Annotated in this window: 41 protein-coding genes and 1 pseudogene; 26 read left to right on the top strand and 16 right to left on the bottom strand. The window is 68.6% G+C overall.

Translation table 11 applies throughout. From position 1 onward, the window contains the following. The coding region (locus M6444_RS09010; RefSeq protein ID WP_298325820.1) for an AAA domain-containing protein at positions 1-1,007 on the bottom strand (1,007 nt) is incomplete at its 3' end. 406 nt (positions 1,008-1,413) lie between these two features. Between M6444_RS09010 and M6444_RS09005 the strand changes: the two genes are divergently transcribed. From M6444_RS09005 to M6444_RS08945, 13 genes are all read left to right on the top strand, one after another. Then, on the top strand, positions 1,414-2,253 hold the full coding sequence (locus tag M6444_RS09005; protein WP_298325817.1) for a hypothetical protein: 840 nt from the start codon (positions 1,414-1,416) through the stop codon (positions 2,251-2,253). A gap of 230 nt (positions 2,254-2,483) precedes the next feature. Further along, positions 2,484-3,719, top strand: coding sequence for a sugar ABC transporter substrate-binding protein (locus M6444_RS09000; protein WP_298325814.1), 1,236 nt, complete (start codon positions 2,484-2,486; stop codon positions 3,717-3,719). 61 nt (positions 3,720-3,780) lie between these two features. Continuing rightward, positions 3,781-4,674: a sugar ABC transporter permease gene (locus M6444_RS08995; RefSeq protein ID WP_298325811.1), complete on the top strand. Its 894-nt coding sequence runs from the start codon at positions 3,781-3,783 to the stop codon at positions 4,672-4,674. Further along, a complete protein-coding gene (locus M6444_RS08990) occupies positions 4,671-5,558 on the top strand; it encodes a carbohydrate ABC transporter permease (RefSeq protein ID WP_298325808.1) in 888 nt (295 codons plus the stop codon). The genes M6444_RS08995 and M6444_RS08990 overlap by 4 nt, the downstream gene beginning before the upstream one ends. Further along, the gene (locus tag M6444_RS08985) at positions 5,555-6,388 is read left to right on the top strand and encodes an SDR family oxidoreductase (protein ID WP_298325806.1); all 834 of its coding nucleotides are present in this window, start codon (positions 5,555-5,557) and stop codon (positions 6,386-6,388) included. The genes M6444_RS08990 and M6444_RS08985 overlap by 4 nt, the downstream gene beginning before the upstream one ends. Then, on the top strand, positions 6,385-7,509 hold the full coding sequence (locus tag M6444_RS08980) for a mandelate racemase/muconate lactonizing enzyme family protein (RefSeq protein ID WP_298325804.1): 1,125 nt from the start codon (positions 6,385-6,387) through the stop codon (positions 7,507-7,509). Before M6444_RS08985 ends, M6444_RS08980 begins: the two co-directional genes overlap by 4 nt. Then, on the top strand, positions 7,506-8,657 hold the full coding sequence (locus tag M6444_RS08975) for an aminotransferase class V-fold PLP-dependent enzyme (RefSeq protein ID WP_298325802.1): 1,152 nt from the start codon (positions 7,506-7,508) through the stop codon (positions 8,655-8,657). Before M6444_RS08980 ends, M6444_RS08975 begins: the two co-directional genes overlap by 4 nt. Continuing rightward, positions 8,654-9,892, top strand: coding sequence for an amidohydrolase/deacetylase family metallohydrolase (locus M6444_RS08970; RefSeq protein ID WP_298325799.1), 1,239 nt, complete (start codon positions 8,654-8,656; stop codon positions 9,890-9,892). The genes M6444_RS08975 and M6444_RS08970 overlap by 4 nt, the downstream gene beginning before the upstream one ends. Positions 9,893-9,905: 13 nt before the next feature. Next, positions 9,906-10,367, top strand: a complete 462-nt coding sequence (locus tag M6444_RS08965; protein ID WP_298325796.1) for a RidA family protein — start codon at positions 9,906-9,908, stop codon at positions 10,365-10,367. Positions 10,368-10,423: 56 nt separating this feature from the next. Then, on the top strand, positions 10,424-11,677 hold the full coding sequence (locus tag M6444_RS08960) for a 6-phospho-beta-glucosidase (RefSeq protein WP_298325793.1): 1,254 nt from the start codon (positions 10,424-10,426) through the stop codon (positions 11,675-11,677). Continuing rightward, positions 11,668-12,681 (top strand): BadF/BadG/BcrA/BcrD ATPase family protein, encoded by a 1,014-nt coding sequence (locus M6444_RS08955; protein ID WP_298325790.1) that lies wholly within the window; start codon positions 11,668-11,670, stop codon positions 12,679-12,681. The genes M6444_RS08960 and M6444_RS08955 overlap by 10 nt, the downstream gene beginning before the upstream one ends. Further along, positions 12,678-13,745 carry a BadF/BadG/BcrA/BcrD ATPase family protein gene (locus M6444_RS08950; RefSeq protein WP_298325787.1) on the top strand — a complete coding sequence of 356 codons (1,068 nt, stop codon included), beginning with the start codon at positions 12,678-12,680 and terminating at the stop codon, positions 13,743-13,745. The genes M6444_RS08955 and M6444_RS08950 overlap by 4 nt, the downstream gene beginning before the upstream one ends. Continuing rightward, positions 13,742-14,497: an IclR family transcriptional regulator gene (locus tag M6444_RS08945; RefSeq protein WP_298325785.1), complete on the top strand. Its 756-nt coding sequence runs from the start codon at positions 13,742-13,744 to the stop codon at positions 14,495-14,497. Before M6444_RS08950 ends, M6444_RS08945 begins: the two co-directional genes overlap by 4 nt. A gap of 24 nt (positions 14,498-14,521) precedes the next feature. On the opposite strand, the gene M6444_RS08940 is transcribed toward M6444_RS08945, so the two are convergent. Next, complete coding sequence (locus tag M6444_RS08940) at positions 14,522-15,148, bottom strand: DUF305 domain-containing protein (RefSeq protein ID WP_298325782.1); 627 nt, start codon at positions 15,146-15,148, stop codon at positions 14,522-14,524. A 98-nt stretch (positions 15,149-15,246) separates the two neighbouring features. Then, on the bottom strand, positions 15,247-16,638 hold the full coding sequence (locus M6444_RS08935; RefSeq protein WP_298325780.1) for a hypothetical protein: 1,392 nt from the start codon (positions 16,636-16,638) through the stop codon (positions 15,247-15,249). A 313-nt stretch (positions 16,639-16,951) separates the two neighbouring features. Here M6444_RS08935 and M6444_RS08930 point away from each other — a divergent pair, with 313 nt between their 5' ends. Beyond that, the gene (locus tag M6444_RS08930) at positions 16,952-18,148 is read left to right on the top strand and encodes an MFS transporter (RefSeq protein ID WP_298325777.1); all 1,197 of its coding nucleotides are present in this window, start codon (positions 16,952-16,954) and stop codon (positions 18,146-18,148) included. A gap of 39 nt (positions 18,149-18,187) precedes the next feature. Here the strand turns inward: M6444_RS08930 and M6444_RS08925 are convergent, their stop codons facing one another. Then, positions 18,188-19,444, bottom strand: coding sequence for an amidase domain-containing protein (locus M6444_RS08925; protein WP_298325774.1), 1,257 nt, complete (start codon positions 19,442-19,444; stop codon positions 18,188-18,190). 149 nt (positions 19,445-19,593) lie between these two features. On the opposite strand from M6444_RS08925, the gene M6444_RS08920 reads away from it, so the two are divergent. The 3 genes from M6444_RS08920 to M6444_RS08910 all read left to right on the top strand — a co-directional run bounded on the left by M6444_RS08920 (position 19,594) and on the right by M6444_RS08910 (position 23,830). Next, positions 19,594-22,452, top strand: coding sequence for a BTAD domain-containing putative transcriptional regulator (locus M6444_RS08920; RefSeq protein WP_298325772.1), 2,859 nt, complete (start codon positions 19,594-19,596; stop codon positions 22,450-22,452). Positions 22,453-22,559: 107 nt separating this feature from the next. Then, a complete protein-coding gene (locus tag M6444_RS08915; protein WP_298325769.1) occupies positions 22,560-23,378 on the top strand; it encodes a DNA/RNA non-specific endonuclease in 819 nt (272 codons plus the stop codon). Continuing rightward, positions 23,375-23,830, top strand: a complete 456-nt coding sequence (locus tag M6444_RS08910) for a hypothetical protein (RefSeq protein ID WP_298325766.1) — start codon at positions 23,375-23,377, stop codon at positions 23,828-23,830. Before M6444_RS08915 ends, M6444_RS08910 begins: the two co-directional genes overlap by 4 nt. A 136-nt stretch (positions 23,831-23,966) precedes the next feature. Here M6444_RS08910 and M6444_RS08905 read toward each other — a convergent pair whose 3' ends face one another. From M6444_RS08905 to M6444_RS08890, 4 genes are all read right to left on the bottom strand, one after another. After that, complete coding sequence (locus M6444_RS08905; RefSeq protein WP_298325764.1) at positions 23,967-24,947, bottom strand: WYL domain-containing protein; 981 nt, start codon at positions 24,945-24,947, stop codon at positions 23,967-23,969. Beyond that, a complete protein-coding gene (locus M6444_RS08900; protein WP_298325762.1) occupies positions 24,947-25,882 on the bottom strand; it encodes a WYL domain-containing protein in 936 nt (311 codons plus the stop codon). The genes M6444_RS08905 and M6444_RS08900 overlap by 1 nt, the downstream gene beginning before the upstream one ends. Before the next feature lie 91 nt (positions 25,883-25,973). Continuing rightward, complete coding sequence (locus tag M6444_RS08895) at positions 25,974-26,657, bottom strand: response regulator transcription factor (RefSeq protein WP_298325759.1); 684 nt, start codon at positions 26,655-26,657, stop codon at positions 25,974-25,976. Then, positions 26,654-27,928, bottom strand: coding sequence for a histidine kinase (locus M6444_RS08890; protein ID WP_298325756.1), 1,275 nt, complete (start codon positions 27,926-27,928; stop codon positions 26,654-26,656). The genes M6444_RS08895 and M6444_RS08890 overlap by 4 nt, the downstream gene beginning before the upstream one ends. Before the next feature lie 183 nt (positions 27,929-28,111). Between M6444_RS08890 and M6444_RS08885 the strand changes: the two genes are divergently transcribed. After that, positions 28,112-29,041, top strand: a complete 930-nt coding sequence (locus M6444_RS08885) for a DUF2510 domain-containing protein (protein ID WP_298325754.1) — start codon at positions 28,112-28,114, stop codon at positions 29,039-29,041. Positions 29,042-29,296: 255 nt separating this feature from the next. Here M6444_RS08885 and M6444_RS08880 read toward each other — a convergent pair whose 3' ends face one another. The 7 genes from M6444_RS08880 to M6444_RS08850 are packed head-to-tail and all read right to left on the bottom strand — an operon-like array spanning position 29,297 to position 36,124. Beyond that, positions 29,297-30,535, bottom strand: coding sequence for a Zn-dependent hydrolase (locus M6444_RS08880; RefSeq protein ID WP_298325753.1), 1,239 nt, complete (start codon positions 30,533-30,535; stop codon positions 29,297-29,299). Next, positions 30,532-31,995 (bottom strand): sodium/solute symporter, encoded by a 1,464-nt coding sequence (locus M6444_RS08875; RefSeq protein WP_298325752.1) that lies wholly within the window; start codon positions 31,993-31,995, stop codon positions 30,532-30,534. Before M6444_RS08875 ends, M6444_RS08880 begins: the two co-directional genes overlap by 4 nt. A gap of 12 nt (positions 31,996-32,007) precedes the next feature. Then, entirely contained in the window at positions 32,008-32,154 is a 147-nt protein-coding gene (locus M6444_RS08870) for a hypothetical protein (protein WP_298325751.1), read from the bottom strand. Beyond that, on the bottom strand, positions 32,154-32,939 hold the full coding sequence (locus M6444_RS08865) for a hypothetical protein (RefSeq protein ID WP_298325748.1): 786 nt from the start codon (positions 32,937-32,939) through the stop codon (positions 32,154-32,156). The genes M6444_RS08870 and M6444_RS08865 overlap by 1 nt, the downstream gene beginning before the upstream one ends. After that, positions 32,936-33,760: an aspartate/glutamate racemase family protein gene (locus M6444_RS08860; protein WP_298325746.1), complete on the bottom strand. Its 825-nt coding sequence runs from the start codon at positions 33,758-33,760 to the stop codon at positions 32,936-32,938. The genes M6444_RS08865 and M6444_RS08860 overlap by 4 nt, the downstream gene beginning before the upstream one ends. Further along, positions 33,757-34,983 (bottom strand): amidohydrolase family protein, encoded by a 1,227-nt coding sequence (locus tag M6444_RS08855; protein ID WP_298325744.1) that lies wholly within the window; start codon positions 34,981-34,983, stop codon positions 33,757-33,759. The genes M6444_RS08860 and M6444_RS08855 overlap by 4 nt, the downstream gene beginning before the upstream one ends. After that, positions 34,976-36,124, bottom strand: coding sequence for a CapA family protein (locus M6444_RS08850; RefSeq protein WP_298325742.1), 1,149 nt, complete (start codon positions 36,122-36,124; stop codon positions 34,976-34,978). The genes M6444_RS08855 and M6444_RS08850 overlap by 8 nt, the downstream gene beginning before the upstream one ends. A gap of 190 nt (positions 36,125-36,314) precedes the next feature. On the opposite strand from M6444_RS08850, the gene M6444_RS08845 reads away from it, so the two are divergent. Genes M6444_RS08845 through M6444_RS08835 form a run of 3 tightly spaced genes read left to right on the top strand, consistent with a single transcriptional unit; the run spans position 36,315 to position 39,713 of the window. Continuing rightward, a complete protein-coding gene (locus tag M6444_RS08845) occupies positions 36,315-37,361 on the top strand; it encodes an Lrp/AsnC family transcriptional regulator (protein ID WP_298325739.1) in 1,047 nt (348 codons plus the stop codon). A 38-nt stretch (positions 37,362-37,399) separates the two neighbouring features. After that, entirely contained in the window at positions 37,400-38,629 is a 1,230-nt protein-coding gene (locus tag M6444_RS08840; protein WP_298325736.1) for a membrane dipeptidase, read from the top strand. Positions 38,630-38,654: 25 nt separating this feature from the next. After that, entirely contained in the window at positions 38,655-39,713 is a 1,059-nt protein-coding gene (locus tag M6444_RS08835; RefSeq protein WP_298325733.1) for a zinc-binding dehydrogenase, read from the top strand. Positions 39,714-39,806: 93 nt separating this feature from the next. On the opposite strand, the pseudogene M6444_RS08830 reads toward M6444_RS08835, so the two are convergent. After that, a pseudogene (locus M6444_RS08830) lies at positions 39,807-40,085 on the bottom strand (MerR family transcriptional regulator); the annotation flags it as partial. Positions 40,086-40,196: 111 nt separating this feature from the next. Between M6444_RS08830 and M6444_RS08825 the strand changes: the two are divergent. From M6444_RS08825 to M6444_RS22945, 5 genes are all read left to right on the top strand, one after another. Further along, positions 40,197-40,838 (top strand): nitroreductase family protein, encoded by a 642-nt coding sequence (locus M6444_RS08825; protein WP_363326290.1) that lies wholly within the window; start codon positions 40,197-40,199, stop codon positions 40,836-40,838. A gap of 100 nt (positions 40,839-40,938) precedes the next feature. After that, complete coding sequence (locus tag M6444_RS08820; RefSeq protein ID WP_298325724.1) at positions 40,939-42,123, top strand: exonuclease SbcCD subunit D; 1,185 nt, start codon at positions 40,939-40,941, stop codon at positions 42,121-42,123. Beyond that, a complete protein-coding gene (locus tag M6444_RS08815) occupies positions 42,124-45,156 on the top strand; it encodes an SMC family ATPase (protein ID WP_298325721.1) in 3,033 nt (1,010 codons plus the stop codon). It begins immediately after the preceding gene. A gap of 4 nt (positions 45,157-45,160) precedes the next feature. Continuing rightward, on the top strand, positions 45,161-45,883 hold the full coding sequence (locus tag M6444_RS08810) for a sulfite exporter TauE/SafE family protein (RefSeq protein ID WP_298325718.1): 723 nt from the start codon (positions 45,161-45,163) through the stop codon (positions 45,881-45,883). 493 nt (positions 45,884-46,376) lie between these two features. Next, positions 46,377-46,480, top strand: a 104-nt coding sequence (locus M6444_RS22945) for a LysR family transcriptional regulator (protein ID WP_363326291.1), incomplete at its 3' end; no start/stop codon positions are given.

Here is a 46,480-nt window from a genome sequence, read left to right as displayed (position 1 = left end):
AAGTACTGGTCGAAATGGCGGCGTTCAAGTCGATACGCCTCGAGCTCCTCCTTTAACCGTTTCAGGTGCCGCTGATCTTCTTGGAGGCGATGTAACGTTTGCGCGAGATCGGTCAGCTCGCTGGCCGGAGGCGCTGTGATTCCTTCTTTCGCCAATCCACCGATAAAGGAAGCTCGCGCCGAGAGTAACTCCTCTTCAAAGAACGCCTCCCGTTTTTCTTTTCTGCCTAGCTTCGCCATGACGTGCTCGAAGCCGAGATCAGTCAGCTTCTCGTAGACATTGTCGACCGCGGCGTTACTGAACGAAACTACGCCGACGGTCTTTCCCTGCTCGAGAATGATATTAGCAATAAGATTTAGAATGGACTGGGTTTTGCCGGTTCCGGGTGGGCCGTCGATAACGGAGATGGAGTGATTCAGGGCATTAGTGACCGCTTCGCGCTGACTAATGTTTGAAGAGAACGGAAAGATCAGCGGAGTGACGCCACCGACGGATTCTATAGAATCGCCGTTGATGAATTTCCCGAGCACACTTTCAGGGTGCACAAAACGAAGAGTTTCATAAGGCTGTCGAAGAGAGTTTTCCTTGTCAGGTATCCGAGAAACAATGGCGCGCCAGTAGTTGAGAACATCAATGCCAGCGGTCGTGCGGGCAGCGTCTTTCAGTAGGCGCACGTGGCGAGTCATCGAATGGCGCTCGCCCGCCTTAGTCGCACGAAACACCCGCCACCACGGGGTGCCAGCGTCAGTGAAGCGCCAAAGTTCGACGACGTCTTCTCGGACGCGGCCATCGACCTCGACGACGGCGCCGTCAATTAGCGGTATTCGGACAGGATTCCGCAACACTTTGACGCTGGTCGCGGGGTGTGTGTAGGTCTTCCCACCGTTATAGGTGATCGAGATGTGGGCTGAGTTGGGCTTGTACTGAAGGATGGAGTCAGTCTTGTCGACGAACTCCGATTTTCCCTTGTGTCTGACAAGAATGGCCTCGCGACGTGGGTCGAGCAATGGCTCCGACCTCCCGCATAGATCCGTGCGCCGCCCTTTCGCATCGCCAGGAAGCGGGCTTCCTGACGACAAGATCACTTTACTGGTTTGTACTGATCTTGAAAAGAGGTAGTGCCGACGTCTCCGGGCTCACTGCCCTGCGAGCGCCCCCACCTGCTGGGCCTGGACAGGAGTGTCTGACCGATGTTCGGGCCTGCGTGACCGTTGGCGCTGGACGTCGGCATCCCGCAGCGTCCGGATGTCGCACGGTGGAGTCGACCAAGTGGGATCGGCTGAGCTCGCCGAGGCAGCCGTTGCATGATGTGCAATCTCTGACTCGAGGCTAGGCTGAGGCGCCGAGCGCCGCCGCGAGCACTGGTGCGTGCGCTCCGATGCAAAGACTGCGACACGCGACAGAGGAGTTCTGATGATCCAGTTCTCGCGGGACGAGATGCTGCGGCTCACGGCGGCATGGGACGGGGACCGGTTCGACGACGGGCGGCCGCGGGTGCCCGATGCAACGCTCGAGCGGCTGAGGAACCTCACGGCCGAGCACGCATGGCATGTGCTCGACGAGAACGGCTACCCGTACCAGTACGTCGGCGGGTGGTTGTCGACTCAGGAGCACACGCTGGTCGGGCGTGCCGTGACGTCGCAGTACCTGCCCATCCGCCCGGACTATGACCACGCTGTCGAGCAGATCGGGCGGGAGCGCGGCTTCACCGAGGGTTCACTGCAGAACACGTGGGTCGTGGACTCGCTGGTCGACGGCGACGTGATGGTGGCCGACATCTTCGGCAAGGTCATCGAGGGGACCGTGGTCGGCGACAACCTCGGCGCGGCGGTGGCCGGGCGCACCAAGGCGGGAGCCGTGATCGACGGTGGCGTGCGAGACCTGGTCGGGTTACGCCGGCTGACCAGCGCGAACTTCTACTACCGCGCGGCCGACCCCACGCCGATCCGCAACGTGACCCTGGCCGGCATGAACATCCCGGTCCGGGTCGGCCTGACGACGGTCCTGCCTGGTGACGTGGTCTTCGGTACCGAGAGCGGCGTGACCTTCATCCCGCCGCACCTGGCCGAGGAAGTCGCCCGCCAGGGCGAAACGATCAGCGACCGCGACCAGTTCGCCAAGCAGCGGATCGCGGAAGGGCGGTACACCGCCGGTGAGATCGACCTGCCGGTCTGGGCGGACCACATCGAGGAGGACTATCGCGAGTGGGCGAAAGCCCGCGCCGCCGACGGCGTTGCGACACGTGAGGAGTAGCGCGCCAGGGTTCGCGACACCATCCACTTAGCCGCCAGCACAGTAGATATTGCGTAGTGTGCAACAAACGAGTTTCGCGGCGTCGCAATCGTTGACACCCAGCTCACGCCGTTGCCATCATCGCGTTCAAGTTCAGGGAGCGTTGCAAGATATGCAATGCCCCCGAGGTGGATTGCTGAGAGCGGATGGGCAGCGACCCGCCTGCGGCCATTGATGGAGGACGGATGCACGTGCGGGCTCGGAGAGTGACGGCGATAGCCGCGGCCCTGTGTGTTGGCGTATCGCTTGCCGCATGTGGCGGCGGCGACGACAGCGCCGAGGGACAGAGCACGATCGAATGGTGGGTGCCGGACTGGGACGAGGAAGCAGCCGCTGAACTCCTCGACGAGTTCGCCGAGACCCACCCGGACATCAAGGTGGAGACTGTCCAGACCACGTGGGAGACCATGGGCAACCAGATCCGCGTGGCTCTCGACTCTGGCGACACCCCGGATCTGATCACGGAACTGACGTCGCGGATTCCGGTCTACGCGTCCAAGGGCCAACTGCTCGACGTGACGGACTGGTACGACGACAACATGCCCCGCGACGACTTCTACGAGGCTGCGGTCTCGACGGCCAGCTTCGACGACAAGGTCTACGGGGTGCCGTTCCGCTGGGACGCCGGCTCCATGGTCTACAACGCGGACCTGTTCGCCGAAGCCGGCATCGAGGAACCGCCGGCGACGTGGGCCGAACTGAAAGACGCGGCCAAGGCGCTGCAGGACATCGGCGTCTACGCGTACGGCTGGCCCTTCGGCGAACCGAACAACGCCCGGGTGCGGTGGCTCAACGAGTACTACACCCAGGGCGGCGAGTTCACCGAGGAAGAGGACGGTTCGGTCTCCATCGACGCGGAGGCGTCCGAAGCTGCGCTCGAAGTCCTCGCCGAGGGCTTCGATGAAGGCTACGTGACGCCGTCCTCGTTGGAGGCCAGCAACACCGACCTGCAGAACCTGCTGATCAACGAGCAGATCGCGTTCTACTTCGAGGGCGCATACGCCGTGAAACCGATCGAGGAAGCAGGAATCAACATCGGGACGGCGGTGTGGCCGGGACCGGACGGGCCGGGCACCGTCAGCGCCGACGGGTTCTCCTTGATTGTTCCCGAGGGAACGGAGCACCCGGACGAGGTCAAGGAACTCACCCAGTTCCTGGCGCAGCCGGAGAGCCAGACGCTGATGACCGAGACCTTCCCGGCACGCATCAGTGCTGCCGACGCCGAACGGTTCCAGGACCCGCTCTTCGAGCCGTTCATCAAGCAGCACGGTGAGTACGCCAAGAGCCGGCCTGCGTACGCCGGCTGGGAGGACCTCGTCCCGACGATCCACTCCGCGCTGCAGAGCATCGCGCTGGGCGACCAGACACCGGCAGAAGCCAACGAATCGATCCTCCAGCACGCGGAACAGATCCTGCGGGTCCACTGACGTGGGCTGCTCGGGAGGGCGCGGGATTCGCGCCCTCCCGAGGCATGACGAAGGGCGAAGCATGACGACAACAGCGGTGCGCAGTGGTGCTGCGGTCCGGCGCAGTACGGCCGCGCGACGACGCAACGTCGTTGGCTGGACGCTGACGCTGCCGAGCATCATCGTGATGGCGGTCCTGACCGTCGCGCCGCTGGTCACCGTCCTGGTCGGGGGCATATCCACCCAGGGCTGGGACCGGCTGCAGCTGCTGGCAGCGAACCCGGCCTTCAAAGACCTTCTGACCAACACCGTCATCTGGGTGGTCGCCGGCACGGTCGGTTCGTTGGCCTTCGGCACCGCCGGCGCGCTGGCCCTGCAGCACCGGCTGGTGAAAGCCAAAGGGGCCTGGCGTGCCATCCTGCTGATCCCGTGGATCACCCCCACCGTCGTCGCGGCGACGGCCTGGAAATGGTTCTACAGCCGTGACTACGGCGTCTTGAACTCGCTGTTGATGTCGGCCGGGATCATCGACGAACCAGTCGGCTGGCTCACCGACACTCGCATCGCGCTGCTGGCGGTGGTGCTGGTGCACGTGTGGGCGACGTTCTCCTTCGTCATGCTCATGATCTCCGCCGCGTTGCAGACGATTCCGCAGGAGCTGTACGAGGCGGCCAAGGTCGACGGCGCGGGACCGGTCCGCACGTTCCGCAGCATCGTGTTGCCGAGCATCGCCGACATCGCCTTCATCGTCACGCTGATCGTGACGGTGTGGACGCTGAACTCGTTCCTGCCGGTGTGGGTGATGACCGGTGGCGGCCCGGCGGGAGCCACCAACATCCTTCCGGTGCAGCTATACCAGTACTTCCTGCAAGGCGACGAAGGCGCGATCCACGTCTTGGCGACCATCCAGCTCCTGATCACCATCGGCATCGCTGCGTTCTACGTGCAGCGCACACGAAGGGATCCGCAGCGATGACGGCGTTGAACACCACGCAGCACAACCGCGTGCGCAGGCCCCGCCTGAGCACCCCGGTCCTGTCGCGATTCGGCGCCGGGTTGTCCTACCTGGTCCTGATCTTCTTGACGGTGTTCGGGCTGTTGCCGGTCGTGGTGATGATCGCCACGTCTTTCAAGCCGGCCGACCAGATCTTCCGGTTGCCGGCCACGCTGCTGCCGTCCTCGCCGACGCTGACCAACTACGTCAACGTCTTCACCTCGTCGGACATGCCGCGCGCGATCGGCAACAGCGTGCTCGCCGCGCTCCTCACGGCGCTGATCACCATCCTGCTGGGCGGGACCGCCGGATATGCGATCGCGCGGATCCGCTTCCGCGGCACCGGTCCGATCTCGATCGGGCTACTGCTGGGGCAACTGCTTCCTGTCACGGTCTTGCTGCTTCCGCTGTTCAAGCTGGTGTCGTCGATGGGCGTGCTCGACACCATCCCTGGCGTGGTGATCACTCACCTGACCATCGTGTTGCCACTGGTCACCTGGATGGCGACGTCGACGGTGCGCAGTGTCCCGGTGGAGCTGGAAGAAGCGGCCATGATCGACGGATGCACGCGCCTGCGTGCGGTTCGCACGGTCGTGCTGCCGGTGGCCGCGCCCGGGATCGTGGCGCTGGGCATCTTCTCGTTCCTCCAGTCATGGAACGAGTTCGTCTTCGCCTCCGTGGTGTCGCGGTCGATGAGCTCGCGGACCGCGCCGGTCGCGTTGACCGACTTCGCCGGGCAGTTCCAAGTCGACTGGGGTGCCACCATGGCCGCGGCGACGGTCATCTCGCTGCCGATCACGATTGTGTTCCTGCTGGTCCAGCGGTACTTCATCCAGGGCATGTCGGCGGGGGCGGTGAAGGGATGACCTCGGCGGTGGTGACCGGCGCAGCGCACGGGATCGGTGCGGCCTGCGTCCGCACGCTCGTCCAGCGCGGGTTCGACGTCATCGCGTGCGATGTCGAGCCGCTGCCGGATTCGGTGCTCGACGCGCTCGACGCGCCCGACGCGCCCGATGGCCCCGCCGTCCGCGGCCGGGTCTGGTCGATGACGGTGGACGTGGCCGCCGCCGACGCGCCCCAACGGATCGCCGACGAGGTCGCGGCCCGGTGCGGCGAGCTCGACCTGCTCGTCAACAACGCCGGCATCGGCGCCGAGGGCCATTTCGCCGATCTGCCGCGGGCGCAGTGGCAGCGGGTCATGGACGTTTCGCTCACCGCACCGTTCCTACTCACTCAGGCGCTCTGGCCGTACCTGCGCAAACCGGGCGGTGCCGTGGTGAACGTCAGCTCCATTCATGGTCAGCGGCCGTTGCCGGAGCAGGCTGCCTACGCGGCGGCGAAGGGCGGCCTGGAGAACCTCACGCGTGCGCTGGCGGTCGATGCTGCACCGCACGGGGTGCGCGTCAACGCCGTCGCACCCGGGTTCACCCGCACCCGGCGATGGGACGAGTGGATGGGTGCCAGCGGTGAGCAAGCCGAATGGAACCGGCGCGAGGTCGCGCGACTGATCCCGTGGGGCGCGCCCGGGGAGCCCGACGACGTCGCTGAAACGATTGCATGGCTCGGTACCCCCGACGGCCCCCCGCTGACCGGTGCCGTCGTCCCGGTGGACGGCGGACTCGGCGCGCTCGCCTTCGCGCGCCTGCAGTACGACGACGTGAACCACACCTGCGTAGAAGGAGAACCGCCGGCATGAGTTCGAAGATCATCGGGGTGGACGCCTTCCACGTCCAAGTGCCCGTCCGGCTGATCGAGGACGGCGGCATCGCGCCCTACGCGGGCAGCCAGGACGCGAAGGGGGTCACTACCGCACAGAGCCTGCTGATACGCGTCCGCACCGACGACGGCCTCAGCGGTTGGGGCGAGATGAACACCGGGTTCGACCGCGCCGTGGACGTCTCGCTGGTCAAGAACTGGATCGAACCGGCGCTGATCGGCCAGGACGCCACCCGCATCCGCGAGACCATGGCCCGCGTCGACGCGCCGTACTGGCCGCAGTTCAGCCGTCCCGCGTTGGCCTGCGCGGCTGAGATGGCGTTGTGGGACATCACCGCACGCGGCATGGGTCGCCGGGTGGCCGACCTGCTCGGTGGGCCGGTGCGTGACCGGGTGGAGGTCGGGTTCTGCCTGGGCATCAACGACCCCGACACGACGGCGGCCGTCGCGCGGCGGGCTTACGACGAGGGCTGGCGGGTCTTCAAGACGAAGGTCGGACTCGATCTGGACACCGACCTCGCACGCATCCAGGCCATCGTCGACGCGACCGACGGACGGATGCGGCTGCGGCTCGACGCGAACCAGGCCTATGACCGCATCAGCGCGCTCACGTTCCTGCGCCAAGTCGCAGCGTTCCCCGTCGAATACGTCGAGCAGCCGCTTCCTGTCGGCGACTACGCCGGCCACCGTTCCCTGGTGGAGCGGGCCTTGGTGCCGATCGCGATCAACGAGGACGCCTACACCACCGGCGGCGTCGCGCGGGCGGTGGCCGAAGGCAGTATCGACGCCGCGGTCGTGGACATCGAAGGCGCTGCCGGCGTGAGCGGGCTGCTGGAACTGGCCGCGATCGGGTCGGCCTTTCACATTCCGCTGGCGCATCACTGCGGCTGGGATCTCGGCGTCAAGACCGCGATGATGCTGCAGGTGGTCGCGGCCTCCCCGGCGATCAACCTGGCGTCGGACTCCACCTACGCGATGCACCTGGACGACGTGCTGACCACGCGGCTGGAGACCACGGACGGCTCGATGCCGGTCCCGGAGGGCCCGGGTATCGGCGTGGACGTCAGCGAAGAAGCTGTTGAGAGGCTGACATGGCGATGACCGAACCGGCTCCGGCGCAGATCTACGCCGACCTCGGCGTCCGGCGGGTCATCAACGCAGCCGACACCTACACCGCCCTCGGTGGCGGCCGCCTGCCGGAGGACGTGACCGCCGCGATGTCGGCCGCGGCAGCGCACCACGTGGACGTCGACGAGTTGCTCACCGCCGTCGGCCGAAGGCTGGCCGAGTTGATCGGTGCGCCGGCCGCGCACGTCGTCAACGGCGCTGCGGCAGGGCTGGCGGTGTCGGTGGCCGCCTGCATCACGGGCACCGACGCCGCCGCGGTGGGTCTGCTGCCGGACACCCGTGACCGCCGGGACGAGGTGGTGATCCTCGCCTCCCAACGCAACAGCTACGACCGCGCCGTGCTCGCTGCGGGCGCCACGCTGGTCCAGGTCGGGCATGCCGATTCGACGCCGCCGTGGGCGGTGAGCGCCGGGATCGGTCCGCGGACCGCGGCGGTGCTGTACTTCTCCGGGACGCAGTTCGAACGGTGTGCACCGCCGCTGCCCGAGGTCGCCGAGGCCGCCCACGCCCACGGCGTGCCGGTCATCGTCGATGCCGCCGCGCAGTTCCCGCCGGTGGCGAACCTGACCGGTTACCTGGACCAGGGCGCCGACCTCGTGCTGTTCAGCGGCGGCAAGGGGCTGCGCGGTCCGCAATCGACCGGGCTCATCGTGGGCCGGGACGATCTGGTCGCGGCGTGTGCTGCCAACTCCTACCCGCATCATTCGGTCGGGCGCTCGATGAAGACGAGCAAGGAGAACGCACTGGGCCTGCTCGCGGCCGTGGAACGTGCGCTGAAGCTGGACTGGGACGGCGAGTACCGCCGGTGGGAGCGGTTGCTCGAGCAGTACCAGGCTCGCCTCGATGCCGTGCCGGGACTGCGTACCTGGATCGTGCCCACCGGACGGCTGGGACAGACCTGTCCCCGGCTGTTCTTCCAGTGGCCACAGAGCATCGACGCCACCGCGGCGGACGTGGAACGGCGCCTGGCCGACGGGTCTCCGGCCATCGCCATCGGCGTGGAGGACCCTCGCTCCCAGCAGGCGTTCATCAATCCGTACTCCGTGCTCCCCGACGAGGAGGAGTACCTCATCGAGGCCGTGGCCGCCGCGATGCGTGCGCTGAGCGAGGGGGAGTCATGAACACACCGGAACCGACGGGCGTCGAGCTGCGCATCGACAACGGTCGCGTCTTCACCCCCGACGGCTTCGCCGACGCTGCCGTCGGCATCCGCGACGGCCGCATCGAGTTCGTGGGCGCCCAGGCGGATGCTCCGCGGGCACGCGAGACCGTGGACGCCGAGGGCGCACTGGTCGTTCCCGGCCTGGTCGACCTGCACACCCACGTCTATCTCGGGTCAGCCAGGTTGGGCATCAACCCGGACAAGACCGCGGCCCGCAGCGGCGTGACGACCTGGGTCGACGCGGGCACCAGCGGAGCCGGAACGTTCGAGGGCCTGTTGATGCACGTGCGGGACCGCAGCCGGGTACGGGTGGTCCCGTTCCTCAACATGTCCTTCGTCGGCCTGGCGCCGGCGGGCATGCTGACGCGCGAGATCGGCGAGCTGTGGGATCCGGCCTTCGCTGACCTGCGCGCCGTGCTCCGGGCGGCCGAGGAGTTCCCGGACGAGATCAAGGGCATCAAGGTACGGGCGAGCTCCAACGCGCTCGGTGACAACGCTGCCATCGTGTTGCCGCAGGCGCGCGAGGCCGCTGACGAGCTCGGTGTGCCCCTCATGATCCACATCGGGATGGCGCCGCCGACCCTGGTCGAGATCCTGCCGTACCTGCGCGCCGGTGACGTGTTGACGCACTGCTTCCATCCGCACGCCGGCGGGCGGATCATCGGCGCCGACGGCCGGGTACGCCCGGAGGTCAAGGAGGCCGTCGCACGCGGCGTACGCCTGGACGTCGGTCACGGCGTGGCCAGCATGTCGCACCAGGTGGCGATCCAGGCCCTCGACGAGGGCGTGCAGCCGGATTCGCTGTCGTCGGACATCCATGCCGAGAACGTCGGCGGGCCGATCAAGAGCATGCTCACCGTGATGGACATGTTCCTCGCTCTGGGTATGCCGCTTGACGACGTGCTGGACCGCTCGACACGACGGCCTGCCTCGGTACTCTCGCGCGCCGATCTCGGCCGGCTGGAGCCGGGTGCGGCCGGTGACGTCGCGGTGCTCGCCGTGGAAGCGACCGACCGGTGGAAGCAGGACTCCACCGGGCACCGCCTGCAGCTCACGCAGCACTTCGTGCACCGCCTGACCGTGGTCGGCGGGCAGGTTCTCGCGCCGTTCGACGACGGACGCGAGGAGTTCCGGTCCTCCCCGTGGCTGACGAAGTTCGGGGCCACGGGCGATGACGGCGATGACAACCACTAGAGAAAGGACAGCCATGAGCTTCGAACAACGAGTCCGCGACCTCGGTATCGAGCTACCCACCAAGATCGGGCAGCGCGGTGGTGTGGTGCCCTGCGTCCAGGACGGCAACATCCTCTACGTCTCCGGACATGGCCCCGAGGACAACGAAGGCAACCTGTTGTACCGGGGACGCGTCGGCGCCGAGGTCAGCCTCGAGGAGGGGTACGCGGCGGCTCGGGCCACCGGGGTGCAGTTGTTGCGCTCGGTCCGTGACCACGTCGGCAACCTCGACCGGGTCGATCGCATCATCAAGCTGCTCGCCCTGGTGAACAGCGCTGACGACTTCCACGACCAGCCCGCGGTGGTGCACGGCTGCTCCGACCTGCTCGTCGAGATCTTCGGTGAGCGCGGCCGTCATGCCCGCTCGGCGATGGGGACGTCCAATCTCCCGCTGAACCAGCCGGTCGAGATCGAGATGATCGTGCGGCTGCGCTGACGGGCCAACAGCCCCGGGCCGCAGTTTGTGCACAACGAAAGGTACGAGGACGTCGAATGAAGATCGTCGTAGTCGGTGGAGCGTCGACCTACACCCCTGAGCTCATCGATGGCTTTGCCCGCCAGCAGGACCTGTTGTCCCTCGACGAGGTCGTGCTGGTCGACCCGGCCGCTGACCGGCTCGAGCTGGTGGCGGGCATGGGCGAGCGGATGCTGCGGGCGGCCGGGGAGCCGTACCGGCTGACCCATACCGGCGATCTGCGCTCCGCGCTGGAAGGCGCCGACGTCGTGCTCATCCAGATCCGGGTGGGTGGCCAGGAGACCCGGGCCGTCGACGAGAACTTCCCGCTGGAGTTCGGGTGCATCGGGCAAGAGACCACCGGCGCCGGCGGGCTGGCGAAGGCGTTGCGGACGGTCCCGGTCGTCCTCGACATCGCGGCCCAGGTGGCCGAGCACGCGCCGGACGCCTGGATCGTCGACTTCACCAACCCGGTCGGGATCGTCACCCGAGCCCTCCTCGACGAGGGGCACCGGGCTGTCGGGTTGTGCAACGTGGCGATCGGCCTGCAGTACTTCTTCGCCCGGATGCTGGAAACCGAGCCGAGCGAGGTGCAGCTGGCCCACGTCGGCCTCAACCACCTGAGCTGGGAGGCCGCTGTACACCACCAGGGCAAGGACGTGTTGCCGGAGCTGCTCGCCTCCCGTGCGGAGGAGATCGCGAAACGGGTGCAGCTGCCGGCGTCGGTGGTCGAACATCTCGGCCTGGTGCCGTCGTACTACCTGCGGTTCTACTACCAGCACGACGAGGTCCTCCGGCAGCTGCAGGACGGGCCGTCGCGGGCTGACGAGGTGCTGCGGATCGAGCGCGAGCTGTTGGACCTGTACGCCGACCCGAGCGTCGACTACAAGCCCGACGCGCTCACTCGCCGTGGTGGCGCGCTGTACTCGGAGTCCGCGGTCGAACTGGTGTCGTCGCTGCTCGGCTCACGTGACGGTGTGCATGCGGTGAACGCGCGCAACGCCGACGCCCTGGATTTCCTGCCGCCCGACGCGGTCATCGAAGCGAGTGCGGCCGTCGGCAACGGCACGATCGAGTTCGTGCCGGCGCCCACGCTGCCCGCCTCGGCGCGCGGGCTGATCGCCCACGTGTCGGCATACGAGGAGTTGGCCGTCGATGCCGCCGTGCGCGGCGGACGCCGACGGGTCACCGACGCGCTACTTGCCCACCCGCTGATCGGCCAGTGGCCGCTGGCCGAACAACTCGCCGACCGGTTGATCCAGGAGAACAGGAAACACCTGGCATGGGCATGACCGAACCGCTGGTCGTCGGCGTCGACGGGGGCAACTCGAAAACCGACGTAGCCCTCGCGACGCCGGACGGTCGGACGCTGGCGATGGTTCGGGGGTCGGGCAGCTCGCCGGACAAGCTGGGGGACGAGTCAGCTGCTCAGGTGATCACCGACCTCGTCGAGGCGGTCCAGCAGGAGGCGAACGCCGCCGCGCCGATCGGCAGGTTGAGCGCGTTCCTGGCCGGTCTCGACCTGCCTGAGGACGCGCCTCGGTTCAATGCGGTGCTGACTCGGCGCTGGCCGGAGGCCGACGTCCACGTCGACAACGATGCGATGGCGGCCCTGTTGGCTGGGACCGGCGGGACTGCGGGCGTCGCGGTGATCTGCGGTGCGGGCATCAACGCGGTCGGCCTCGGAGCGGCTGGTCAGCGGGCATCTTTCCGCTCGCTCGGGGCGCTGTCCGGTGACTGGGGTGGCGGGCTGGGTCTGGGCCGGACGGTGCTGTGGCATGCCGCCCGGGCCGAGGACGGCCGCGGCCCGCGGACCCGGTTGGCGGAACTGACGAAACAACACTTCGACGTGCACAGCATCGACGAGGTCGTCATGGCCCTACACACGGGCAAGCTCGCCGAGACGCGGCTGGCCGAACTCGTCGACGAGCTCTTCCGGGCCGATGACGAGGCGGACCCGGTGGCGGTGTCGGTCGTGGGCCGCCTGGCTGAGGAGATCGCCGCGATGACCCGGGTCATGCTCGATCGAACGCAGTTGCGGGGCACCGGTGCCAGAGTCGTTCTGGCCGGTGGCGTGCTGACCGGCGGCCGCGACCGCTTGGATAAGCTGATCGACGAAGCGTTGTACCGTGTGGACCCGACTTCGAGCCTCGTGCGGTTGGATGTGCCGCCCGTGGCTGGGGCCCTTGCGCATGCGTTGCCCGAAGGCCTACCGGACCGCGAGCGTTCGCGAATCAAGGAGATGTCACAGGACGCACGCCGGTACCCGGCTGCGGCGGAAGGTGTGGTCACGTGACGAGCGGCAGAGCGAACGGCACCAGTGATCGCACGTTGCTGCTCGCGATCGCTGGAGGACACCTCGAAACCCACTGTGTGCTCCTCGACCTGGACGGTCATGCGCTGGCCAGCCGATCGACGCGCACCGCCTCCCCTCAGCACGTCGGGTTCGACGAGTCCGCACGGGTGATCGGTGAGCTCGTGAACGCGACGGTCACGGCAGCCGAGGTCGCCGACGCTCGCGCGGTGCGCCGGCTCGTCGTGTTCATCGCCGGCGCCGACACCCCCGAGGACCGTCGAGAGCTCGAGCAGCGCCTGGCGAAGTTCTATCCGCATGCCGCTCTCACCGTGGACAACGACATCCACGCCATCCTGTGGGCAGGTCTGCGACGCCCGTCCGGCGTCGCGGTGCTCGCTGACGACGGGATGAACGCCATCGCCCGGTCAGCCACCGGCATGACGGCGGGCTATCTCGCCTTCGGCCAGGTGTCCGGGGAGTGGGGTGGACGCATCGGGCTCGGGCGCGAGGTGTTGTACGCCGCCTCGCGGGCCGAGGACCTTCGAGGTCCGCAAACGTCATTGCAGTACTACGTCGCCGCGCATCTGGGCCGGTCGACGGTCCGTGAAGCGTTGATCGCCTGCCGGGCGCGGGGCGAGTTGGACCGCGAACTGCCTGGGCTGGCCGACCTGTTGTTCGTCGCCGACGACGAGGGCGACGATGTCGCCTGCGGGCTCGTGGACCGGTTGGCCGACGAGGTCGTGATCATGGCGACAGCGGCCATGAAGCGCGCGCGGGTGAATCCCGCCGGCAGTGACGTCATCCTGGCCGGCTCACTGCTCACCCGGGGCCATCGCCGCCTCGACGACCGGGTCGACGAGCAGTTTCATCGGCTCGTTCCGGGCCTGTCGATCACCCGGATGTCCGTGACGCCCGTGGTAGGCGCCGCGCTGGCCGGGATCGGCGCCGAACGAGGCGGTCCCGCGCTCGGAGACGACCTGATGAATTCGATCATCTCCGGAATCTCCGCACTGCCGGAGCAGGCTCCGGTCAGACCGGCCGAAGATCGAGGTGGCATGGCATGAGCCAGAGCCTGGACCGTGGGCTGCGCATTCTCGACGAGATCGTGGCCGGCCGCACCACGCTGACCGAGATCTCGCAAGCACTCGGCGTGCACAAATCAACCGTCCTGCGCTTGCTGACCGTGCTTCAGCAGCACCATTTCGTGTCGCGGGTCGGAACGTCGAACTACCGGCTCGGACACCGGCTGTTCGACCTGGCGAGCTTCGCGATGGAAAGCCGCGACGTCACCGCATCATTGCACGAACCACTTCGCACGCTGGCCACGGTGACCAAGAGCACCGCCTATGCCGTGATCGACGACCTGGGGTCCGGCGTGGTGATCGACGTCGCCGACCCCGCCGACCAGCCGAGTGATCTCGTCCAGGTCGGGATGGAGCTCCCACTGCACGCGTCCGCAGCTGGGCGCGTTCTGCTGTCGGCGATGAAACCCGCCGAGCTCGACAGTGTGGTGAACAGCAGCCTCGCCAAAGCCGGGCCGGATGCCGCAGGCGTCGACAAGGACGCGCTCCTCGGCGACATCGACAAGGTGCGGGTCTCAGGTATCGCGCAGGTCCCGGGCGAGTTCCGGGCGGGCGGACTGTCCGTCGCCGTTCCCGTACGGGACGCGCGCAACGAAGTCGTCGCCGCGCTGGCGCTGATCGGGCAGCCCTCCGAGCACGCCCGGTTCCAGCCGCGTACCCTGCTCGCGCAGCTTCTCGCAGCGGCCAGCAGCGCGTCGGCTCGACTCGGCTGGACCGGCACCGTCGTGGGCTGACCGGCGCCGGCGTCGGCCTTCCGGCTACGTCTTGTCCGCGAGCATGCCCTCCATCTGCTGGACCTGGGTGTGCTGCGTGGTCAGCATGTCGGTGGCCCACTGTTCCAACGTGACGTCGTTGCCGTTGGAGATGACGTCGACCAGCATGGTGATCGCGCCCTGGTGATGCTCGATCATCAACTGCAGGTACAGCACGTCGAACGCGGTGCCCGACGATGCGCTCAACTGATCGAGCTCTTCGGGGGTGGCCATTCCCATCGCTTCGAGCATCTCCGGATGTTGCAGCATGTGGTGGTAGGCCTGTTCGGCGTCGGTGACTTCGAGGTCGTGCCAGCGTTGCCAGTTCTGCATCATCGAGATCTCGAGGCCCTGCTCGACGTCGATCCGGTCGGCCAGCGAGAGCAGTGATGGGTCGCTGGAGCGGTCCGGAGCCATGCGGCTCATGACGAGCGCCTGGTAGTGGTGCGGAATCATCATCTCGACGAATTCCACGTCGACGTCGTTGGCGGTGTTCTGCGCGAGCGCTTCGGAGCGTGCTTCGGCGGGGGACGCCTCGGAGCGAGGTTGTTCTGCCGCTGTGGCGGAGACCGCCGCCGCGCCGATCGCGAGGGCGGTCGTCAACAGCGCACTGGCGACTCGTCGGTGATTCATCGTGCGCCCGTCCTTTCTGCTGTGCTCGGTGATCGACAGGGATCCCTTAGCGCCGGGGCAGTAGCGGATCCCTGTCGATCACCGAGCTCACGCGAAGGTCAGTCCCGATAGCGGGGTTGAGTCTGCGCGTTGAAGTGATCCATCCTGATGCGGTTGGCTCCGGCGAACTCTCGGCCCCTGACCTTCAGGACATCCAGGCCTTTGGCGATGTCGCTGGAGTAGATGTAGCCGTTGTACCAGTACGCCGACCAGGAACCACCGAGTCCGGGCGGGTCCAGCGGACCGCGCTCGAAGTAGGCGATCTCGACCGGGTTGTCCGGGTCGGTGAAGTCGTACACCGAGACGCCGCCCTGGTACCACGCCTGCACCATGATGTCGCCGTGCTTGACGGGGATCAGCGAGCCGTTGTGCGCGACGCAGTTCTCGGTGTCCTGTTGGTGGCGCGGGATCTTGAAGTAGCTACGGAACTCCAGGGTGCGGTCGTCGCCCTGGCCGACGATGTCGAAGATGGCGTTCGCGCCCCGCTCGGGCCCGATCTCCTCGTTGCAGGTGGCTGCGCCACCACCGCCGAGCTCGTCGGTGAACACCACGCGCTTGGCGTCGTTGGTGAAGGTCGCCGAGTGCCAGAAGGCGAAGTTGGCGTCCCTGACCGTGGTGATCACGTACGGGTCGGCGGGATCGGAGACGTCCATCAGGATTCCCTCACCCATGCAGGCGCCCGCAGCGAGGTCCTCCTCGGGGAACACGGTGATGTCGTGGCAGCCGGCGGTGCCGGGAGCGCCACCGTCGGGGAACAGGTTCGGCTTGGCGATCACCGCGGCCTCGGACGGGTTGTCCAGCGGCACTTCCACGATCGAGATCGAATCGTGCGGCGGCTGGCAGTTCGGGAAGGCGTCAGCTGGGCCGTACGACGAGACGTAGAGGTAGACGACCTCGCCACTGTCGTCCGGGACCAGTGTGTGCGTGTGCGACCCGCAATCGGTCTGCACGGACCCGACGTACTCGGGGTTCTCGATGTCGGTGATGTCGATGATGCGCATGCCTTCCCAGGCGTCCGGGTCGGCCGGCGACGAGCCCTCGCTCTGGCACGAGTCGTCCGTGCGCGCGGAGTCGACCGACATGAACACCAGCGACCCGTCGGGGCTGACGGTGGGGTCGCCCTGCCCGCCGGGACACGAGAACTGGCTGACGAGTTCGGTCTTTCGCGGGTTCTTGATGTCGTAGATGTTGATGCCGCCGTAGCTGCCTTGGATAGCGTAATCACCCCAGAACGCCAGGTCACTGTGGGTGAAGCCTTCGTTGACTCCCTGCTGTGGGATGTTCGCGACGTGCGAGATGTTGTCGCTGTGCGCGATCTCGTCGGGTTCGAGTTCGTCGTACTGCGCGGCGGACGGACCGGCCAGGCCGACCGCTGCGACGACCAAGGCGCCGGTCAGCGCGGTCACCTTCGAGCCGAACCATGATCGGCCGCTGCGCTGGGGGAACTGCATGTCGAAGCCTCCTGACACATGTGACTAGTGCTTCCGGGGGGGCACTGCCTGGGTGATACCGCTGGTCATCTGGATGGAGTGAGGCTGAACGAAAATCGACGATAACGGTTCAAGAGGGACATGACTACCCCTTGACAAGTCCGCATGCGGCTCGGTGAGACGTATGAATGGCGGGCATCGTATTCCGCGTCGCCTCGCCGACTAGAGTGGCGCAGGAGTTCTTCGCCGGCTCATCGCCGCGTCGGCGGTATCGAACGAGTGCGGGCCCCGCAGGCAGGCGCTGCGAGCCGACCGCGCAGCAAGGCAGGCGTTGATGTCATCGACGAAGATCGACCTCTGGTCCATCGGACCGTCGGTCTATCTCCCGTCATTGCTCTTCGGTATCGGACAGGGAGCCATCGCTCCGGTCATTCCCCTCAGCGCGCGGCACCTCGGGGCATCCGTCGCGACGGCCGGGCTGGTCGTCGCATTCCTCGGTGTCGGGCGCGTCATCGGTGACCTGCCGGCGGGTCTGCTGGCCATCCGGATGGGCGAGCGCCGGGCGATGCTCGTCGCGCTCGTCGTCACCGTCGCCGCGCTCGGTGCCTGCATCACGGCAACCAGCGTCGCCGTCCTGATCGTCGCCGTCGTGTTCATCGGATTCGCGACGGCGGTGTTCGGGTTGGCGCGGCATGCGTATCTCGCTGACGTGATGCCGTACGAGCAGCGCGGGAGGGCCCTGTCGACGCTGGGCGGGACCCATCGCGTCGGCATGTTCGTGGGGCCGTTCCTCGGCGCCGCCATGATGAAAGGCCTGGGCACCGACGGCGGATACTGGCTGCACGTGGTGGCTTCCGTCGCCGCGGCCGTCGTCTTGATCGTCGTCCCGGACCCACCGACGGCGCGGCACGTCGTCGAGGCGCATCGGTCGCCGTCCCCGATCAGTATGCGGCGGGTCATACGGCAGCAAGCGCCGGTACTCCGGACGCTCGGGGCGGCGGCGTTGCTGGTTGGGGCCGCGCGTGCGTCGCGGGAGGTCGCGCTGCCGCTGTGGGGCGAGGAGATCGGGCTGAGCCCCGCGACGACGAGCCTGATCTTCGGCATCTCCGGAGCGGTCGAGATGCTGCTGTTCTATCCCGCCGGCATGGTCATGGACCGGATGGGACGGCGGTGGGTCGTGGTGCCGTCGATGCTGATCCTGGGCATGTCCCTGGTGCTGCTGCCACTCACCGCGGCACTCGGGACATACACCGCGGTCGCAGCGTTGATGGGGCTCGGTAACGGCCTGGGCAGCGGCATCATCATGACGATCGGCGCGGACGTGTCCCCGGACGGCGGCCGCGCGGCGTTCCTGGGGGCGTGGCGCCTACTCTCCGATGTCGGGAACGGTTTGGGGCCGCTGTCGGTCAGCGCCGTCACGGCGGTGGCGACGCTGGGTGTCGCGGTTGCCGCAGCCGGGGGCATCGCCTTCCTCGCCGCGGGCCTGATGGCGCGGTGGGTGCCGCGACACCGGCCGTCCCACCCCTCATGACGGGGTGGGACGGCCAGTGCCGACGGGTGACGCGGCACGTCACTCCTCGAAGGAGTCCTTGACGTGCACCGGGTAGAAGTGAACCTCGCGGCCCTGCCCGCCCATGCCGGTGCCCGGGTCGACCGGCGGCGGCTCGGCTGTGGCCATCTTGATGCCGAGGCTCAGCGGAATGTTGTGCCGGTGCGGCGTGTGCTGTGAGTACACCGGTTCGGTGAAGCCCATCTCGGTGAACGTTCCCGAGATCAGCATGGCGTGGTCGATCTTGCCGTCCGGCTTCTTGTCCGGGTCCCAGTCGGCGAACAGCACATCGCCCGGCTGAAGATCCCAGATGGCGTCCGTCTCGGCCGGGCTGCCGGACTTCCACGCCTCGGCGCGCCCGGATTCGGTCATGAAGCGCCACAGCATGTACGCGATCGTCCAGGTCTCGGACGCGCGGTACGGGCTCGGCCACGACAGCGCGTCGGTCCAGTTCTCGACGTTGCCCGGCCAGTAGCCGTCGACCTTGGGCCAACCACCGGCGACCAGCATCTGGGAGGCGAAGTTCGTGCAGTCGTTCACGTTGTCGTAGGCCGGATACTCGTCCTCGTCGAACCACACGTGGTGGTAGTCGTGGTTGTAGCGCGGAGTCGGCCCGGGTGAGTAGTCGATGATCGACCACGTCTGCGCGTAGGCGGCTGCGGCGTCGCGGTCATAGGAGACCGTGCGGAGTTGGTGGGGCGGACCGCCCGCGTCCGCCGGAGACTCGGCTGGCTCGGAGTTCTCGGCGGGTCGTGATTGCTGCGCCGACTCCTCCGTACTGGGTGGATCGACGTAGGAGACCTTCTCGACGTGCCACTGGCCGCGTGAACGGCTGAAGTCGATGCGGTAGCGATCGCTGAGCATCGACGATCCGAGCTCATCGTCGTTCCAGGTCAGATTGGTCACCGAGGTGGTGGTCACCGAGGCTCTGTCGGGGTGGATCTCGACCTCGGCGCCGGGAACGAAATCGGTCTTGACGTCGCTGGCCCGCAAGCCCCGCTCGTCGGCGAGTTCGGTGGCGATCTGCGCGATGCTGCTGCTGACGTTGGCCGGTTGGGCGGCGACTCGATGGGCGGGCAGCCGTGCAGCTCCCTGCTCACCGGGTCCCAACCATCCCTGGTCGCGGTCGGCCAAGTACTGCTGGGCGAGCAGCTCGACCTGACGTTCCGGCGGCAGCGGAGTGGTCATGGCATCGGCGTCCGTCGTCGGCTGGGCAGCCACGGTGTTGGTCGCCACGGCGCTGAGCGCGATGGCCGCGCACACGGTCAGTGTGCCCATGTGTGTGTTCCGCAATGTGCATCCTCCATGCGTTTCCGCGGACCCGATCGGCCCACGGCGATGGTGACGGCGGCCGCATTCCTCCGGCTTGCCTGACGCTTTCTTGCCGACGGCGTTGGATATCGTGATCGTCGATCGTCGGAGGCGGGATGGGGACGCAGTTTCAGGCGCTGGGCCGGATCCGGTTGCTGCGCGACGGAGCGGAAGCCGCGATCTCGGGGAAACTGGCCCGCACGTTCCTCGCCATGCTGCTGTCTCGCCCGAACGAGCCGGTTCCGGTGCACGTGCTGGCTGAGGCGCTGTGGCCCGGCGAACCTGACGACGGCGCGCAGCGCAAGCTGCAACTACACGCGCACAAGCTTCGCCGGCTGCTGGACGAGCCGGATCGGCTGGCTTTCGAACACGGTGGTTATCGGCTGCGGGTGGATCCGGGTGACGTGGACGTCCAGGTGTTCGAGTCGTTGGCTGATCAGGCCGTGGAATCGGCCGGTGTGGACCGGACCCGCTGTGCCGAGTTGGCTCGCCGCGCCCTCGAGTTGTGGCGGGGAACGCCGTACGGCGGCTTGGACGTACCTGAGCTGGTGGCCGAGGAACGCCGGCTGTCCGAACGCCGGCTGGCCGTGCTGGAACTTCTCTACGAGTCCGAAGTAGCGCGCGGTCGCGCCGGCGCCGTCGTCAGCGAGCTCGCTGACCTGGCTCGACGACACCCGCTGCGCGAACGGCTGATTGCGCTGTTGATGACAGCGCTGTACCGATCCGGGCGCCAGGCCGAAGCGCTCGAGGTGTATCGGAACGCACGAGACACGCTGGTCGACGAGCTCGGCATCGAGCCGGGGCCTGAGCTGCGAGAACTCGAACGCCGGGTGCTGGCGGACGACGTACCGTCCGGCGACGCGGACGTACGACCAGAGCACCAGCAGACGCCAGCGCCTGCGGACCGTCCACACGTTCCCCGGCAACTGCCTGTTGACATCGCCGGATTCATCGGCCGTGCAGGCGACGTCGAGCAACTGGACCGGCTTGTCGAAGCCGGCATCGACAACGGCGGGACCATCATCGCCGTGCACGGGCCGGCCGGTGCCGGCAAGACGACGGTCGCGGTGCACTGTGCCCATCGCCATGTCGACCGGTTCCCCGACGGCCAGCTCTTCCTCAACCTGCGTGGGCACGGCCCCAGCGAGCCGCTCGACACCGCCACCGCGCTGGACGCCCTCCTTCGGGGCCTGGGCTGGACCGGCGCGCTGCCTGAGCACCAACACCAGCGCAGCGAGCTCTTCCGCGATCAGATGGCCGATCGACGGATGCTCGTCGTGCTCGACAACGCGCGCGACACCGACCACGTCCGGCCGCTGCTGCCCGGTGGGCGCAACGTCGTCGTGGTGACGTCACGCAGCCAGTTACGTGGTTTGGCCGCACGCGACGGCGCGGACCGGGTGCCGGTCGAGCACATGACGGCAGAAGACGCCGTCGAACTCCTGCACGCGCGGCTACAGGCTCACCCGGACGTCCAGACCGCGGACGGCCTGGTCGCGATCCGGGAGCTGGCCGAGCTCTGCGGGAATCTACCGGTGGCCCTGGCCGTGGCCGCCGAACGAGCCGGGCGCTATCACCGTCTCGCGCTCCGCGACGTGGTCGCCGACCTGCGGCGAGAACACAACGTCCTGAACACCCTCACGGCGTGGGAAGACGACCCCACGACAAGTGTCCGGGCCGTGTTGTCGTGGTCGTACGAGGCGCTGGCTGACGACGCGGCCCGCCTGTACCGGCTGCTCGGGCTGCATCCGCACCCCACGTACTCGACTGTGGCGGCAGCGGCACTGTGTGGTGTCGGTGTCGCGGCAGCGGGCCGGCTACTCGGCCGGCTGGTCGACACGCATCTGGTCAGTGAACCCCGGCCGGGTGAGTACGAGATGCACGACCTCGTCCGCGCCCACGCGGCTGAGCTCGTCCACGCCACCATCGCCGATGCGGAGCGGACGGCCGCGGTCGACCGGATGCGGTCGGCCTACGTGCACAGTGTCGACAACGCCAGGACAGCGGTGCTCGGAACGTCCCTGGTGACGGTCCCGCTGCCGGACGTGTTGCCTGGCGTGGAACCCGAGAAGTTCAGCGGATCGGACGCGGCGGCGCGCTGGTTCAACGACAACCGAGCCCGCCTCACCGCCATCGTCACCGACACCGCCCGCAGCGGCGACCACGTCACGAGTTACCAGCTCGCGTCGCTGATGGGGATGCTGCTGGACCCCGCCGTTCATCCGCTGGAGGCGATGCAGCTGTGTGACCTCGCCACCAGCAGTGCCGAAGCCGTCCACGATCACGCTGCTGAGGCCATCTGCACGTGGCAGCGCGGGGTGGTGCACTGGTCGTGCGGACGGCCCCGAGAAGCCCTCGAGTGCGCCGGGCGCGCTGAGCAGCAGTTCCGGGCCGTCGGCAATGAGCGGGGCCAGCTTGCCGCGCTGATGTCCCGGGGGCTCGGCCAGGGCCACCTGGGGCAGTTCGACTCGGCGATCGAGAGCCTGGAGGAAGCGGTCGCCCTGGCGGTCGAACTCGCCGCCCCGCGCGCGATGATCCAGAACAATCTGGCGATGACCTACCTCGCCGCCGGCCGGCGCCAGCAGGCCTGCGCGATGGCGCAAGAAGCCGTGCGCTCGGCCCTGGACGAGCGCAGCGCGCGCCTCGTAGCCGTGTGCACCGACTCGCTGGCCGAGGTGTACCTGGCCATGGGGGAGCCGGGCCGGGCCCGCGACCTCTATCTCGACGCACTCGCCCGCTACCAGCACTCGGGGGTCACCGCCGAGACGCCCGACACGTGGAAGAGTCTCGGCGAGGCGCAACTCGCCCTCGGCGACACCTCGGCGGCGCGCACCAGCTGGGAACACGCGCTTCGGCTGCTCGACGACCACGGCTGGGCGGACAGTCACCGCGTCACCCGGTCCGAGTTGCGCGAGCTGATCGCGAGCCTGGACCGACCGGCCATGACGTCCGCAAGCCACGATATCCGGCCGTGAGTCCAGCGGCCAGGATCGTCGGCACGTGCTGTCGCGACCGGGCTGCGAAACGCGACGTGATCATGACAGTCTGACGACGAAGTGCGGCAGGGCGACCAGGGACAGGCATGAGTGAACGTCCGATCGGTGAGAGCGCCGATGACCTGGCCGGGGTACGCGACGACGACGTCCCGCGCGCGATGGACGAGGTCGTCGACCTTGTGCGCGGCGATCTCGACGCCGTGCGGCGGCTGGTGAACAAGGCTCGCGCCGGTCATGGCCACGATCTGGACGCAGAGCTCGGCGCGGTCGCCGCGGTGATGCAACGCGAGCTGCGCCAGCTCGGGTCAGAGGTCCAGCACGCTTTCACGACCGTGGTCGACGAGCTCGACGAGTTGCGTCGGCCGACGGCCGAAGGTCAGGCGCCGTCGACGCCGGCCCGATCACTGGACGAGGCGGAGCTTCATGTGTCGAGCTCGTCGCCAGATCACCACGATGTGCTGGCTCATCCGCCGCCGAACAGCGTGATCGTCGTCGATGAGTCTGTCGTTTACACCACCGATGAACTCGGGCGCGTGGTTCGTGCTCAAGCGGAGTTGACGGCAATCCAGCCGGAGCAACCACGGAACCGGCGGGCCGAGCGCACGGTGAAGGGGCGCCTTCCCGGCGATCATGCCGGGCACATCATCGCTCGCATCCTGGGTGGGGTCGGCGACTCCATCAACTTGGTCCCGATGGAGGCCCGCCGAGTCAACCTCGGTCAATACCGAACCCTCGAACGCGAGTGGCAACGGGCCATCGACGCAGGAGGGCGGGTGGACGTCGACGTGCAACTCGTGTACCGGGACGACAGCGCGCGGCCCGCGTACCTGGACGTCGCCTACTCGACACCGCAACGAAACAACCGGCTCGTCATCAGGAACACACCACAGCGGAGCAGCAAATGACCGGCATGCCTGACCAACACCGTCTCACCCAGATCGGCCAAGCCATGCTGGAAGCGGCCGGATCCGAGTGGAAGACGATCACACTCGATGTCACTGCCGCGGCGGCCATGACGAAAACGAGCCTGACTATCGAAAAGGCCGACGGGACGTACGACCACACGACCAACATCTCCACGGACGGTGCGATCGCCTGTGACGAACTCCGTGAGGCGATGTATCAGGAAGGCAAGGGGACCTGGTACAACGCGACGTTCGTGGTCGATGAGGAACGTCGGATCAGCGCCGATTTCGACTACGAGAACCCGCCGTTCGGTGGCGTGGCCGATGATGACGACCCGGACAGCGAGGGTGACGCCGACCCGGAGTTGTTGCTGGAAGACCACCGGATGTTTCCCCGCGACCCGGACGTTCTGCCCGAGTGGCATCCGGCGCGCACGGCCGGGCCGGCCTGATCGAACCGTGAGCGCCCGCCACGCCAGCGCTCTCGCATCGCCTGGCACACTGAACGGTTCCACAAATCGGGCATAACGGGCGCGAAAGCGACCGTTCAGCGTGCCACGCGCCAGCGCGAGGCAACCAAGCCCCGCGTCATGACGTGTGATGCGCGAGCAGGTCGCGGGCCAGGTCGATGCCGACGTCGCGCAGTCGGGGTGGCGAGAATACGAACGCTTCGGGCCCAGCGACCACCAGCAGCAGCCCCAACCGCTCGTCCACCGGCTCGAGCAGGTATGCCCGCATCCGGATGGTCTCGGTGTCCTCGTGGACGACTTCCACCGATTCGGCGAACCGCTCGACCGCCCAGCGCACGTCTTGCGGCACGACCAGGTCGACCAGGTGCTCGCGGCGGTTCGCCGCGATGCGCAGCTCGTAGTCGGCCGGGCGCTCGAAGGACTCGTCGAGCACCTGCGCCTCGCGCACGCCGGACAGCAGGAACGTCCCGACGTGATCGGTACCGGCGATCCCGGCGTCCACCTCCCAACCGCGCCGGGTCTTGATCAGTCGGTACGGCTCGAGCACGTGCTCGCGCAGCCCGGGCCGCCACGCGCGAGCGTAGGTCACCCGGATGCGCCGCCGCCGCCGTAGCGCGTCGCCGACGGTCTGGGCCAGCTCGGCCAGCCAGGTACTGCGGCCGGTGCCGATACCGGAGAGCACGGTCGCCGTCAGGGCCTTGAGCGCGCCGTCCAAGGCGTCGTTGTCCGGTTCGATCGTCAGCAGGTTCTGCCCGGCACGGTAGATGTTCGCCAGTTCGCCGACGGTGACGTAGTCGGACCCGACGTCTCTGGTCGGCCTCGGCGGGGCGGAGACGAACTCGGCCTCCGCGGGATCGGCGTCCTCGCCGTCCGCGTCGTGAAACCGGAGCGGACTGCTCTGGTTCAACACGTTCGGCGCGAACGCCGGGTCGACCTCGGCCCCGTAGTACGCGCGCAGCTCGCTGCGCAGGGTCTCGGTGTCGACCCCGACGTGCTCGGCCAGTTGGGCTATCGGCAACCCGCCGGCGTGGACCGCCAGTTGATTCAGCGCCCGGGTGACGCGGTCGAAGCGCTGGACATAGCGTGGTGTGCCGGCCATCAGCGCTGCCTCACGATCCGGCGCAGCTCGGCGACGATCTCGTCGCGCACCTCGTCCGGTGCGACCACGCGCACTCGTCGGCCCAGCTCGTACACCCGCGCCCGGAAGGCGGCCCGGTGCGTCACCGGGACCGTCAGGCGCACCGCGGCGTCGGTCACCTCCCGCTGCACGGGCTCGCCCAGCATCATCGTGACCTGCGGCTCGTGCTGGACCTCGGTCTCGACCACGACCTCCACGGCCGGGTCCGGATGCCACGTGAGCGGGTTCAACTCGTCGTCGGGCTCGTCCGCCGCGACGGTGGCGGTGCCGGGTGGGTCGACGGTGACGTCGGACATCCGGTCGGTCACGAACCGTTTGGTGATGGCTGCATCGTCGGCCGACGCCTCTTCACGGCCGACGAGATACCAGCCGGACGCGCCGGGATGCACCAGGTGCGGATGGACGACCCGCGGCTTCTGCTTGTACGTGAACCGCAGCAGGCACCGGTGCTCGACGGCGTAGGCGGCCTTGTCGAGGGCGTCGTGCCCGGGCCGATGCGGGTCGCGAGACCGGACCGGGCCGGGGTCGTCCGGTTCCATCGGCGGATCGCCGAGCCGGTCGCGAAACGCCGTGTCGCCGGCCACGAGAGCCGCTCGCACCAGCTGCACCTGATGCTCGGGCGACAGCGAGACGCGCAGCCGGGTGTCACGCGAATGCAAGCGATAGACGCCGAGTTCGCCAGAGCCTGCAGTGTTGCGGATGTCCCAGCCGATCTTCTGCAGTGCCGTCAGGTCGCGGTGCAGTTGCCGAGCGGCGTCGATCTCGCTGGCGGCGCCGTAGTCGCCGACGGCGATGAGCTGCTCAGCGCTGCGTCCGGTCGGCTCGCCCGCCTCGAGGGCCAGCAGGAGCCGCGTCAGCCGCTCCAGCGGCCCGAGCTGGTCGCGTCCACCCGGCATGCGCCCTCCAGCACCCCCCAGCGCTGATCGTCCATGATCACGATATGGCACCGCCCGTTGCTGCGGGAAGTATCGGCGCCGATCACGATCGTCAGGACATCGTGAGACCTGCGTCGTAGGCCAGCATCGCCACCTGAACCCGGTTGCTGGCGTCGAGTTTGGCGAAGATCCGGGTCAGGTGTGTCTTGACGGTCGCCTCGCTGAGGTACATGTCGCCGGCGATGTCGCTGTTGGACCGGCCCGCGGCGACGGCGCTGACGATCTCGCGCTCACGAGGCGTGAGCAGCGCCAGTCTGGCCTGAGCGTCGGCTCGGCGCGGGTCGGTGTGCAGGCCGACGAAGTGCGCGATCAGCCGTGTGGTCACCCGTGGGGCCAGCATCGCGTCGCCCGCGGCGACAGCACGAACCGCGGCGATGATCTCCTGCGGCGACGCGTCTTTGAGCAGGAATCCACCGGCGCCTGCTTCCAGCGCCCGGAACACGTATTCGTCGAGGTCGAAGGTGGTGAGCACGACGACCTTGGGGGCGCGAGGCAGCCGGGTGAGTGCCGCTGTGGCAGCGAGGCCGTCCATGCGCGGCATCCGGATGTCCATCAGCACGACATCGGGCGCGTGCCGCAGGACCGCGTCGACGGCGGCATGCCCGTCACCGGCCTGACCGGCCACGGTGATGTCGCCCGCGGTGCTCAGGATGCCCTCCAGCCCGGTCCGCACCAGCGGGTCGTCATCGACGAGCACGACCCGCAGCTGACGTTGAGATGTGTCGGTGATGGTCATTCCGCTCCGTCGTCGGTGTCCGGGGTCCACGGCAGCCAGGCGGTGACGGTGAAGCTGTCGCCGTCCGGCCCGGTGGTGACCGTCCCACCCAGGGCGTTCGCCCGTTCGGCCATGCCGATGAGGCCGCTTCCGGTGCGGGCGACGGACTCTTCCGGGAGGTGTGTCGGCAGTGGGTTGGTGACGTCGATGCTCACCCCGGCGTCGCGATGGCCGCGGACGACGACCTGGGCCGTCACGCCGGGCGCATGCCGGGCCACGTTGGTGAGCGACTCCTGCACGATGCGGTACGTCGCGGTGGCGACGACCTTGGGCGCAGAGGCGGCGTCGTCGACGAAGATCGTCGCGTTGACGGGGATGCCGGAGCGCCGGGACGCGTCGACCAATTCAGGGAGGTCCGCGAGCGACGGCGATGCGTACGGTGCCGGCGGCGCGTCCGTCGGGCCCTCGCCGAGCGCCCGGCCGTCCCGTAGCACGCCGACCACTTGGCGCAGGTCGTCGAGCGACTGGCGAGCCGTCTGGCGAATGGCTTGGGCGGCGTCGCGCCGGCCATGATTCTCCGCCTCCAGGGCGCCGGCCTGCAACGACAGCAGCGACAGTCGGTGGCCGAGCACGTCGTGCATCTCTCGGGCGATCCGCGCTCGCTCCTCGTGGCGAGTCTTGTCGGCGAGCAGCGCGCGCTGTTCACCGTCGCGGGCGGCGATCTCGGCGCGGGCTTGCCGATACAACCCGACGACCACCGGGATCGCGGTCATGGTCGCCGCCACGACGAGGACGGCGACGAACGGGACCCGCACGGTGGTGGCCGAATCGGCCATACCGCCGCCGAACACCCACTGCATCGGTGAGTACTCGGGATCGCGGCGTGCGTCGCGCTCCACCGCGATGAGCGTGGCCAGGAACACGACGGCGGCGATGGCCCACAGCACGTGGTCGCGTCGACGCGCGGCCACCGCGGCCAGAGCGACCAGGGCCGCGAGACTGTCGGTGACGAACACCAACGGCGGGGCAACCGCCGCCAACGCGACGATCTCGGGGTGGCGGTGCCGCCAGACCAGCGCCCCGGCCGCCGCCAGCGCCGCGAGCAGCCCCAGGACCTCACGAGCACTCGGTTCGACGGACTGGGTGGCCGGCACGTAGCCCGCGGCCACGAAGACCATCAGGCTGCTGAACACACCCGCGCAGATCGCCACGACCGTTGCCGCCAGGCGTGGCGCGAACAGCAACAGCCTGGAAGCAACGGTAGCCGCGGAGCCGCGGTCATGAGTGAGCACCCGAGCAAGCTACGACCAGGGCCGGACACAACAGCCGGTTCGCGGTGGTTCGGCGCCGGCGCGGAGGTGACGACTTTCGTCGTACCCGGTCGTGGCGGATCGGACGACGCGGCCGCGGGCGCCCGCGCGCTTCCATCACCTCAGTGGGCTCGACTCGAGCCCGTGAGGGTGGGAGGACATGTGATGAACGAGCACCAGCAGCCAGCGGGTTGGTATCCCGACCAGCACGGCATCGTACGCTGGTGGGACGGTACGCAGTGGACGCAGCACACGGCTCCGCAAGGGGTCCCGCAGGCAACCGCGACCGACACCAGGAACCGCCAAGCACGCAACGGGCTCGGCATCGCCGCGCTCATCGTCGGCATCATCGGCTGCCTGTTCGGACTGGTCCCGTTGATGTTCTGGGTGGCCGGTCCGCTTGGCGTGACCGGGCTGATCCTCGGCTTGGCCGGCCGGGGCCGGGTCAAGCGCCGCGAGGCCACCAACATCAAGACGGCGTGGGCGGGCGTCGTCGTCAGTCTCGCTGCCCTGGCGTTGAGCGTGTACGGGGCGGCCGTCACCTTCGACGCGTTCAGCGACCTGGGTGAGGAGCTGGACTCCGCCGACGACCCGGCTCCGGTGGTCCAGAACGATGACGAAGTGACCGAAGCCGCCGCCGAGTCCGGCGACGACGCAGCGGCAGCCGCCGGATCGCGCGAGAATCCGCATCCCGCCGGGACGACCGCCGATCTCGGCGACTGGCAGGTCAGTATCGACACCACGGCTCCGGACGGCACAGCTGTCATCGCCGAGGCCAGCGAGTTCAACCCGGCGCCGCAGGACGGCAACGAGTACGTCGTCGCTCCGGTGTCGGCGACCTTCAGCGGTGACGACACCGGCACCGCCTGGCTGGACTTGAGCGTCGAGTTCGTCAGCGCTGGCGGCAACACCTACGACGGGTTCTGCGGGCTCCTGACCGACGGCCTCATGGAGCAAGGTGAGCAGTTTCCCGGCGCGACGGTCGACGCCAACGTCTGTGCCGAGGTGCCGGCTGATCAGGTCGACGGCGGGGTCTGGCGCGTCACCGAGTCATTGACGCTCGACCAGTCGACGGCGTTCTTCGCGATGCAGTGAATAGCCGCACGTCCACAGATCTTCATGAAGTGCGTTGCTTGCGCTGACGCGTGGGACGGTCGGCTCCCGGCGCTGAATGACGTGGCACGCTGAAATGCTCCACAAGTCGGACAATTCGGGCGTGATTGGTCACTTTCACCGTGCCACGCGGTGCGCACCGCAGGAATACCTGCCCTGAATCGTCCGTGCGGGGCGTCCGCCTTGGGGGAGCGGATGCCCCGCACGGACTCGTCGGTGACACGAGCGTCCAGCGATCTACTCCGTCGCCAGGCTGAGCACGGTCTGCAGCAGGACGTTCGCGCCCGCCTCGATGTCGGCCCACGTGCTGTGTTCGGCCGGCGAGTGGCTGCGGCCACCGGTGCTCGGGATGAAGATCATGCCGGTGGGGGCGAGACGGCTCATGTTCTGCGAGTCGTGGCCGGCCCCGGACGGCATCCGCAGCGTGGAGCGTCCCTGCGCCGTGGCTGCGGACTCGATCAGGTCTTGGAGCCGCTGGTCCATGGGCGCCGGGTTGGTGATGCTGTCGCGGGTGAACCGGACCTGCAGGTCGTGGCGGTCGGCGGCTTCGTTCGCCGCTTCGAACAGGGCGTCCTCCAGCGCTTCGATCAGGTCGCGTCGTACGTCGCGGTAGTCCAACTGCAGTCGCGCCAGGGAGGGCACGACATTCGCAGCTCCTGGCTCGACGCCGATGATGCCGCACGTCGCGACCGCCGTCGGGCTGATGGACGCGGTCACTTCGGGCAACCTGGTCAGCAGCTCACCGGCAGCGCGCAACGGGTCGCGGCGCAGGTTCATGGGGGTGGTACCGGCGTGATCGGCGCGCCCTTCGAATTCCAGCCGGCCCCCACCCATGCCCACGATCGACGTGACGACGCCGATGTCCACCGACGACGCTTCCAGCACCGCGCCCTGCTCGATGTGCAGTTCGACGAAGGCGTGGACAGAACCCGCGGGCACGGCCGTCGCCGAGGCCGCCTCGAGATCCCACCCGAGGCCCTGCAAAGCGTCGACAAGCCGATCGCCGTCGCGCCCTTCCAGCTTGGCCAGCTCGTCCGGCGAGTACGAACGTACGAGTGCCGTCGAGCCGAGCAGATGGTGGTAGCAGCCCTCTTCGTCGGCGAAGATCACCGCCTCGACCGGGCGACGTAGCGCGACGTTCGACTCTGCCAACCGGCAGGCGACCTCCAGGGCGGCCATGCTGCCCAGCGCACCGTCGAAGCGCCCGCCGTCCGGCACGCTGTCGATGTGCGAGCCGGTCCACACCGGGCGCGCATCGTCTAACGCGCCCGGCACGGTCACGAACATGTTGCCGATGCCATCGGTCCGCACGCGCAGCCCGGCGGCCTCGCATCGATCCAGCACCCAGGCCCGGGCGGCGGAGTCGGCGGGAGAGAACGACGTGCGACTCACCCCTCCGGACGGGGTCGCGCCGAACTGGGCCAGCGTTTCGAGTGCGGAGCGCAGTCGGGCGCCGTCGACGGTGAGCTCGCTCATGCGCCGCTGCCCGCCCGCGCCAGCGAGGCCGATTCGTCCTCGTCCGGGTCGGCGAAGTACGGCTCGACGGCGCTGGCCGGAGGTGGAGCCGTGAACAGGCTGACGGCGATCATCAGGATCAACGAGGCCGCGAAGCCGGGCACCACGGGGTCGATGGCGTCGGTGTCGCCCCACAACCGCCAGGCCACGGTCCCGACCAGGCCACCGAGCATGGCCACGATGGCGCCTTCCCTGGTGGCGCGCCGCCACAGCACGCCAGCGACCACCGGGACCAGGAAGACCGCACCCATGAGTGCACTGAACAGCGCCACGATGAACTGCACCAGTTCCCCGGCGCCGAACCCGGTCAACACCATGATCATCGGTACCAGCCCGACGATGACGGTGCCGATCCGACCGATGAGCACCCGCCGCTCCGGCGACATCGACGGACGCAGCACGCCGTAGATGTCGTGCGACAGCGCAGTGCCGGCCACCAGCAGAACCGACGACACCGTCGACATCATCGCCGAGGCCACGGCGACCAGCAGGAGCGTGCCGAGGAACGCCGGCAAGGCGTGCACGGCCAGCACCGGCATGGCCTGGTCACCGGTGCTCAGCGCAGGGAAGAGCACCCGGGTGCCCAGCGCCAGCACGAACACCAGCGTGTGCGCCAGCCCCACCAGGATGATCACGAACGCGATGCCCTTGCGGATGGTCGGCATGTCCTTCATCGCGTAGAACCGGACCAGTTGCTCCGGGCGAGCGACGGCGCCGAGGAAGAACGCCAGCGACAGCGTCAGCAGCAGCGACGGCGCCATGCCCTCCCAGGTGAACGTCACCGGATTCGCACTGTCGACCAGCGCGAGCATGGAGTTCAAACCGCCGGTCTGGCCCAGCACCATCGGGATCGCGACCGCCGCGCCGACCACCATGATCATCATCTGCAGGAAGTCGGTGTAGACGACGGCGACCATGCCGCCGATCGCGGTGTAGGCGAGCACCACGGCCGTGAAGCCGATCATGCCGGAGTTCACCGACACGCCGAACAACGCGTTCGCGATCAGCCCACCCGCGATCACCTGCGCGGAGATGTACACGACGAAGGCGATCAGAATGATCAACGCAGCGATCACGCGCGCGACCCGGCTGTAGTACCTCGTCTCGAGAAAGTCCGGCAGCGACACCTTGCGCTGCCGGGTGAACCGCGGCGCGATCACGGCCACCATCAGCCAGTACGCCACCGGGAAGACGAACACCACCCACGCGAACGACCACCCGACGGCGTACATGATGCCGATGGTCCCGATGAACAGCCCGGAGCTCATCTGGGTCGCGGCGATGCTCGCGCCGCCGACGGCCCAGCCCAGGTTTCCGCCGGCGATGTAGAAGTCCTGGTCGTTCTTGGTCACCCGCAGGCCGAGATAGCCCAGTGCGAGCGTCACCACGAAGAAGCTGATCAGCACAGCCCATTGCGTCATGGGGTGGTCACCTCACCTGTTCTCTCGGTCCGGCGACGTCGCGCCGCGCTGGGTGTCCTTGCGGTTGCGCGAGACCATCCAGATCAGATAGGCGATGGTCAGGGCGATGTAGATGACGAAATAGCCCCAGACGGCGAAACCTGCATCGAAGATCGACATCAGTGCCTCCGTTCCGCTGTCGCGGCGACCTCGGCAGCGCGCCGTCGCCCGCGGGTGAACGAGACGTAGAGGGCGGCCGTGCCTGCGACGAGGGTCAACCCCAGCGCCAGATTGACGCTGCGCTCCAGCGTGAAGAACGGGGCGTCGCCGGTGGTGCTGACCGACCGCAGCAACGCCGGGACGGCGGGCGTGTCGTAGCTGACCTGCACCCGATCACCGGAGGTCGCGACCGACTCCGGGTTGGCCGGGAAACCTTCGACGTAGTCGTAGCCGGGCGCCAGCTGCACCGACGCGGTGAAGATGCCCGGTGACGTGGTGGCGGCAGGGAGGTCGAGCGCGAGGACCGGAACCTCCGCGGTCATTCGGGCGCCATCGACGGCACCCACGTCCGGCGCGGTGTAGCTCACGGTCAGATTCGCCTCGCCGCCTGGAGGCAACGGCTCGTCCAGCGTGGCCGTCACCGTGGTCTTCAGCTTCACCGTCTCGACGGAGGTGCCCAGCTCCTGTCCGTCGCCGTTCGTGACGACCACGTCCTCGATCGGGACACCGCCGTCTTCGTCGAAGGCGAGCGCGGAGAACGACACCGTCTCGGCGGGCTCGTCGCCGGCTGCCCCGCCGCTGACCACGTAGTCGATCTCGACCTGTGCCGTGCCCTGCTCGTCGACGTTCACGTCGGCATCGGCCTGCTCGAGCCCGGCCGCGGCCGCCGTGGGGGCCGCCAAGGCCACCGACGACGTCAAGACGAGTGTGGCGACGGCGCCGGCCCGGCGGCTGCGGCGCGTCATGGTCTGTCTCCTTGGGCGCTCAGGAACAGCTCGTCGAGCTTGGCTCCGGCGGTCATCTTGGGCGGGCGCATGTAGGCGGTCCGGCTGTGGGTCAGGCCCTGCGCGACGGTCATCTCCGCGGTGTGCAGTCCGGCCCGCGACGGGTTGATGACCGGTACTCCGAGCTCTTCGGTCATCTGCTCGGCCACATCGAGGAACCCCATGCTCATGCATCCCAGCACCAGCGCGTCGGCCCCGTCCTGCTCGACGGCCAGTCGGCCTTGTTCGAGCATCCGGCCCAGCGCGGCGCCGTGATCCTTGTTGACGTCCAGGACCGACGTCTCGATGTAGCGGACCGAGGCCAGCGCGTCAGCCGCCCCGGCTTCCCAGGCCAGCCGCCGCAGCGCCGGGACGATGCTGGCGGTGACCGTGACGAAGCTGAACCGGTGCCCGAGCGTCGTGGCCAGCGCGATCGACGCCGATGCCGGGCCGACGACGAGCATGTCGCTGATCTCGCGCAGCCCGTCCAGGCCCGGGTCACCGAAGCAGCCCACGATCGCCGCGTCGAAGCCGTCGGCCTCGGTGCGGACGAGCAGTTCGGCCATCGCCGGGATGCTGAGGTACTCCTCGTACATCGACTCGATCGACGCCGGCCCACGGTCGACCGCGCGTACCTCGACCTCGGTGCCGGGCAGCGCCCACGAGCGAAGCTTGTCCTGCCGGCGCTCCAGCTCGGCCGAGCCGAGTGCGGTGCGGTGCATCGGTCCCGGGACGAGGTAGGCGATGCGCCGGTCGGGCGCCGAGCTGTCGGGGCCGGTCGGCGCGGTCGCGTTCGTAGTCATCTGTGCTCCTCGTGCTGCGTCGGTGTCGGTGGGGCGGGCCGGGTGAAGCCGTCGCGGTCGACGACCTGGCAACCGTGGCGGTAGACGCCGGCGACGTCGTAGACCGCCGTGATGTCGGCCAGCGGGTCGCGCCGGAGCGCGACGAAGTCTGCGCGGCGACCGGGTTCGAGGGCGCCGACGTCGGTGACCCCCATCAGCTCGGCGCCGTGCACGGTCCCGGCACGCAAGGCGTCCTCGGTGGACCACCCGTGTTCGGTGAGCCACTGCATCTCGTAGCCGAACAGTCCGTGCATCGAGTCGGTGCCCAGCGCGATCGGGATGCCGGCCGCCCTGACCTGGTCGGCTACGGCCCGCGCGGACTCTCGCGCTTGGTGCACCTTGCGCAGGATCGCCGGTTCGCGGGCGTCACCCTGCTCGATGCCGCTGGGATGGAACAGGATGGTGTTGGTCAGGACCAGCCACGTGCCGTGCTCGGCCATGGTCGTGATGTTGCTGTCGGTGAGCATCGCGCCGTGCTCGACGGAGCGTACGCCCGCCGCGGCCGGCAGATCCACACCTGCGCCGCCGTGGGCGTGCGCTGACACCATCAACCCGAGTTCTGACGCCGCGTCCACGATCGCGGCGATCTCTTCGGCTGAGTAGTTCGACTCCTCCAGCGACGAGTCGGTCGACGAGACTCCGCCGGTGGTGAAGATCTTGATGTGGTCCGCGCCGAGATCCGCATTGGCGCGCACGGCCCGGCGGACGGCGTCCGGGCCGTCCACGCCGCCGGCGGCGCTGCCGTGCTTGCCGGTCGGGCTCAGCCCCCGTCCGGCGATCCGCAGTGCTGGACCGGCCACCTCACCGGTGGCGACGGCGGCCTTGAAATGGGCATCGATCCCGTGTTCCTCGGTCATGATCCGTGCGGTGGTGACACCGCAACTGAGCATCCGGCGCAGGTTGTCGACCCCGCGGACGGCCTGCCACGCCGGCGGCTGCACCAACTGCCGGTGCTGGTCACCCTCACCGGGGCGGATGGTGACGTGCGTGTGGGCGTCGACGAAGCCGGGCACCAGATAGACCTCGCCGAGGTCGACGCGCGTGACGCCGGGAGGGCACACCTCGTCCGGCGGCCCCACCGCGGCTACTCGGCCGTCGTCGACGAGCAGGCCGGCCCCGGCCTGCAGGCCCGGGCGAACCGCATCGAACACCCCGGCGGCATGGAAGAACGTCAGGTCAGCCATGGTCGATGTGCACCTCACCGATGGTGGTGTCGGGCAGGACATCATCGCGCCGAGTGATGTCGGCGCCGAGCCGCTCGATGACCGCGCGGGCGTGCTCACCGGTCGCCAGGACGGGCTCGCCGGTCGTCATGGTGGTGGGCACGAACCGCACCGCCAGCTGACCGCGGCTGTCGCCGTCGACCCGCTCGACCAACACGACCACGGAGTCACGAGTCACCTCGTCGCCGAACGTGCTGCGGTAGGGGGCCGCGGGAATCCGCACCGGCAGCGTCGCGTCCGGCGAACCGTCGCCGGCCAGGTCGGACCACGCGTGGAACATGAAGTTGCCGACCGAGTAGGCGATCAACCCACCACCGTGGATCTCGACGGGATGAACCTCGTGCGGGTGGTGCCCGATCACCAGATGCGCGCCGGACTCGACCAGGGCGTGCCCGGCCGGACGCTGATACTCCGCGAGTTGGCCGTACGACGGCGCCGCGAAGCCGTGCGGCACGCCCCAATGGACGGCGACGACCACGAGGTCAGCCGTGGCTCGAGCCTCGGTCACCACCGCGCAGGCGGCGTCGAGGTCGGCTGGAACCACCGAGGTGTGTACGTACGGCGCCATCCCCGGCTGCTCGGCCGCGAGGGCGGGGTCGACGGCGACGTGCTGGAGAACGCGCAGGGGGGCCACCCCGGGCCGGTCGGGTGCGGCGGCGAACCCCGGCGGCAGCGCTGCGGACAGCCCGATCACGCTCACCGATCCGGAGGGCGTCGTCCGCGTCGTCGCTGCTCGCGCGGCGGCATCGTCCTGGCCCGCGCCGACCGGTGCGACACCGGCGCGAGTGAGCGCGGCGAGGGTGTCGGCCATCCCGTCGGGGCCGTAGTCGAGAAGGTGATTGTTGGCCACGGTCGCGACGTCCACACCGAGCGCGGCTACGTCGCCGGCCCGGTCGGGATGCGAGCGCTGCACGATGGCCTTCTCTGCGGGCACACCGCGCCGGGTGAGTGGGGACTCCACGTTGGCCAGGGTCGTCTCTGCGCTGGTGAGCAGCTCGATCAGCCGTGGCGAGATGTGGGCCGGGCGGTGGTGCATGACGACGTCGCCCACGGCGGCGAACCACGCGGACGTCAGGTCGTGACCGGTCGCGACGTCGGGCACGCGGCACACCTCCTCTGCTACGGCAGTTCCACGGAGCTTCGCAATAATTCTGTGATCTGACAAGTCCTGGTGAGCGAATCCATCGATTAGAGTGGATCAGGTGCCGAATGATCCACGATCTGTGCGCAATTACGCAGAATACTTGCACCCAAGGTTGATGGATCGTCATAACTCTGCAAGAGTGACGGCCATGCCGAATGATTCGCCTGCATGGCAGCCGGGGCGATTGCCCGCGCACGGGCCGGGCCAGCCTCCGCTCGACGATCTCGACCGCGCGATCGTCGCGTGCCTGCAGGTGAACGGCCGAGCCACCTGGCAGCAGATCGCCGGTGTCGTCGGTGCCTCGGAATCGACGGTCTCCCGGCGAGCCAACCGACTCCTGCGTGAGCGCATCGTGTGCGTGTCGGCCGTGCCCGATCCGCCCCGGTGCGGGTTGGGAACCCCCGTGCTGATGCAGGTCGAGTGTGCCGTCGGGGCCACCTCGGCGGTGGCCGGCGCGTTGGCGATGCGGTCCGACGTGCGGTTTCTCGCCCTGCTGACCGGCTCTCACGACCTCGTGCTCGAAGTCATCGTCGGTTCGCGAGCGCAGCTGGCCGACGTGCTGGTCGATCAGATCCGCTCGGTTCCCGGTATCACCCACACCAGCACCGAGACCGTCGTGCGCAACTTCAAGACGTCGTACGACTGGAGTCGCAGGCTGCTGGGCGACGAGGTCGCCGACCTGGAACCTGAGCCGGTGACGGAACCGGGCAATGCCGAGCTCGACGGCACCGACCTGCACATGGTGCAGATCCTCGCCGCGGACGGGCGCACCCCCATGTCGGAGGTGGCCGGGCGGGTCGGCATCGGCGAGGCCGCGGCCCGCCGCCGGGTCGAAGCTCTGACCACACGCGGTGCGCTCTGGTTCGCCACTTTCGTGGACCCGCAGGCCATGGGGTTCGAGACCGAGATGTTCCTGTGGCTCGACATCGACTTCTCGCGGCTGGAAGAGGTCGCAGGCTCGCTCGCGGAGCATCCAGAGGTCCGCTACATGTCGGCCACGGCCGGCTACAGCGATCTCGCCTGTGAACTGGTGCTGCACGACCTCGACGATCTCTACCGGTTCAACACCGAGGTTCTGGGTGCACTGCCCGGCGTGCGACGAGTCGAGATGGGCCAGGAGCTCCAGATCGTCAAACGCGGTTTCTTGACCAGCCCCGCCGTGCTTCCCGACATCGCGCCGTACCTGCCGCGCTGAACAACCGCCGGCCGCGTCGTAGAAAGAGGTAATGCCTGATGACTGACACTGCGCAGTCCGCCACCCCGTACCGGTCCAGCCGCTACACCGGTTACACGTCGTTCTCCTACCTCGACGAAGGCCGGGACTACGAGGCGTTCGTCCTCGCCCCCGAGCTGGATCGGGTGCCGCCGTACGATCTGGGCCTTGACGCCGAGCAGGCCGAGCGCACCCGGCGGCTGGTGCAGGACAACATCATCATCAGCCTGCACGATCACCCGCAGGTGTTCCCGGAAGACATGAACCAGGTGCGCGAGTACATCCGCACCGGCCGCGAGCGCACCGGCTACCTGGGGTTGTCGCGATCGGGCATGACCGCGGTGTTCGACAACATGATGGACGGCACCGCGTGCGTCACCAGCAAGTCGGGCTGGAAGTTCGATGACATCGTCTACGACATCGGGATGCGGCTGTCCGACATCGCCCACCAGGACTTCGTGCGTATCGCCTACGGCCTCGACGACATCTACGCCGCCCACCAGAACGACCAGTTGGCCATCGTGTTGTCGCTGGAAGCGGCCACCCCCATCGAGAACGAGGTCGACCGCATCGACCTGCTCTACGGCATGGGTGTACGGCAGATGGGCATCGCCTACTCCGAGGCGAACACGCTGGGGTCGGGGCTGAAGGAGGCCGGCGACGGCGGCCTGACGGTGTTCGGGCATCGCGCCGTCGAGCGGATGAACAAGCTCGGCATCGCCATCGACGTCTCGCACAGCGGCGACAAGACCTGCATGGACGTCTTCGCCGCCTCCACGAAACCGGTGTTGATCACCCACGCCGGCGCCCGCGCCGTCTGGCCGACTCCGCGGATGAAGCCCGACGAGGTCATCCGCGGCTGCGCCGAGACCGGCGGCGTCATCGGCATCGAGGCCGCGCCACACACCACGTTGTCCGAGGCGCACCCGGAGCACTCGCTGGAATCGGTCATGGACCACTTCGAGTACTGCGTCGAGCTCGTCGGCATCGACCACGTCGCCTTCGGCCCGGACACCTTGTACGGCGACCACGTGGCGCTGCACGACATCTTCGCGGCCAACCTCGGCGTCCACGACGCGCACAAGGGGCCGTCCTACCCGAAGATGCCCTACGTCGCCGGGCTGGAGAACCCGACCGAGTGCTTCCACAACATCGTCGGCTGGCTGGTCAAGCACGGCTACAGCGACGAGGACATCATCAAGGTGACCGGTGGGAACATCATCCGGGCGCTCGAGAAGATCTGGTTCTGATCCACAGCAAGTGAGGTGAGTGCCCATGCGGGCGGTGGTCCTCGAGCGCTATGGCGATCGTGACGCGCTCGCCGTACGCGACGTCGCCGAGGCCGACCCGGCGCCGGACGAGGTGGTCGTCCGGATGGCGGCGTCCGGACTGAACCGCCTGGATGTCTTCGTGCGGCAGGGCCTCGCCGGGCCGGGCGTGCGCTCGCCGCGTAGCCTGCCGCACGTCATGGGGGCCGAGGGTGCTGGCACGGTCGTCGAGGTCGGCGCCCAGGCCCGCACCGACCTGGCCGTCGGGGACGAGGTGATCGTGTTCTCCGGGCTGTCCTGCGGGCACTGCCGGTTCTGCCGCCGCGGCGAGACCAGCCGCTGCGCGCAGTACGAGATCCTCGGCGAAGACATCTGGGGCGTGCAGCGCGAGCGGGTCGCCCTGGCCCCGACCAGCCTGCTGCGCGTGCCCGCTGGGCTGTCCCTGCTCGAAGCCGCAGCGGTGCCGACCACCTACACGACCGCCTGGACCATGCTCATGACCACCGGCCGGCTGCGGGTCGGGGAACGGATCCTCGTCGTCGGGGCCAGCGGCGGCGTGGCGGTCGCGGCGATGCAGATCGCGGCGAAGGCCGGCGCCGAGGTGTGGGCGACCACCCGCAGCGCCGACAAGGCGAGCCGCCTGGCCGAGCTGCCCTACGTCCACCACGTCATCGACAGCAGCGAGCCCGGCTGGGCCGACGAGGTGCTGGCGCGCACCGGCGGCGACGGCGTCGACCTGGTGGCCGACGCCATTGGGGCGCCCACGTGGCGCGACTCCATCCGCTCGCTGGCCACGGGCGGGCGCATGGTGATCTGCGGCGCGACCGGCGGCGACCAGCCGGACATCAGCATCCGGGAGCTGTACCAGTCCCACCGGCAGATCCTCGGCGCGCCCTTCGGCGGCTGGAACGACTTCGTCGACGTCGTGGACCTGATGGCCCGCACGGACATCCGGCCGGTGATCGACACCGTCGTACCCATGGAACAGGTCGCCGAAGGGCACCGGATCATCGAGGAAGCCGAGCACATCGGCAAGGTCGTCGTCGACCTCACCTCTCCTGAATGATCATGTTCAGTTGGCGATTGCCTGCCCCACCACCCGTGCACGCCTCGTGATGCGACAGAACACCTCGTGGTGTCCTGCGTCCCGCGACAGCGGCACCCCGGCCTTCGTCACGCGCCGCACCAGCTCGTCGAACAACGGGGTGATGACCGGCGAGATGTCCGGGGGCTCGTAGCTTGCGGCGGTCGCGGTCAGCTCAGCCACCCGAACCGGTGGCAGGGAGGTGACGATGACGTCGGCGGTGACCATGTGTTCCTCGCTTTCGGTGGCTCGAAGCCTCGCGTCCACTCGGCGCAGGAGGCCCATGGCGTCGTAGTGCCGCAGCCTCCGGACCGACACACGGCCATAGCGGGCGAAGTCTCCGATGGTGAACATGACGTCTCCGGTCTACGGGCTGACACCGTGTCAGGGTCGATACTGTGCGTCGATCCCAGGATGGGCGCAGCGTTGGCGGAGCTCACGTCGGTGAGGGAGACGAGGGAGACGATGGATTCGATGAGTACCGACCACGTGCTCAGCACCACCCGCGCGGTGCGCCTGAAACTCGATCTGCACCGCGAAGTCGAGCCCGAGGTCGTGTACGAGTGTCTGCGGTTGGCGATCCAGGCGCCGTCGCCGAGCAACCGGCAGGCCTGGCGGTGGATCGTGGTCCGCGACCAGCAGGTGAAGGACCAGCTCGGCGAACTCTTCCGCGACGCGGGCACGGCCTACCTGCGAAACCGGCGAGCCAAGTCCGACGCGGCCGGCCAGCCGAATCCGTCTCGACTGGTCGACTCCGTTCAACACCTGATCGACGTCATCGAGCAGGTGCCGGTCTTCGTCATCCCGTGCGTCCTCGGGCGCCCGCGCGGGTTCAACGCCGCCGACGCTGCTTTCTACGGCGGCATCTTCCCCGCCGTGTGGAGCTTTCAGCTCGCGCTGCGTTCCCGTGGGCTGGGATCGACGCTGACCACGTTCCATCTGCGGCACGAGCAGCGGGCGGCGGCGATCTTGGGCCTGCCCGACGACGTCACGCAGGTCGGTTTGTTGCCGGTCGCCTACACGACCGTCAGCGACTTCCGGCCGGCGCCGCGGCAGCCGGTCGAGGAGGTCGCCTTCGCCGACCGGTGGGGCCAGCCGCTGGCGTGACGTTCGTCGTTGCGGGGCAGACGGCGCGGCTGCGCGAGTCTGTCGGACCGGTGCGGCATCCTGACATGGACGGTGAACGATCATCGGCGACGGGACGGGCATGCGGCTGCTGCACACTTCCGACTGGCACCTCGGTCGCAGCCTGCACGGCGTCGATCTGCTGGAGGCGCAGGCTGCTGCGCTCGACCAGATCGTGGAAATCGCGCGGTCGTCCGACGTCGACGCGGTCCTGGTCTCCGGTGACGTCTTCGACCGCGCCATCCCGCCGGTCGAGGCGGTCCGCCTGCTCGAAGACACGATGTGTCGCCTGGCCCAGTACGCCACCGTCGTCGTCACCTCGGGCAATCACGATTCCGCGATCCGGCTCGGATACGGGTCCCGACTCTTTCCGGCCGGTCTGCACGTCGTCACGGCGGTCGACGCGGTCGGCGTACCGGTCGAGTTGGCCGACGAGTACGGCGCAGTGCTCATCTACCCGTTTCCGTACCTCGACCCCGACGGCTGCCGGGTCCAGCTCGGCGACGGCGAGCCGCTCGAACGCTCTCACCAGGCCGTGTGCACGGCGGCCATGCGCCGGGTCAGCGCCGACCTCGCCACCCGGGGGCTGTTCGCCGCGAGCGCGCGGACCGTCGTCATGGCCCACGCCTTCGTGGTGGGTGGGTTCCCGGTGCAGACGTCGGAGAGCGAACGCGACATCCGCGTCGGCGGTGTCGATTCCGTGCCCAGTGGCGTCTTCGACGGCATCGACTACGTCGCGCTCGGGCACGTGCACGGCGCACAGGAGCCACGGGCAGCCCACGATGGCACCCGGCTGCGTTACTCCGGTTCGCCGCTGCGCTACTCCTTTTCCGAGGCCGAGCACGAGAAGTCGGTCACCATCGTCGACCTCGGGCCGGACGGCGTCGCTGCGGTCGAGCCGGTCGCCATCACTCAGCCGCGCCCGATGGCCAGACTCACCGGCACGCTCGCCGAGCTGCTGACCAGCCGTTCCCTGCGCCGGCACGAGGCGTCGTGGGTACAGCTCACCGTCACCGACGCCGGCCGCCCGGAGCAGATGCGCGAACGCCTGGTCCAGCGGTTCCCGCACCTGCTCGAGCTGCGGCACCAGCCGGTGGACTCCGCGATCGGTTCCGGCACAGGGGTCGCCCAGCCGTCGGCGGCCGACCCTCTCGAGGTGGCCGCCGGATTCGTCGAGCACGTCACGGGCTTCAGCATCACCGACGCCGAACTGGCGAGCTTCCGCGACGCGCACGAGGCCGTGCTCGCCGCGCAGCGGGAGTCGTAGATGCAGCTGCACACGTTGACCTTCGCCGCCATCGGGCCGTTCCGCGACGAGCAACACATCGACTTCGGCCAACTCGCGGCCGGGGGACTGTTCCTGCTCGAAGGGCCGACCGGCGCCGGCAAGTCGACGGTCATCGACGCGGTCGTCTTCGCCCTGTACGGCGACGTGGCCGGGCACGGCTCCAGCAAGGACCGGCTGGTGTCCGACCACCGTGACCTCGCCACTGAACCGTTCGTCGACCTCGTGTTCGAGACCGGGACGGGGGTGTACCGGGTCCGGCGCACGCCGGAGTATGAGCGGCCGAAGAAGCGCGGCGACGGCACCGTGACCCAGCAAGCGAGCGTGAAGCTGTGGAAGGCGACCAGCCCGGACGGGCTCGACGGCGACCCGTTGTCCACGCGGGCGGGCGAGGCCGACCAAGAGATCCGCGACAGCATCGGGCTCAGCCGTGAGCAGTTCGTCAAGACCGTCGTGCTGCCGCAGGGTGAGTTCGCACGGTTCCTGCAGTCCCGCAGCGACGAACGTCGCGACATCCTGCAGAGCATCTTCGGCACCGAGCACTACGAGCTCGTTCAAGCCGAGCTCAAACGCCGCCGCATCCAAGCACGGCAAGACTGTGACGACGCCGACCGGCGGCTGCGTCACGCCGTCGAGTCGTTCGCCCGGGCTGCGGGCCACGATGACGACGCTGGTGTCGACTCGCTCATCGATGCCGTGCTGACGGCAGTGACCGACACCCGCGAGGCGGCCGAATCCGCTCTGGCGACGTGGACGGGCGAAGTCGTCGACGCGTTGGAGTCCGCGCTGGACGATCTGGGTGAGCGTCAGGCCGAGGCCGAGTCCGCTCGTGCTGCCGCCGTCGCCGAGTTGCACGATCGGCAGCGTCGGCGCGATCGACGCGACCGGCTGCGCGCGGCCCTGGCCGAACAGCGCACGCTCGAAGCGGAACGCGATGAACATCGCGCGCGCGAACGACGTCTCGACGCGGCCCGCCGCGCTGCCACCTGCCGCTCCGCCTTCGACGCGCTCGACGACGCCCAGGCCCGGCTCGACCGTGGTACGCAACAGGTCGCCGACTTGCGTGCCACGGTCGTCCTCGACGGCATCGACGTTCCGACCGCGGGTCACGCCGAGGTCGTCCAAGCTCACCAAGAGCTACGGGAGGCGATCGTCGCCCTGTCGGAGGTGCACGAGCTCGAGTCCGGCCTGGCGAACCGGCGCGACGACCTGCGCACTCGGACGCGGCACCGCGAGAAGCTGGCCGAGAACCTCGCCGACATCCAGCGACGCTGTGCCGAGCTACCGGCTGAACTCGACCAACTTCGGGCGGAATCGGAGAGCGCGCTCGAGCGAGCTGCCACCCTGACCGCTCTGCACCGCGAACGCGCCGACATCGTCGCCCTGCTCGACCTGCAGGGTCAGCTCGAAACCGCGCGCAGCGACCACGCCGCGGCCGAGGCCGCGTGCCAGGCTGCGATCACCGCTCTTGCCGACGCAGACGCCCGGGTCTCCGAGCTGCGGCGGCGCTACCTCGAAGGCATCGCGGCCGATCTGGCGGTCGAGCTCACGCCGGGGGTGGCGTGCCCGGTGTGCGGGTCCGCTGAGCATCCACACCCGGCGGCCAGAGCCGACGGATTCGTCGAGCGCGACGAGGTCGATGCCGCCGAACGAGCTCGGCAGGAGCGCCAGCAGCACCTCGATGCGTGCCGCGAGCGCCTCAGCACTGCTGCCGCCGCAGTGGCCGAGCTGGCGGGCCGGCTCGACGGGTCCACCGCCGACGACCTGCGTGAGCGGCACGATTCCGTGCGCGCCGCCATCGTCGAGGCGGAAGCGGCCGAACAACGGGTGGCCGAATTGCGCAGCGAGATCGAACGCCGCGAGCATGAGCTGCAGAACAGTCGCGATCAGCAGCGGCATGCCGAAACCGACCTCGCCCGGCTCGACACCCACATCGCTTGGCTCACCGAGAAACTCGACGCCGACGACCAACGGGTCTCCACCGAGCGGGGAGGCTTCTCGACGGTCGCGGCACGGGTCAGCGCCCTACGACGACGAGCCAGTGAAGCCGAGCGGCTCGCGGCGGCGCTGGCCGAGCTCGAGCATCGCGCCGCGGCTCGAGTCACATGCGCGGAGCAACTCGGCCGCGCTGTCGCCCAGGCAGGCTTCGAATCCGTTGCCGAGGCCCGAGCGGCACTGATCGCCGACGACGAGCTCACCGCCCTGCAGGCCCAGGTCGACGAGTGGTCGCGTCGGTGGCATGCCGTCGAAGGGCGATTGGCCGAGCCCGACCTCGCCGACGTCGATCCCACGGCCGACATCGACGTCGACGGCGCCCGTGCCCTCGCCGAGAGCTGCGAGGCCCAGCTGCTCGAGTTGCAACGCGCGCGGGCGACCGGCGACGACCGCCTCGACCGCAGCCGCACGGCAGCCGCCGACGTCGTCGACGCCGTCGCGGTCCGCCGACAGGTCCACGACACAGCCGCACCGATCATCCGCATGGCCGGGCTGGCCAACGCGGACACCCCGGACAACGCGGTGCGGATGGCGCTGGCGACGTACGTGCTCCAGCGTCGTTTCGACAGCGTGGTCGACGCGGCGAACGAGCGGCTCAGAGACATGTCGTCCGGCCGCTACGCGCTGGAGTCCCACGGCGGTCCGCAGGGCGGATCCCGCCGCACCGGTCTCGGGCTGCACGTCGTCGATGCGCATACCGGTCGCGCGCGCGACACCGGGACCTTGTCCGGCGGCGAGATGTTCTACGTGTCGCTCGCGCTGGCGCTGGGCCTGGCCGACGTCGTCACCGCCGAAGCCGGCGGCCTGCGGATGGGAACGCTGTTCGTCGACGAGGGCTTCGGCAGCCTCGATCTCGAGACGCTGGACGACGTCATGGGCGTGCTGGCCGCGCTTCGCAGCGGCGGACGAGTCGTGGGCGTGGTCAGCCATGTCGAAGAGCTCAAGACCCGAATTCCCGAGCGCATCGAGGTGCGCAGACCTCGCCGTGGTGGGTCGAGCTCATTGCACGTCGTAGCGTGAGCAGGTGCCCTCGACCGAGATCGTCCTGCTCATCGCGGCGGCGATTTTCGTTGGTTCGCTGGTGCAGGGCGCCGTCGGCCTGGGCATCGGGTTGGTGGGTGCACCGGTCTTGACGTTGGTCGCGCCGGAGTTGATGCCCGGGACGATTCTGTGGCTGGCCACCGTGCTCCCGGTGTTCACGTTGGCTCGGGAGTGGCGGGCCATCGACTGGTGGGGACTTCGGTGGGCGTTTCTCGGCCGGATACCGGCCACCGCTGTCGGTGCGTGGATCGTGTCCGTCGTCTCGGCGCAGGCGCTGGGCATCATGGTCGGGGTCATGATCCTGGCAGCGGTCGTGCTCACGGTGCGTACGGTTCGGCTGCCGATGCGGGCACCGGTCCTGGTCGGCGCCGGGGTCGTCTCGGGGGTGACCGGGACGGCCACGTCGATCGGCGGTCCGCCGTTGGCGCTGCTGTACCAGCGCGAGATGGGGCCGCGGGTGCGCTCGACATTGGCCGCCTACTTCGTGGTGGGCGCCGGCGCTTCGCTCATCGGCCTGGCGTTCGTGGGCGCGTTGACCATGGCCCAGACCGTGACCGCGTGGTGGCTCGCACTTCCGATGGCCGCCGGCTTCGCGATGTCGGGACCCGTCCGGCGCGTCATCGACGGTGATCGGCTGCGGATCGCCGTGCTCGGCGTCTGCGCCGCCTCGGCGCTCGCCGTGCTGGTCCGCAGTCTCTTCGGCTAGCTGTTGCAGGGCCGGTGCGGTCGCGCCCGGTTGGTCGGTCGTGCTGATTAGTTGCGGTCGTGAAGATCGTCGTGTGAAGCAGCGCCGATCTTGTGCCGGTCGTGAAGATCGTTGTGTTGGGAAATGCGCGGTTCTGCGGGTCGTGATGATCGTCGTGGGACTGGGCGCGCGGTATAGCGGCATTTTCAACCACGACGATCTTCACGACCGCCCAAACCAGCACTCGCCACCACGACGATCTTCACGACCGGCCCCAGCGGCCCCACGCAAGAGCGCCGCGGACTCATGGTTGGTTGGTTTTGGGCGCTATAACGCCTGAAACCAACCAACCATCGGCGACCTCGGCGCCGCGAGCGCGACGCGTGAGCAGGCCCTACGTGAGCTGCAGCAAACAACCAGCAGCACGGCCGACGGCGCGGACCGGGCCGCCGCACCGACCACCTGAACCCGCGTGAACCGACAACCCGCGACCGCTGCCGTAGGCTCATGACGCGTGGAGCGCAAGCAGCTCGAATACTTCCTGACGGTGGCCAGTCACGGGAGTTTCACCAGCGCTGCCCACGCGCTGCGCATCGCGCAGCCGTCGCTGTCGTACGC

Source organism: Haloactinopolyspora sp. (assembly GCF_027324685.1).
In the GTDB taxonomy this organism is placed as follows: Bacteria; Actinomycetota; Actinomycetes; order Jiangellales; family Jiangellaceae; genus Haloactinopolyspora.
The sequence above is the reverse complement of the archived record's forward strand: the minus strand, read 5'-3'. Positions and strand labels throughout refer to the sequence as shown.

Excerpts from the sequence above, each read along its gene's own strand:
- M6444_RS08935 (WP_298325780.1), bottom strand. The coding sequence starts at position 16,638 with ATGCAGTTCCCCCAGCGCAGCGGCCGATCATGGTTCGGCTCGAAGGTG.
- M6444_RS08970 (WP_298325799.1), top strand. The coding sequence starts at position 8,654 with ATGAACACACCGGAACCGACGGGCGTCGAGCTGCGCATCGACAACGGT.
- M6444_RS08925 (WP_298325774.1), bottom strand. The coding sequence starts at position 19,444 with ATGGGCACACTGACCGTGTGCGCGGCCATCGCGCTCAGCGCCGTGGCG.
- M6444_RS08930 (WP_298325777.1), top strand. The coding sequence starts at position 16,952 with ATGTCATCGACGAAGATCGACCTCTGGTCCATCGGACCGTCGGTCTAT.
- M6444_RS08855 (WP_298325744.1), bottom strand. The coding sequence starts at position 34,983 with ATGGCTGACCTGACGTTCTTCCATGCCGCCGGGGTGTTCGATGCGGTT.
- M6444_RS08815 (WP_298325721.1), top strand. The coding sequence starts at position 42,124 with ATGCAGCTGCACACGTTGACCTTCGCCGCCATCGGGCCGTTCCGCGAC.
- M6444_RS08860 (WP_298325746.1), bottom strand. The coding sequence starts at position 33,760 with ATGACTACGAACGCGACCGCGCCGACCGGCCCCGACAGCTCGGCGCCC.
- M6444_RS08900 (WP_298325762.1), bottom strand. The coding sequence starts at position 25,882 with ATGCCGGGTGGACGCGACCAGCTCGGGCCGCTGGAGCGGCTGACGCGG.
- M6444_RS08840 (WP_298325736.1), top strand. The coding sequence starts at position 37,400 with ATGACTGACACTGCGCAGTCCGCCACCCCGTACCGGTCCAGCCGCTAC.
- M6444_RS08895 (WP_298325759.1), bottom strand. The coding sequence starts at position 26,657 with ATGACCATCACCGACACATCTCAACGTCAGCTGCGGGTCGTGCTCGTC.
- M6444_RS08955 (WP_298325790.1), top strand. The coding sequence starts at position 11,668 with ATGGGCATGACCGAACCGCTGGTCGTCGGCGTCGACGGGGGCAACTCG.
- M6444_RS08960 (WP_298325793.1), top strand. The coding sequence starts at position 10,424 with ATGAAGATCGTCGTAGTCGGTGGAGCGTCGACCTACACCCCTGAGCTC.
- M6444_RS08885 (WP_298325754.1), top strand. The coding sequence starts at position 28,112 with ATGAACGAGCACCAGCAGCCAGCGGGTTGGTATCCCGACCAGCACGGC.
- M6444_RS08845 (WP_298325739.1), top strand. The coding sequence starts at position 36,315 with ATGCCGAATGATTCGCCTGCATGGCAGCCGGGGCGATTGCCCGCGCAC.
- M6444_RS08820 (WP_298325724.1), top strand. The coding sequence starts at position 40,939 with ATGCGGCTGCTGCACACTTCCGACTGGCACCTCGGTCGCAGCCTGCAC.
- M6444_RS08880 (WP_298325753.1), bottom strand. The coding sequence starts at position 30,535 with ATGAGCGAGCTCACCGTCGACGGCGCCCGACTGCGCTCCGCACTCGAA.
- M6444_RS08910 (WP_298325766.1), top strand. The coding sequence starts at position 23,375 with ATGACCGGCATGCCTGACCAACACCGTCTCACCCAGATCGGCCAAGCC.
- M6444_RS08870 (WP_298325751.1), bottom strand. The coding sequence starts at position 32,154 with ATGTCGATCTTCGATGCAGGTTTCGCCGTCTGGGGCTATTTCGTCATC.
- M6444_RS08940 (WP_298325782.1), bottom strand. The coding sequence starts at position 15,148 with ATGAATCACCGACGAGTCGCCAGTGCGCTGTTGACGACCGCCCTCGCG.
- M6444_RS08825 (WP_363326290.1), top strand. The coding sequence starts at position 40,197 with ATGGATTCGATGAGTACCGACCACGTGCTCAGCACCACCCGCGCGGTG.
- M6444_RS08865 (WP_298325748.1), bottom strand. The coding sequence starts at position 32,939 with ATGACGCGCCGCAGCCGCCGGGCCGGCGCCGTCGCCACACTCGTCTTG.
- M6444_RS08835 (WP_298325733.1), top strand. The coding sequence starts at position 38,655 with ATGCGGGCGGTGGTCCTCGAGCGCTATGGCGATCGTGACGCGCTCGCC.
- M6444_RS08905 (WP_298325764.1), bottom strand. The coding sequence starts at position 24,947 with ATGGCCGGCACACCACGCTATGTCCAGCGCTTCGACCGCGTCACCCGG.
- M6444_RS08995 (WP_298325811.1), top strand. The coding sequence starts at position 3,781 with ATGACGACAACAGCGGTGCGCAGTGGTGCTGCGGTCCGGCGCAGTACG.
- M6444_RS09005 (WP_298325817.1), top strand. The coding sequence starts at position 1,414 with ATGATCCAGTTCTCGCGGGACGAGATGCTGCGGCTCACGGCGGCATGG.
- M6444_RS08980 (WP_298325804.1), top strand. The coding sequence starts at position 6,385 with ATGAGTTCGAAGATCATCGGGGTGGACGCCTTCCACGTCCAAGTGCCC.
- M6444_RS08945 (WP_298325785.1), top strand. The coding sequence starts at position 13,742 with ATGAGCCAGAGCCTGGACCGTGGGCTGCGCATTCTCGACGAGATCGTG.
- M6444_RS08915 (WP_298325769.1), top strand. The coding sequence starts at position 22,560 with ATGAGTGAACGTCCGATCGGTGAGAGCGCCGATGACCTGGCCGGGGTA.
- M6444_RS08920 (WP_298325772.1), top strand. The coding sequence starts at position 19,594 with ATGGGGACGCAGTTTCAGGCGCTGGGCCGGATCCGGTTGCTGCGCGAC.
- M6444_RS08965 (WP_298325796.1), top strand. The coding sequence starts at position 9,906 with ATGAGCTTCGAACAACGAGTCCGCGACCTCGGTATCGAGCTACCCACC.
- M6444_RS08875 (WP_298325752.1), bottom strand. The coding sequence starts at position 31,995 with ATGACGCAATGGGCTGTGCTGATCAGCTTCTTCGTGGTGACGCTCGCA.
- M6444_RS08985 (WP_298325806.1), top strand. The coding sequence starts at position 5,555 with ATGACCTCGGCGGTGGTGACCGGCGCAGCGCACGGGATCGGTGCGGCC.
- M6444_RS08990 (WP_298325808.1), top strand. The coding sequence starts at position 4,671 with ATGACGGCGTTGAACACCACGCAGCACAACCGCGTGCGCAGGCCCCGC.
- M6444_RS08975 (WP_298325802.1), top strand. The coding sequence starts at position 7,506 with ATGACCGAACCGGCTCCGGCGCAGATCTACGCCGACCTCGGCGTCCGG.